Origin of the sequence: Acinetobacter sp. MYb191, assembly GCF_037572605.1 — a bacterium.
Classification (GTDB): Bacteria; Pseudomonadota; Gammaproteobacteria; order Pseudomonadales; family Moraxellaceae; genus Acinetobacter; species Acinetobacter johnsonii.
On record NZ_JBBGZP010000015.1, the window covers coordinates 1 to 57,671 of the forward strand.

Annotated in this window: 50 protein-coding genes and 3 tRNA genes (1 of these 53 running past the window's edge); 32 read left to right on the forward strand and 21 right to left on the reverse strand. The window is 43.4% G+C overall.

All coding sequences use genetic code 11. From position 1 onward, the window contains the following. Window positions 1–110: 110 nt before the first annotated feature. Window positions 111–470 (reverse strand): transposase, encoded by a 360-nt coding sequence (locus WH214_RS10160; RefSeq protein WP_005401389.1) that lies wholly within the window; start codon window positions 468–470, stop codon window positions 111–113. Window positions 471–556: 86 nt separating this feature from the next. On the opposite strand from WH214_RS10160, the gene WH214_RS10165 reads away from it, so the two are divergent. Beyond that, window positions 557–1,900, forward strand: coding sequence for an APC family permease (locus WH214_RS10165; RefSeq protein ID WP_159128587.1), 1,344 nt, complete (start codon window positions 557–559; stop codon window positions 1,898–1,900). Between the two features lie 40 nt (window positions 1,901–1,940). Further along, a complete protein-coding gene (locus WH214_RS10170; RefSeq protein WP_159128586.1) occupies window positions 1,941–3,353 on the forward strand; it encodes an NAD(P)/FAD-dependent oxidoreductase in 1,413 nt (470 codons plus the stop codon). 72 nt (window positions 3,354–3,425) lie between these two features. Here the strand turns inward: WH214_RS10170 and WH214_RS10175 are convergent, their stop codons facing one another. After that, window positions 3,426–4,325 (reverse strand): DMT family transporter, encoded by a 900-nt coding sequence (locus tag WH214_RS10175; protein WP_339422051.1) that lies wholly within the window; start codon window positions 4,323–4,325, stop codon window positions 3,426–3,428. Window positions 4,326–4,415: 90 nt separating this feature from the next. Here WH214_RS10175 and WH214_RS10180 point away from each other — a divergent pair, with 90 nt between their 5' ends. After that, complete coding sequence (locus tag WH214_RS10180) at window positions 4,416–4,964, forward strand: helix-turn-helix domain-containing protein (RefSeq protein ID WP_339422052.1); 549 nt, start codon at window positions 4,416–4,418, stop codon at window positions 4,962–4,964. A gap of 72 nt (window positions 4,965–5,036) precedes the next feature. Here WH214_RS10180 and hisA read toward each other — a convergent pair whose 3' ends face one another. The 5 genes from hisA to hisB form a co-directional block, all read right to left on the reverse strand. Continuing rightward, window positions 5,037–5,768, reverse strand: coding sequence for a 1-(5-phosphoribosyl)-5-[(5-phosphoribosylamino)methylideneamino]imidazole-4-carboxamide isomerase (gene hisA, locus WH214_RS10185; protein ID WP_339422053.1), 732 nt, complete (start codon window positions 5,766–5,768; stop codon window positions 5,037–5,039). A 21-nt stretch (window positions 5,769–5,789) separates the two neighbouring features. Beyond that, entirely contained in the window at window positions 5,790–6,515 is a 726-nt protein-coding gene (locus WH214_RS10190) for a 3'-5' exonuclease (protein ID WP_339993299.1), read from the reverse strand. 92 nt (window positions 6,516–6,607) lie between these two features. After that, complete coding sequence (locus tag WH214_RS10195; RefSeq protein ID WP_339422055.1) at window positions 6,608–7,072, reverse strand: DUF805 domain-containing protein; 465 nt, start codon at window positions 7,070–7,072, stop codon at window positions 6,608–6,610. A 289-nt stretch (window positions 7,073–7,361) separates the two neighbouring features. After that, complete coding sequence (hisH, locus tag WH214_RS10200; protein WP_004691555.1) at window positions 7,362–7,979, reverse strand: imidazole glycerol phosphate synthase subunit HisH; 618 nt, start codon at window positions 7,977–7,979, stop codon at window positions 7,362–7,364. Then, a complete protein-coding gene (gene hisB, locus WH214_RS10205; protein WP_004691554.1) occupies window positions 7,979–8,572 on the reverse strand; it encodes an imidazoleglycerol-phosphate dehydratase HisB in 594 nt (197 codons plus the stop codon). The genes hisH and hisB overlap by 1 nt, the downstream gene beginning before the upstream one ends. 92 nt (window positions 8,573–8,664) lie before the next feature. Here hisB and WH214_RS10210 point away from each other — a divergent pair, with 92 nt between their 5' ends. The 4 genes from WH214_RS10210 (at window position 8,665) to WH214_RS10225 (ending at window position 10,410) form a co-directional block, all read left to right on the forward strand. Next, complete coding sequence (locus tag WH214_RS10210; protein ID WP_004691552.1) at window positions 8,665–9,042, forward strand: GNAT family N-acetyltransferase; 378 nt, start codon at window positions 8,665–8,667, stop codon at window positions 9,040–9,042. 186 nt (window positions 9,043–9,228) lie between these two features. Then, window positions 9,229–9,304, forward strand: a tRNA-Phe gene (locus WH214_RS10215). A 136-nt stretch (window positions 9,305–9,440) separates the two neighbouring features. Further along, a tRNA-Phe gene (locus WH214_RS10220) sits at window positions 9,441–9,516 on the forward strand. A 141-nt stretch (window positions 9,517–9,657) separates the two neighbouring features. After that, the gene (locus WH214_RS10225; RefSeq protein ID WP_339422056.1) at window positions 9,658–10,410 is read left to right on the forward strand and encodes a class I SAM-dependent methyltransferase; all 753 of its coding nucleotides are present in this window, start codon (window positions 9,658–9,660) and stop codon (window positions 10,408–10,410) included. 10 nt (window positions 10,411–10,420) lie between these two features. On the opposite strand, the gene WH214_RS10230 is transcribed toward WH214_RS10225, so the two are convergent. The 4 genes from WH214_RS10230 to ompR all read right to left on the reverse strand — a co-directional run bounded on the left by WH214_RS10230 (window position 10,421) and on the right by ompR (window position 15,154). Continuing rightward, window positions 10,421–10,840, reverse strand: a complete 420-nt coding sequence (locus WH214_RS10230) for a GNAT family acetyltransferase (RefSeq protein WP_004691549.1) — start codon at window positions 10,838–10,840, stop codon at window positions 10,421–10,423. A 126-nt stretch (window positions 10,841–10,966) separates the two neighbouring features. Next, window positions 10,967–12,484 (reverse strand): acetyl-CoA hydrolase/transferase family protein, encoded by a 1,518-nt coding sequence (locus tag WH214_RS10235; protein WP_339422057.1) that lies wholly within the window; start codon window positions 12,482–12,484, stop codon window positions 10,967–10,969. A gap of 206 nt (window positions 12,485–12,690) precedes the next feature. After that, the gene (locus WH214_RS10240; protein WP_125273607.1) at window positions 12,691–14,151 is read right to left on the reverse strand and encodes an ATP-binding protein; all 1,461 of its coding nucleotides are present in this window, start codon (window positions 14,149–14,151) and stop codon (window positions 12,691–12,693) included. Between the two features lie 238 nt (window positions 14,152–14,389). Then, entirely contained in the window at window positions 14,390–15,154 is a 765-nt protein-coding gene (ompR, locus tag WH214_RS10245; RefSeq protein ID WP_004691545.1) for an osmolarity response regulator transcription factor OmpR, read from the reverse strand. Window positions 15,155–15,490: 336 nt separating this feature from the next. On the opposite strand from ompR, the gene WH214_RS10250 reads away from it, so the two are divergent. Then, complete coding sequence (locus WH214_RS10250; protein WP_339422058.1) at window positions 15,491–17,842, forward strand: Tex family protein; 2,352 nt, start codon at window positions 15,491–15,493, stop codon at window positions 17,840–17,842. A gap of 55 nt (window positions 17,843–17,897) precedes the next feature. On the opposite strand, the gene WH214_RS10255 is transcribed toward WH214_RS10250, so the two are convergent. From WH214_RS10255 to WH214_RS10270, 4 genes are all read right to left on the reverse strand, one after another. Further along, window positions 17,898–18,215, reverse strand: coding sequence for a hypothetical protein (locus WH214_RS10255; protein WP_004691542.1), 318 nt, complete (start codon window positions 18,213–18,215; stop codon window positions 17,898–17,900). Window positions 18,216–18,309: 94 nt separating this feature from the next. Beyond that, window positions 18,310–18,729: a hypothetical protein gene (locus tag WH214_RS10260; RefSeq protein WP_339422059.1), complete on the reverse strand. Its 420-nt coding sequence runs from the start codon at window positions 18,727–18,729 to the stop codon at window positions 18,310–18,312. Window positions 18,730–18,764: 35 nt separating this feature from the next. Then, window positions 18,765–19,652, reverse strand: a complete 888-nt coding sequence (locus tag WH214_RS10265; protein ID WP_126035024.1) for an SDR family NAD(P)-dependent oxidoreductase — start codon at window positions 19,650–19,652, stop codon at window positions 18,765–18,767. Window positions 19,653–19,960: 308 nt separating this feature from the next. Further along, window positions 19,961–21,238 carry an O-acetylhomoserine aminocarboxypropyltransferase/cysteine synthase family protein gene (locus WH214_RS10270; RefSeq protein ID WP_339422060.1) on the reverse strand — a complete coding sequence of 426 codons (1,278 nt, stop codon included), beginning with the start codon at window positions 21,236–21,238 and terminating at the stop codon, window positions 19,961–19,963. Window positions 21,239–21,533: 295 nt separating this feature from the next. Here WH214_RS10270 and ettA point away from each other — a divergent pair, with 295 nt between their 5' ends. Then, on the forward strand, window positions 21,534–23,195 hold the full coding sequence (ettA, locus tag WH214_RS10275; protein WP_339993304.1) for an energy-dependent translational throttle protein EttA: 1,662 nt from the start codon (window positions 21,534–21,536) through the stop codon (window positions 23,193–23,195). A gap of 59 nt (window positions 23,196–23,254) precedes the next feature. Here the strand turns inward: ettA and WH214_RS10280 are convergent, their stop codons facing one another. The 5 genes from WH214_RS10280 to WH214_RS10300 form a co-directional block, all read right to left on the reverse strand. Further along, window positions 23,255–24,058 carry a DUF4198 domain-containing protein gene (locus tag WH214_RS10280; protein WP_339422061.1) on the reverse strand — a complete coding sequence of 268 codons (804 nt, stop codon included), beginning with the start codon at window positions 24,056–24,058 and terminating at the stop codon, window positions 23,255–23,257. A 150-nt stretch (window positions 24,059–24,208) separates the two neighbouring features. Continuing rightward, window positions 24,209–24,550: a membrane protein gene (locus WH214_RS10285; RefSeq protein ID WP_010327661.1), complete on the reverse strand. Its 342-nt coding sequence runs from the start codon at window positions 24,548–24,550 to the stop codon at window positions 24,209–24,211. 152 nt (window positions 24,551–24,702) lie between these two features. After that, window positions 24,703–24,778 (reverse strand) — tRNA-Glu (locus WH214_RS10290). A 92-nt stretch (window positions 24,779–24,870) separates the two neighbouring features. Then, window positions 24,871–26,379, reverse strand: coding sequence for a glutamate--tRNA ligase (gltX, locus tag WH214_RS10295; protein WP_339422062.1), 1,509 nt, complete (start codon window positions 26,377–26,379; stop codon window positions 24,871–24,873). A gap of 148 nt (window positions 26,380–26,527) precedes the next feature. Next, window positions 26,528–26,812 (reverse strand): hypothetical protein, encoded by a 285-nt coding sequence (locus WH214_RS10300; RefSeq protein WP_004978106.1) that lies wholly within the window; start codon window positions 26,810–26,812, stop codon window positions 26,528–26,530. Window positions 26,813–27,201: 389 nt separating this feature from the next. Here WH214_RS10300 and WH214_RS10305 point away from each other — a divergent pair, with 389 nt between their 5' ends. The 9 genes from WH214_RS10305 (at window position 27,202) to WH214_RS10345 (ending at window position 37,669) form a co-directional block, all read left to right on the forward strand. Next, window positions 27,202–28,200 (forward strand): sulfate ABC transporter substrate-binding protein, encoded by a 999-nt coding sequence (locus WH214_RS10305; protein ID WP_339422063.1) that lies wholly within the window; start codon window positions 27,202–27,204, stop codon window positions 28,198–28,200. 252 nt (window positions 28,201–28,452) lie between these two features. Further along, on the forward strand, window positions 28,453–29,472 hold the full coding sequence (locus tag WH214_RS10310) for a sulfate ABC transporter substrate-binding protein (protein WP_339422064.1): 1,020 nt from the start codon (window positions 28,453–28,455) through the stop codon (window positions 29,470–29,472). 187 nt (window positions 29,473–29,659) lie between these two features. Next, window positions 29,660–30,583, forward strand: coding sequence for a 16S rRNA (cytosine(1402)-N(4))-methyltransferase RsmH (gene rsmH / locus WH214_RS10315; protein WP_339422065.1), 924 nt, complete (start codon window positions 29,660–29,662; stop codon window positions 30,581–30,583). Further along, a complete protein-coding gene (gene ftsL / locus WH214_RS10320) occupies window positions 30,583–30,915 on the forward strand; it encodes a cell division protein FtsL (RefSeq protein ID WP_004691506.1) in 333 nt (110 codons plus the stop codon). Before rsmH ends, ftsL begins: the two co-directional genes overlap by 1 nt. A gap of 12 nt (window positions 30,916–30,927) precedes the next feature. After that, a complete protein-coding gene (gene ftsI, locus WH214_RS10325) occupies window positions 30,928–32,751 on the forward strand; it encodes a penicillin-binding protein PBP3 (protein ID WP_010327652.1) in 1,824 nt (607 codons plus the stop codon). A gap of 7 nt (window positions 32,752–32,758) precedes the next feature. Then, window positions 32,759–34,255 (forward strand): UDP-N-acetylmuramoyl-L-alanyl-D-glutamate--2,6-diaminopimelate ligase, encoded by a 1,497-nt coding sequence (locus WH214_RS10330; RefSeq protein WP_094148980.1) that lies wholly within the window; start codon window positions 32,759–32,761, stop codon window positions 34,253–34,255. Between the two features lie 9 nt (window positions 34,256–34,264). Further along, on the forward strand, window positions 34,265–35,674 hold the full coding sequence (locus WH214_RS10335) for a UDP-N-acetylmuramoyl-tripeptide--D-alanyl-D-alanine ligase (protein WP_339422066.1): 1,410 nt from the start codon (window positions 34,265–34,267) through the stop codon (window positions 35,672–35,674). Next, on the forward strand, window positions 35,675–36,793 hold the full coding sequence (gene mraY / locus WH214_RS10340) for a phospho-N-acetylmuramoyl-pentapeptide-transferase (protein ID WP_058951625.1): 1,119 nt from the start codon (window positions 35,675–35,677) through the stop codon (window positions 36,791–36,793). A gap of 69 nt (window positions 36,794–36,862) precedes the next feature. Then, window positions 36,863–37,669, forward strand: a complete 807-nt coding sequence (locus tag WH214_RS10345) for a putative RNA methyltransferase (protein ID WP_339422067.1) — start codon at window positions 36,863–36,865, stop codon at window positions 37,667–37,669. Between the two features lie 31 nt (window positions 37,670–37,700). Here the strand turns inward: WH214_RS10345 and ponA are convergent, their stop codons facing one another. Continuing rightward, window positions 37,701–40,229, reverse strand: a complete 2,529-nt coding sequence (gene ponA, locus WH214_RS10350; protein WP_339993307.1) for a penicillin-binding protein PBP1a — start codon at window positions 40,227–40,229, stop codon at window positions 37,701–37,703. 165 nt (window positions 40,230–40,394) lie between these two features. Here ponA and WH214_RS10355 point away from each other — a divergent pair, with 165 nt between their 5' ends. The 14 genes from WH214_RS10355 to WH214_RS10420 all read left to right on the forward strand — a co-directional run. Next, complete coding sequence (locus WH214_RS10355) at window positions 40,395–41,453, forward strand: pilus assembly protein PilM (RefSeq protein ID WP_339422069.1); 1,059 nt, start codon at window positions 40,395–40,397, stop codon at window positions 41,451–41,453. After that, a complete protein-coding gene (locus WH214_RS10360) occupies window positions 41,453–42,112 on the forward strand; it encodes a PilN domain-containing protein (RefSeq protein WP_339422070.1) in 660 nt (219 codons plus the stop codon). Before WH214_RS10355 ends, WH214_RS10360 begins: the two co-directional genes overlap by 1 nt. Then, the gene (locus WH214_RS10365) at window positions 42,109–42,846 is read left to right on the forward strand and encodes a type 4a pilus biogenesis protein PilO (protein WP_339422071.1); all 738 of its coding nucleotides are present in this window, start codon (window positions 42,109–42,111) and stop codon (window positions 42,844–42,846) included. The genes WH214_RS10360 and WH214_RS10365 overlap by 4 nt, the downstream gene beginning before the upstream one ends. Then, window positions 42,846–43,373: a pilus assembly protein PilP gene (locus tag WH214_RS10370; RefSeq protein WP_339993310.1), complete on the forward strand. Its 528-nt coding sequence runs from the start codon at window positions 42,846–42,848 to the stop codon at window positions 43,371–43,373. The genes WH214_RS10365 and WH214_RS10370 overlap by 1 nt, the downstream gene beginning before the upstream one ends. Before the next feature lie 19 nt (window positions 43,374–43,392). After that, window positions 43,393–45,471 carry a type IV pilus secretin PilQ family protein gene (gene pilQ, locus WH214_RS10375; protein ID WP_339422073.1) on the forward strand — a complete coding sequence of 693 codons (2,079 nt, stop codon included), beginning with the start codon at window positions 43,393–43,395 and terminating at the stop codon, window positions 45,469–45,471. Between the two features lie 37 nt (window positions 45,472–45,508). Further along, window positions 45,509–46,042, forward strand: a complete 534-nt coding sequence (gene aroK / locus WH214_RS10380; protein ID WP_062032260.1) for a shikimate kinase AroK — start codon at window positions 45,509–45,511, stop codon at window positions 46,040–46,042. 30 nt (window positions 46,043–46,072) lie between these two features. Next, window positions 46,073–47,158: a 3-dehydroquinate synthase gene (gene aroB, locus WH214_RS10385; RefSeq protein WP_259232929.1), complete on the forward strand. Its 1,086-nt coding sequence runs from the start codon at window positions 46,073–46,075 to the stop codon at window positions 47,156–47,158. A 7-nt stretch (window positions 47,159–47,165) separates the two neighbouring features. Then, the gene (locus WH214_RS10390) at window positions 47,166–48,005 is read left to right on the forward strand and encodes a hypothetical protein (protein ID WP_339422074.1); all 840 of its coding nucleotides are present in this window, start codon (window positions 47,166–47,168) and stop codon (window positions 48,003–48,005) included. Window positions 48,006–48,452: 447 nt separating this feature from the next. Then, complete coding sequence (gene gltB / locus WH214_RS10395; RefSeq protein WP_339422075.1) at window positions 48,453–52,928, forward strand: glutamate synthase large subunit; 4,476 nt, start codon at window positions 48,453–48,455, stop codon at window positions 52,926–52,928. 72 nt (window positions 52,929–53,000) lie between these two features. After that, on the forward strand, window positions 53,001–54,422 hold the full coding sequence (locus WH214_RS10400; RefSeq protein ID WP_339422076.1) for an FAD-dependent oxidoreductase: 1,422 nt from the start codon (window positions 53,001–53,003) through the stop codon (window positions 54,420–54,422). Window positions 54,423–54,645: 223 nt separating this feature from the next. Beyond that, on the forward strand, window positions 54,646–55,524 hold the full coding sequence (locus WH214_RS10405; RefSeq protein ID WP_339422077.1) for a metal-dependent hydrolase: 879 nt from the start codon (window positions 54,646–54,648) through the stop codon (window positions 55,522–55,524). A 147-nt stretch (window positions 55,525–55,671) separates the two neighbouring features. Further along, a complete protein-coding gene (locus WH214_RS10410; protein ID WP_339422078.1) occupies window positions 55,672–56,262 on the forward strand; it encodes a LemA family protein in 591 nt (196 codons plus the stop codon). Window positions 56,263–56,299: 37 nt separating this feature from the next. Continuing rightward, entirely contained in the window at window positions 56,300–57,373 is a 1,074-nt protein-coding gene (locus tag WH214_RS10415) for a TPM domain-containing protein (protein ID WP_339422079.1), read from the forward strand. Continuing rightward, window positions 57,367–57,671: the 5' portion of a TPM domain-containing protein gene (locus WH214_RS10420; RefSeq protein ID WP_339422080.1), read on the forward strand. Its footprint extends 256 nt past the window's final position; 305 of the gene's 561 nt are visible here — the first part of the coding sequence; the start codon lies at window positions 57,367–57,369; the stop codon falls past the right edge of the window. The genes WH214_RS10415 and WH214_RS10420 overlap by 7 nt, the downstream gene beginning before the upstream one ends.

Here is a 57,671-nt window from a genome sequence, read left to right on the forward strand (position 1 = left end):
TTTTTTAATAATTATAATTTACATTTTTAATAAATTAACATTACATTAATGTACAGTTATTTATATGAATTAATACGTAGAGAATATTATAAAAAATAGTCCTTTTTTGACTAAGCGTAGAATCTTCCTCGACGACGTTTTAGCCCCAAAACATGGATGGCACGAACCAAAACTGCATAAGAAACCGAATAGCCAAAGTGTTGTTCAAAAAGTGGAACTAAATCGCTAATATTTTGAAATTTTGTATTTTTAACAAATACTTGAAATGCACTCCAGTCTTTAATATGGCTGGGTGCTCCACGGCTGTTGGCTACTTTTGGAGACAAGCCGCCTGTTTCTTCTTCGAGCTTAATCCATGCGTCTAAGGTCACACGAGAGATGTTAAATTCCTTGCAAACTGCAACCTTATAATCCGTGAGTTTATAGCGTTGAATCGCTGCTTTTCGGGTTTCTAAATCGTACTTTGGCATTTAATTCAATATTTTTAAAATAGCGAAGCTGTTATTATATGGCATAGTTGTTGCAAAAACCAAAATCACTAGATTAAAAATGAAAGATGGTGATTTCGGTGAAAAATGCAGATTTTTCTTTAAAGAAAATGTCACTATGGCAAGTGGTCATTATTGGTGTGGCCTATATGACCCCGATGGTCGTGTTTGATACCTTTGGGATTGTGTCTGGGATTACCGATGGGCGTGTGCCATTGGCTTATATTTTGGCGTTGGTTGCAATGTTACTGACCGCATTTAGTTATGCACGTTTTAGCCGAATCAGTGGTGACTCAGGTTCTGCCTATAACTACACGGCACAGTCGTGTGGAGCCAAAGCAGGCTTTTTTGTCGGCTGGTGTTCACTGCTAGATTATATTTTGTTGCCCTTGGTGAATGCCTTATTGGCAAGTATTTACTTAGAAGCTGTGATCCCGAGTGTGCCGTATTGGGTCTGGGTGGTTGTATTCACGGGTTTGGTTACGCTTATTAACTGTTTCCGAATCAATATTTTGGCGAATTTAAGTCTGTTGTTTGTACTTTTACCCTTACTGCTGATGGTTTTATTTATCTATCTAGTCATTCAAGGCGTGGGTTCTGAACAAGGCTATGATCATGTACTGACTTTAGCCCCGCTGTTTAATGGAGACAGTTCTGTTTTGCCTTTGATTGCGGGTGCATCGATTTTATGTTTTTCATTTTTGGGTTTTGATGCGGTCACGACCATGTCCCATGAAACCAAAGATCCGCAAAAGAATATTCCACGTGCCGTGCTGCTTACCACGTTGCTCGGGGGCGGAATTTTTATTAGTGCCTCATGGTTTATCCAGCTGTATTTTCCAAGCAATGTGCGTTTTAACAACCCTGACGAAGCCTTACCTGAAATTGTCCTCTATGTGGGGGGAGCACTTTTCCAAGCCGTATTTTTATGTGCCCAAATCATGAATACCTTCGCTTCAGGTTTAGCCACTCATGCCAGTGCTTCACGTCTGATTCATATTATGGCGAAGGATGGCATTTTCCCCAAAGCAACCTTTGGGCAGCTCCATGCAAAATTAGGTACGCCACTTTATGCCGTCTTAAGTATTGGCTTGATTTCGCTATCGGCCATTTTTCTAGATCTTGCGACGGTGGTCAGCATGATTAGCTTCGGTGCTTTGATTGCCTTTACGGCGGTGAATTTCTCGGTTTTTGTGAAGTTCTATCTGTTGGAAAAACAAACCCAAGGCATTAAAAACAAATGCCTCAATTTGATTCTTCCCTTGTTATCTGTATTGGTGATGCTTTGCCTTTGGGTCAATTTAGAACGAAATGCGCTAATTTTTGGTTGCGCTTGGCTGGCGATAGGCATTGGTCTATTTATTTATAAGAAATTGAAAAGACAAAACATTGTGATTGGAAATGCATATTAAACCCTGCATGAAAATGAGATAAATATTGAGTGTGAATGAAATGAAGATGAATAAACCGACATTTTTAGACGACGTTGAATACAAAACCAGTTCTGCAATGCAAAGTGGTAAAGAGTGGAATTGGTTGAACCCGCAGCGTGCTGCGTTTAGTCATCCAGCCAATTACTACGAAAGCTCGTTACAAGCATGGCATGAGTTTGAGCCTTTAAATGCGGATATCGAATGTGACGTGGTCGTTATAGGCGGTGGCTTACTGGGAGCATCGGCTGCACTGCATTTATCGGAGCAGGGTGTCGATACGGTCTTGGTTGAAAAAAACCGAGTGGGCAGTGCCGCCTCAGGGCGCAATGGTGGGCAACTCACACCGGGATTGGCACGTTGGGAAGCCGAAACCATGATTGAGCACTTCAGCTTTGAAGAGGCTAAAAAGTTATGGCACTTTACCTCAACGGAAGCGATGGCTTTGATTGATAGTATCACTGAAAAATATGACTTAGATGTGCAACGTAAACATGGACACTTGACGGCTGCGGTACACCCTGGACATTTAGATGCACTGCGTGAAGGGATGAAAGCACGTCAGTATTTAGACGAAAAAAATACCACAATGCTGACCCAAGATGAATTACGTGAGCATGTGCAATCCGACAACTATTTTGGCGGTCAATTGGATCAGCTCGGGGGACATATTCATCCTTTAGCACTGACGCGTGGTTTGGCTTATGGCTTTTGTCAAAACGGTGGCACGATTTATGAACAGACAGAAGTACAGTCAATCCAAGAACGTGCCGATGGTATTTATGTGACCACAGCGCAAGGCGTGATTAAAGCACGTAAAAGTGTGGTGATGGGCGTACATCATGCCTCATTTAAACTATTAGAAGAACGCAATCAAACCACCATTCCTTTTTATACTTATGTGTGTACCACTGCGCCTTTAGCATTGAATTTGAAAGAACTTTTGCCGACGGATCTGCCTGTATACGACACCCAGTTTCAAATTGATTACTACCGCGGGGTCTCAAAAAACCGATTGTTATTTGGCGGTGAAGGCACGGGTTCGTGTTGGGGTCCTGAACAAACCCATGACTATTTGCTAGGACGTATTCAACACGTATTTCCTCAGTTAGAGCAGGTCCAGCTTGATTTTGTGTGGAGTGGCACGACCGATTTAACCGTTAATGGTGCCGCAGATAGTCGCAAATTTGGCAGCCAATACCCAATCTATGCTGTTCAGGGGTGGAGTGGACATGGTGTTGCGCAAACGGTGCGTATTGGTAAAGCCATTGCGGATGATTTCTGCGGTCAGAGTGATGACTTTAATATGTTGACCCGTATTCAACATCAGAACATTCCTTTTGGCCGTGCACTGGCGCCGTTGGTCATTCCAATAGCCAAAAGCATGTATGGACTCGGAGCAATGATTAATCCGGGCAAGATGGTGTCATTCTAACCACCTGACTGAGCTACTGAATCGATGGCCATTGATCACTCGATTCAGCAGTTTTTGCGTTTCGGAGATGGGCTAAAGTTGTTCGACGTTCTTTTTCGACTTCAGCAGTTTTGGTTTCCATTCACTGATCATAATGCCAAACACCACCAAAAGCCCGCCCAACAAAGCCAGTGGTGCTAAGCGTTCTCCTGCAAGACGCCCAAACAGTGCCGCCCATACAGGCTCTCCTGCATAAATAATTGCCGCTTGAGATGGATTGACTGAGCGCTGTGCCCAATTCATTACATATTGAATCACGGCACTGGCAAGACCCAAGCCGAGTGCGATACTCAGTAAAGGCCATGAAAAGTCTGGAATGCGGTGTTCACCTGCCAATGGCATGGCTGCAAAGGCGAGCGCAGAGGCAACCGCCAGTTGAATCACCGTCACTCGACCAATATCGACTGTTGGGGCAAAATAACCAATCAGGATAATTTCCATCGCTATAGCGATTGCACCGAGTAGAGTTAAGGTCTGGCCAAAATTCAGTGAAATTGAATTCAGGCTATTGCCTGTAAGTAAGACTAAGCCCATAAATGCACAGAGCGCACCAATCCAAATCATAAAATGGGGCACTTTACGAAAGATCAGCCACAACAATACAGGTACCAAAGGCACATATAGTGCAGTTAAAAAGGCAGATTCACTGCTACTGACTGTTTGTAGTCCGACTGTTTGTGTGCCATAGCCAATAGTGATCATACAGCCAATCAATGCACCTGCCCATAAGTCCTGTCGGGTGATGTGCTTTAAATGCTGATAGGAAAATAAGCCAATAATTGTCGCGGCGCAGGCGAAACGACAACCCACAAAGAACATGGGGGAGCTGAAATTTAAGGCATATTTCACGGCCAAGAAGGTACCGCCCCAAATAAAGGTAATTAGAATCAGTGCAATGACAGGCGCTTTAGAACCGAGCTGAGTATTCAACATAAAAGAACTGGTGTGCAATATATTGCACATAGCTTGTCATGCTTTGTTTTTGTGTGCAATATATTGCTCAATGTTTTTTGATTTATCTCTATGAAGTCTCCTGCGGTACTACAACACGTCAGTCAAAATGTGCGTCATTATCGAAGCTTAAAAGGCTTGAGCCAGCAACAACTAGCGGATTTGGCTGGTTTAAGCCGTCGCATGGTGGCTGGGGTTGAATCAGGACAGGACAATATTAGTTTGGCGAAACTCAGCTTGATTGCCGATGTGCTTGAGGTCGATTTTGTACAGATGATTGCTGCACCTGAACAGCAAGGTCAAGCGGTCGTCAACGTTCTGGCTTGGCAGGGTACACAAGCACACAGTGAAGCAAAATTAATGGCCTCGGCGGCAGCAACACAAAAAGTTGAATTGTGGACATGGGTGCTTGCCCCAAATGAGCACTATAGTGCAGAACCTGACCCAGTCGGTTGGCGTGAGATGCTCTATGTGATGGAGGGGGAGTTAACTTTGGATTTGGCAGGTGACATAAAAGTCTTGGGGGTAGGAGAGTCGATTGTTTTTTCCAGTGCCATCGAATACCAATACATCAACCGTGGAACTGTACCGTTAAAATTTATTCGTAATGTGATTTATTAAGCAGCAGATTTTATACGCCAACATTTAATGAATAAAAAAGAGGTCCATAGACCTCTTTTTTAAATTCTACAATTAGAGCGATTGTTCATCTAACAGCAATTGTGCTTCACGTAGGTTTAAATTGCCTTCGTAAATCGCACGACCGGTAATTGCACCCAAAATACCAGGTTGACCTTTGAGGTTACGTACGTCATCAAGGTTGGTCACACCACCTGATGCAATCACAGGTAGGCCAGAGTATTGTGCCAGTTGAACAGTTTGCTCAACATTGACCCCTTGCATCATCCCGTCACGTGCAATGTCGGTATAGACAATGCTCGATACGCCCGCATCGGCAAAACGTTTGGCCAAATCGGTTGCTTTCACATCGGTCACATTGGCCCAACCATCGGTGGCCACCATGCCATTCATGGCATCAATGCCGACAATGATATGACCTGCAAATTTCTTACATGCTTCTTCAACAAACTCAGGGTTTTGAACAGCTTTGGTGCCAATAATGACAAAAGACACACCCGCTTCTAAGTAGTGTTCAATAGTTTCTAGTGAGCGAATACCGCCGCCAATTTGAATTGGCAGTTCAGGTTGTGCGCGAGCAATGGCTTCAACCACAGGTTTATGAATTGGCGTACCAGCGAAAGCACCATTTAAATCGACCAAATGTAAGCGACGCGCGCCTTCATTTACCCAGTGCTGTGCAGTTGCAACAGGATCATCAGAAAAAACCGTATCGTCTTCCATACGACCTTGTTTTAAACGAACACATTTGCCATCTTTCAGGTCAATTGCAGGGATGATCAGCATGCTTTCGCTCCTAGCCAAATCTTAAATAAAATCAATGTCCGTCATCTTAGCAAAGTATTGGCAATTTTCTAAGCATCTGTTACAGCTTTTCATGACGACAAGGTTTTGTTGTTTTTCTAATTCTTTGTAAATATCTTTTGGGAGTCGCTCTAAACGCCGCAATTCTTCAAAAACCAACAGCGCCGCATAGGCATCGGCAGCGGCATAGTCAACTTGTTCAGGCGTGAGTATTTTCCTCGCCCAATTTGAAGTGCTGACTTTTTTGCTTTTGGGGAAGTTGAGTTGAAACAGCAGGGCGATGGCATTTTTAATGCCGACAGGGTTGGTCAAACCAAAGCTGGCAAAGCATTTTGACAGCTCAACCACGCCCTTGAGCTCAAAACCTTTTTTACGGAACAGATGGGCATCATTTTTTAAACCAAAGCCCACTTTGAACTGGGTGGGATTTGCCAAAAATGGGGCTAAAAAAGCCCAAATAGGCGGGCTCATTTGAAACAAATAAGCCTGCTCGACGCTGGCCAGTTGAATGAGATGCGGACCCGTGGAGACTTCTCCGACTTGAAAGGTCGGTTTGGACTCGCTGTCGAAACCGAAGATGGAAACCTGTTCCAGTTCAGCGCGGATTGCTTCACACTGTTCTAAGTTTTGAATGACATGAATTGCTTGTTTTGGCAAATTTTGAAAACGAGGAAATTGTTGAATTTCGACTTTACTGGGAAGGATGTGTTGAAAAGAAGAATCCATCATGCTTTGACTATGCCATTGTTGCTTAAGCCTAAAGCTTTTGCATTGATTTAGCAAAACAGCCGACTTAGGCAGGCTGTTTTGCACAGGTGATTTTAGGACATAAAACCAGCCGCAATACCGCCGATAATTGCTAAAACGAAAATCATGATGTAAATCCATGCCAAAACGGCTTCCCAGCCTGCCGTTGGGCGTGGTGAGCCATAGCTGTTGCTACGATCATCACCTGGTGCGAAAATCAGGTAAAGCATTAGGATCACGTTGGCAAGAGGCACCAACATCAACAGTGATAACCAGCCCGTATGGTTGCGGTCATGTAGGCGACGAATAGTAAATACAAAAGTGAAGTACATCAGCGCAACATAGATCAGGACGATAAAAATCATGCCGCCACCGAAGTTGCCTGTTTCCAAGTTCACAAATGTATTAGGAAAGATGGCGATGAAAATACCAAGAATAATTGACGCTACAATGGCAAGTAGACAGTTCCATGCTAGGTATGAAAAACGTCCGAAACGACCTGCGGCATTCAGCGCAGATTCTTGTGCATATTGAGTCATAGTGACTTACCTTATCGTTGTAAATTAAGTTTTTTATAAATAAAAATGTCTAAAAAGCAGGCAAAGCATAATCAAATTTGGTGACAATGAAAAGGCATCTCAGCCATCTTGAGTACACTAGTCTGCTGTAAAGCAAAGATTTTATACATTGAAAGGCACAGGAGCGGGGTCACACGCCTCATTTACTTAAGCTGTTTCTGATTTATTTTGAGCCTAGATGCATCAATTTTGGATAAACAAAAGCCCAACCGAAGTTGAGCTTTTCCAATCAAACAGAAGCGGGAATGAATTAAATTTTCCATTCCACAAAGTTTTTCAGCAGTTGCAAACCTGCAGTATGACTTTTTTCAGGGTGAAACTGTGTCGCAAACAAATTTTCTTGATGAATTGCCGTGCAGAACTCTAAACCGTAGTCACAGGTCGCCGCCACAATACCAGAGTTCTTCGGTTCAACATAAAAGCTGTGCACGAAGTAAAAACGTGCATCTTGCTCAATGTCTTTCCACATTGGATGACTCGGATCAGCCTGATGAACTTGGTTCCAACCCATATGGGGTACTTTCAAGCCGTCTACATCAGGAAAGCGTTTCACACTGCCTTCAAAAATACCGAGAGCATCGACTCCGCCATTTTCTTCAGAGCGTTGCATCAGCGCTTGCATACCGACACAAATCGCTAATACAGGCTTATTAAATGCTGCATGACGAACGACTTCATCAATCCCTGCTTCATGCATGCCTTGCATACAGTCACGCATAGCACCTACGCCAGGGAACACAATTTTATCAGCTTGAGCCACTAACTTGGGATCATTGGTCACATCGACCGTTGCACCAACATGCTCAAGCGCTTTTGCTGCTGAGTGTAGGTTACCCATACCATAGTCAAGAAGGGCAATACGGGTCATTACAAACTACCTTTGGTTGAAGCAATGGTGTTGGTTGCACGTGGGTCAATTTCACAGGCCATACGAAGTGCACGCGCAAATGCTTTGAACACACTTTCAATTTGGTGGTGACTATTTTTCCCTTTGAGGTTATCAATGTGTACTGTCATGAGCGCATGGTTCACAAAGCCTTGGAAAAACTCAGAGAAGAGATCCACATCAAAACGACCAATCATGGCGCGGGTAAATGGAATATCCATAAACAAACCCGGACGGCCTGATAAGTCCACCACAGCACGGCTTAAAGATTCATCTAACGGTGCATAAAAATGACCGTAACGACGTAAACCTTTTTTGTCACCTAAAGCTTTGGCAAAAGCCTGTCCAAGCGTGATACCACAGTCTTCAACCGTGTGGTGATCATCAATTTCCAAGTCGCCATCACATTCAATATCAATATCAAATAAGCCATGTCGCTTGATTTGATCAATCATATGATCTAAAAAGGGAATACCTGTGTTGAGCGTGCCTTGACCCGTACCATCGAGGTTTACACGAACTCGAATTTTGGTTTCGTTGGTATTTCTTACCACTTCACTGATACGTTCTGTCATAGACACGTTCCTCAAAGACGTCAAATAATTGATGTAAAATGTTTCGCCGTAACGAAGTCACCGCATATTAGATTGCTCAGGAGGGTTTATCAATGCCTATTACCGTACACGCTTATACTTCACTGGAAAAAGAAGAGTTGCGCAGCCAGCTAGAGCGACTGTACGACACCAGTCCTGAATTTGGCGATGGGCATGATGCCGTAGAACAACTTGAGCAAAATCTAGCTCAGTATACCTTACTTTACACCGCAGAATTTAATACTAAAGTCATTGGTGCCATTTGGTGTAGTGGGCAGGGTGAAAATAAAACCTTAGAATACATCGTAGTACATCCTGCTAACCGTGGACGAGGGGTTGCGGAGCGGCTGGTTGAAGAAGTTTGTCGAATGGAAGAAGCCAAAGGTGTGAAAGTGTTCGAGCCGGGTTGTGGTGCGATTCACCGTTGCTTAGAGCACATTGGTAAAATTTAAGCTTTTTTAAAGCAGTCTTTGGGCTGCTTTTTTTCATGAATAGCGATGGTAATGCGCTTTAAGTGTAAAGAATGACTCAAAAAATGTACGAAGGGTGCTGAGTTTGCTGTAAAAGTAAACACTCAAATGGTTTTTTTGAAAACGGACTTGACGCTGCTTCGCTTAAACTGTTTAATACGCGACATCGGCGTGATAGCTCAGTAGGTAGAGCAACGGATTGAAAATCCGTGTGTCCCCAGTTCGATCCTGGGTCTCGCCACCATATTCAAAATCTTATTTAAAGATTTCAATCCCTGATCCCATCAGGGATTTTTTTTGCCTGAAATTTATCCGATCAAATAAAAAAGTGATGATTTTTATTGACTATTCATCCGAGATACGGCTTAATACACGGCATCGGCGTGATAGCTCAGTAGGTAGAGCAACGGATTGAAAATCCGTGTGTCCCCAGTTCGATCCTGGGTCTCGCCACCATATTCAAAAAAGCCTCAAACAATGTTTGGGGCTTTTTTTGTCCCATGAAAAGTAGGATTGTATAAGGTGTTGGACAACATCATGCTTTAGTTAATGGAAAATGTGCTAATTTTGAGTCAAAAAGAAGACTGAGAATGGCTTATGAAAGACCTTTTTTCATCGGGAAGTCAGCTTTATCAACTCGCACGTCCAAGTTATCCAGCAAGTTTGATTCAAGAAATACTCAAGCATGTGGCGACTCCTCAATTTGCATGGGACTGTGGCGCAGGGTCGGGGCAATTGACTCAATTGTTGGCGCCGCATTTTGATGCCGTGGTGGCGACAGATATCAGTGCTCATCAGTTACAACAAGCACCTTATTTTGAAAATGTCAGTTATCAAGTTCAGTCTGCAGAGCACACCAGTTTTGCTGAGCAGAGTTTTGATTTAATCACGGTGGCCCAAGCCATTCATTGGTTTGATTTTGATGGTTTTTATGCAGAGGTGCTGCGGACTTTACGACCTGAAGGCATTTTGGCGGTCATTGGCTATGGTTTGATACAGCTGCAGCAACCTGAGTTACAGGGCTGTATTGAACGACTTTATTTTAAGACTTTGAGAGGCTATTGGGATGCAGAACGACGTTATATCGACGAGGCCTATCAAACCATTCCTTTTCCCTTTGAGGAAATAGCGACGTCTGAATTGTCGATGTCATTTCAATGGTCTGCTGCTCAATTGTTGGATTATTTAAATACATGGTCTGCACTGAAACATTATCGAGCGAAAAATTCAGATGACCCCTTATATGAGTTCAAAGCATTCTTTACGTTGGATGATCACGCGAACCAACTCTTTGAGCTTAAATTTCCAATTTTTTTAAGATTGGGTCGTCTACCTGTATCGGCGCATTGAGTGTCTGAGCTTAATCGGCAATCAGACGTTTACCAAAGCACACGACTTCGATTTCCTCATAGCCTAGCTGCTCATAGAAGCTTTGCACGTCGATGTTTTCTTTACGTACAAGCAGTTGTAGTTTGGGGCAACCTAAGGCAATCAGGCGCTTCTCGAGCTGCTGTATGAGTGCAGTTGCGACTCCATTGCGTTGAAAGTGTGGATGTACTGCCAAATAATTAATCCAGCCGCGATGGCCATCATAACCACCCATCAATGTGGCGATGAGTTGTTCATCTTTAACAGCCAGTAAAAATAAACCATCTTTTTGCGCAGTTTTTCTAAAAATATCAATTTCAGGGTTATTCCAAGGGCGAGTGAGGTCGCATACCTCCCAAAGTGCAATGACGTCTTCTAAATCTGTTTCGAGATAGGGGCGAATAATGAACATGAGCTTGGCATTTTTATTTTTGGATGCCTTTAGATTAATTGAGTTTTTTTATTTTGATAAGTGTTTTCTTACACTTTTCATCAGCCATAAAAAAACGCCCAATCGGGCGTTTTTTAAAACTTTAAATTAAGCAGATTTCGCTTCTGCTTGAACAGGAAGCATGTGACCTGTTTCTTCGAAGTTAGAGTGCCAAGAAAGTGCTTCACGAAGTAAGTGTGGAGTATGACCACCTTTTGCACATGAACGATCAAAGTAATCATTTAATGCATCACGGTAAAGTGGGTGTGCACAGTTGTCGATAATCGCACGAGCACGCTCACGTGGCGCTAAACCACGAAGATCTGCCAGACCTTGTTCAGTGACAAGGATGTCCACGTCGTGCTCTGCATGGTCAACGTGTGATGCAAATGGAACGATTGAAGAAATGTCGCCACCTTTTGCAATTGATTTGGTCACGAAGATTGCCAAGTGCGCATTACGTGCGAAGTCACCTGAACCACCGATACCATTCATCATTTTTGTACCACAGACGTGAGTTGAGTTTACGTTACCGTAAATATCAAATTCAAGTGCAGTATTGATGCCGATAATACCTAAACGACGAACCAATTCAGGGTGGTTTGAGATCTCTTGCGGACGTAAAACCAATTTATCTTTGTAGGCTTCAAGGTTATTAAATACTTTCTCGCCGTATTTAGCTGAAAGGGTAATTGATGAACCTGAAGCAAACTTCATTTTACCTGCATCAATCAATTCAAAGGTACAGTCTTGTAGGACTTCTGAATACATCACGAGGTCTTCGAAGTTCGAATCTTTAAGGCCTGTAAGTACAGCATTGGCAATTGAGCCAATCCCTGCTTGTAATGGGCCTAAGTTTTTCGGTAGACGCTCTTCAGCCACTTCTTTTTCAAAGAATGCGATTAAGTGATCTGCAATGCCTTGAGTTTCATCATCTGGCGCAGTTACTGTTGATGGAGAGTCGTGCAAGTCGTTGTTGATGACGATACCCACGATTTTTGCAGGATCGATATTGATCGCGTGCGTACCAATACGCTCATCTACTTGAGTCAATGGAATCGGTTGACGGGTCGGACGGTAAGTTGGGATGTAAATATCGTGTAAGCCTTCAAATGCTGGGCTTAAGTTGGTGTTGATTTCAACAATCACTTTTTCTGCGAAAATTGCAAAACTTGCAGAGTTACCTACAGACGTTGTTGGAATGATGCCACCATCTTCAGTGATCGCAACCGCTTCAATGATCGCTACATCTGGCTTTTTCAACTGAAGGTTACGCATTTGCTCAACAGTTTCAGACAAGTGTTGGTCAATGAACATCACTTCGCCATTGTTAATGGCTTTACGTAAAGTGTTGTCCACTTGGAACGGTAAACGACGTGCCAATACACCCGCTTCAGTCAATTGCTTGTCTAGGTCATTACCTAAAGAAGCACCAGTAATTAATGTGATTTTTAAAGGATTTGTGTGTGCACGTTTAACCAATGCCAAAGGTACAGCTTTCGCTTCGCCAGCACGAGTGAAGCCACTCATACCTACAGTCATGCCATCTTCAATAAAAGCAGACGCTTCTTCTGCACTGATGACTTTATCGTGAAGTGAAGCTAAACGGATACGATCTAAAGACATGGTTTACTCTCGTTAATATTCTGGATCTGGCACCGATTGTACCGATCAAGAACGACATTGTGCATACCTGTTAGGCTAAGGTCTAATTTTTTGAAAAAATGTTGGTATAAGGGATTCTGATGATTTGTAAGTGGTTGAAATATATTTGGTAAAATTAAATTGTTGAATAGTTGAACAAAATCGTTTGATCAACTATTGTACAAAGTTTAAAAATGCTCAACCAAGGTTTGCTTTAATTTTTCGAGTGGGTTGTTGCTGGAAATTTCAACATCTTGATTGTGATGAAGAGGCAGCGAAATAATTGCTTCAAGTCCGCCTTGTTCCCGATTATGAATGCTGAGTTGACCTTGGTGAATGTCGACAATGCGCTTCACAATGGCGAGACCTAAACCACTACCTTGAACTGTTCTGGCTTCATTCCCACGTACAAAAGGTTGCATGAGTTCTTCAATTTGATCATCAGGAATACCTTCACCATGGTCTGCTACGCTAATTAAAATATGTTCATTTTCCACTGTTGCGGAAAGTTCAATCGGCTCAGCACCGTAGCGTTTTGAATTATTAATCAAATTACCAATCAGGCGTTTAAGAGACAGGCTACGTGCTTGAATAATCGGTAATTCAGCAGGTTCAAAACGAATATCCAATGGTTTGAATTGCACCACCAATTCTTGTAACAGCATATTTAAATCGGTGTCTTGGATTTCCTCATCCGAGCCGTCACGCATATAGGAAATGAACTGATTTAAGATTGCGTCCATATCTTCAACGTCATAAATCAGTCCTTCTTTTAAAAAATCATCATCGGGCATCATTTCCGCACTGAGTCGAATACGGGTCAGAGGAGTGCGTAAGTCATGTGAAATCCCTGCCAACATAATCCGACGGTCACGTTCAGTTTGATCTAGGGTATAGATCATGTGATTAAACGCTTGGTTGACCTCGCGAATTTCTTGAGGGCCGTGATTGGTTTCTAAATACGGCGCTGTGCCTGTTTTACTATAACTATTGGCAGCATTTTGCAGACGGCGCAGTGGGCGATTGAGCTGACGAACCAAGGTTAAAATAATGGCTGCTGCAATAAGTGGTACGCCAAGCAGCCAACCGAAAATTAACTCAGGGCTGTAGTTGGCATAGGTTTTCAGTGGTTCGCGGACCCAGTTGCCGTTCATTTCAGGAGTTTGAATCCAAATACGCGGGCTGGGTTTAAACTGGAAATATACTGTGGCATGTTCGACTTTTAATTCTTTGGCCAACTTAGCTTCAATTTGGTTGGTAAAGAATTCGGCGATGACCTTATCTTTGACATTGGGATATTCTTTGGGATCGGTGACGTATTCAATGCCAACTCGGCTTCTTAGCCAGTCATCGACATCGACTTCAGTATTTTGATGATAAATCCGTAAATCGGGGTTGTTGAGAATTTCTATTTCAACAGCAAGATAACGAGCATGTTGTTGGATTTCTGGAAGATATAAGGTGCGCCAAAAGAACCACAAAGACATAAATAAACTGAAAAATACAATGAAGAGTACTAGTACGGTGGTACGCATGGCAGCAGAACGCGGCTTGATTTTATCTAAAAAGCGTTCCCAGCGCGTGCGTTTCCGTTCTGAATACGCTTCGTAATCTGTAAACTTCTGAGGGTCGATGGGTTCGAGTTTCACGCCAGCTTCCTGTGGACTATTTTTTATCAATGTTACTGAAAGATACAGCAGAGTTTTGCCGTTTTTATCAGTAATAGAAGGAGCTCATTCTGTTACTTTTTAAAAAGTAACCAAAACTTTTGCCATTCGCTGAACTCGCAATAAAGTTGACGAGCCTTGAAAGTAAAATTGGCTCAAACAGCAGCGAATGGCTTTTAGGGACAATAAGTTCGGTGAACGTTTACATTATTAGAGCTTATTATTCCGCGCCGTCTGGAACGAACACATAACCTACACCCCAAACCGTTTGAATATAACGTGCACGAGCAGGGTTTTCTTCCACAAGGCGACGTAGGCGCGATACTTGAACATCAATCGAACGTTCCATTGCTCCCCATTCACGGCCACGCGCAAGGTTCATCAATTTGTCGCGAGTCAAAGGCTCACGTGGATGTTGTACCAAGGCTTTCAGGACCGCAAACTCACCTGTAGTTAGGGTTACGACTTGACCTTCACGCGTTAGGGTGCGTGTTGATAAATCAAGTGACCATGGCCCAAAGCTGACCACTTCCATTTGTTGGCTTGGTGCACCTGGAACTTCACGTACTTGGCGGCGCAGTACGGCGCGAATACGTGCTAACAACTCATTTGGATTAAATGGTTTCGGTAAGTAGTCATCTGCACCCGCTTCTAGACCTGCAATACGGTCTGAGTCACTGCCACGTGCGGTAAGCATAATAATAGGCGTATCAATATTGGATTGGCGTAGACGACGGCAGATACTTAAGCCATCTTCAACAGGGAGCATGAAGTCGAGCACAATCAGTGAAAACAGTTCGCGCTGTAATAGACGATCCATTTGGGTTGCGTCATGCGCTGTTTTCACCACAAAGCCTTTATCTTCTAAAAAGCGTTGGAGTAGCGTACGTAAACGCACATCGTCATCTACCACTAAAATGCGTTCAACGCGATCTGCGTCGCTATGTACAGCATCTGTTTTTTCAGCAGGTACAACTAAACTCATTGAAGTGCTCCTTTATTCTTTATTGTCATCGTAAACAAAAGTCGGGACAGTCTTGAGTATACGACTCATTTGTATGTCTTTACTATGCTCTAAAGCAACAAATATTGCAGGTAAAATCAAGACATAGATACCAAATGTATACATCTTAGCCCATAGAAAAAAATGGCAAAGAATACCTAAAAATAAGATTTAACACTGAAAATGAGATGGATTTCTGAAATTTGCCTGAAATATGTCACATTTAAGCCATTAAATTAATAAAAACAGTTGTGGATTTTATAGTCTTGGTCTTTATAATCATGGCTTTTAGTACATATCCTTGTGGGATCACATACGATGACTGACTTAGTTCAGCAGTTGGCAAAAGAAATTGCCGTACGTCCAAATCAAATCGAGGCTGCCATCAAGTTGATTGATGAAGGTGCTAGCGTTCCATTTATTGCGCGTTACCGTAAAGAAGTCACGCAAGGCTTAGATGATGCGCAGTTACGTCAGCTCGATACACGTTTGGCTTACTTACGTGACTTATTTGAACGTCGCGACAAGGTAATCGAATCATTAAAAGAACAAGACAAATTGTCTGATGATTTATTGGCACGTGTAAATGCTGCTGAAACTAAAAATGCTTTAGAAGAAATTTACGCACCGTACCGTCCAAAACGGACCAGTAAATCATTTAAAGCCAAAGAAGCAGGCTTAGGCCCGATTGCAAAAAAAATCTTTGCAGAAGCGGTTGATCCAGCTGAAGCATTGGCAGGCTTTAGCCATGAAGATTACCCAGATCTAGAAAGTCAGTTGGATGCGATTCAACATATTCTAATTGATGACTGGGCGCAGAATATTGCACTGACCACTGAACTCAAGGCAATGTTTGCAAAAACAGCCACTTTAAAAAGTTTAGTGGCAAGTGATGAGAAAAAAGAAGTTGGCAAAAAATTCCGCGATTACTTCGACTTTTCTGAAAATTTAAATAAAGTCCCGTCACACCGTTTATTGGCTATGTTACGTGGCCGTCAAGAAAACGTTTTAGGTTTAAAAGTTGATGGCGAAGATGATGCACCATTGGCGCGTATTGAAAATGAATATGGCCTTGAAACTGCACAGCCGCAAGCACGTCAAGATTACTTAAAACAAACAGCTAAATTGTTCTGGTTAGGTAAGGTTCGTCCAAGCATCGAACATTCGTTGCTCACCGAAAAGCGTCTTGCCGCTGAGTCTGAAGCAATGGATGTTTTTGCTGAAAACTTACGTCATTTGTTGTTATCTGCACCTGCGGGCGCACGTACAACCTTAGGTGTGGACCCTGGCATCCGCACAGGGGTGAAATTGGCTGTGGTGAATGCATCAGGTGATGTACTTGCACATAGCACGATTTATCCATTTGCACCCAAAGATGATAAAGCGGGTTCAATTGCAGAACTTGCCCGTTTATGCCGCGAGTTCAATGTTGACCTGATTGCCATTGGCAATGGTACAGCGAGCCGTGAAACAGAAAGCGTTGTGGCTGAAATGATGGCTGCAAACAGTGATTTAAAACTGACCCGTGTTTCTGTATCAGAAGCGGGTGCATCGGTTTATTCAGCATCTGAATTGGCTTCTGCGGAGTTACCAGAGTTAGATGTGTCGATTCGTGGTGCAGTGTCGATTGCACGTCGTTTACAAGACCCATTGGCTGAACTGGTGAAAATCGATCCAAAATCGATTGGTGTAGGTCAGTACCAACATGATGTAAACCAAACGGGTTTAGCGAAAACCCTTGAAGCTGTCGTTGAAGACTGTGTGAACTCAGTGGGTGTGGATGTTAATACTGCATCATCTGCTATCTTGGGTTATATCGCAGGTTTGAATAAGTCGATTGCGCAGCAAATTGTCGATTTTCGTAAAGAAAATGGCCGTTTTGACAACCGCCAAGATTTGAAGAAAGTGCCACGTTTAGGCGAGCGTACTTTTGAACAAGCGGCAGGTTTCTTACGTATTCAAGATGGTTCAGAGCCACTGGATGCTTCTGCTGTTCACCCAGAGTCTTATGCGCTGGTCGGTAAAATTGTTGAAGCGAAAGCGACGACAGTGAAAGATATCATTGGTAACTCTGAAATCATTCGCCAAGTGAATGCTGAAGAATTTGCAGATGAGAAATTTGGTTTACCAACCATTCAAGATGTACTGTCTGAACTGGAAAAACCAGGTCGTGATCCACGTCCAGAGTTCCGTACAGCAAAATTCCGTGAAGACATTACCGAAGTTGCGCAACTGACTGAAGGCATGCAGCTTGAAGGTGTCGTGACCAATGTGACGAACTTCGGTGCTTTTGTGGATGTGGGTGTACACCAAGACGGTTTAGTCCATATCTCAGAATTGGCCAATGAATTCGTTGCAGATCCGCATAAAGTGGTGAAGCCAGGGCAAATTGTACAAGTTCGTGTACTCACTGTAGATGCTGAGCGTAATCGTGTGAATTTGTCGATGCGCCCTGAAGGTGCTGAAGCGCCTAAAGCTCCGCGTCAACCACGTCGTGAAAATACAGAGCGTAGTGAACGTAAACCACAAGGTAAACGTCCACAACAATCACGTCCGCAAGGCGAGCGTGCCCAGACAAACAAGAAGCCGCAAACGGCTAAACCTCAAGAAAATAAGATTGGCGGTTTAGGTGCATTGTTACTTCAAGCAGGGATTAAAGGTTCGAAATAATCTTTAAGATTTGAATAAAAAACCTCCCAAGTGGGAGGTTTTTTTATGGTTGCTTTTATCCGTTGATGATGGGCACGATCCAACTGGTGATAATCAGCATAATGCCAAAGTGCCCAAGCTTTCGGCAAACTTTGACAAAGGTTGGAGCGGGTTGTTCCAGTCGAGTAGCATAATCTTTGAGGCTTATGGCTTGGGTACTGCGGCTATGCCACAGGAAAACAGCAAGATCGATACAGATTAGAATCGTCCCGACATTGGCCACGATATCCATCATCACATAATCTTGTAAATACAGGCTACTGCCTACTCGGTAGCAGAGATAAATCGCAAAAGCGATACACACATATTGCAGTACGAAAGTAAAAGCGCGCATAAATTCACAAAATAAAAAAAGACGGCTGTTTATAACACAAAAAGTAGAAGGGGCACGTCGTCTTTATCTTTTGTCCACAAAAAAGGTATGAGTCTTAACTGATTAGGCTTTGTCCAATCAGGCTGGAAAAAATTGAGATTAAACCTATTTTTGAAAAAATATTGCTATACATGCTTGGGGGGTGTGAAGTTGGCCCAGCTTCTGTTTCTAGTGAGCGTATTTCACTCGTTAGTGGGGTAGTCTGTTGTGGTGCGTGTTGGCTCTTAAAGCCAAATTCGAGCAAGATCATCAGCAAACCGCCATGAATCAGCACTTGCCAGATTGAAATATGAGAGAGGGTGAGTTCTGTATATAGATTAAAAGTGGTAATTGCAGCAAAGATGAAGCAAAAAAGCTTGAATAAATAAAGTGCCTGCATTTCTTTTCCCCTTTTATTGTTGCTCTTATGGTGGACTTTTTTTCTTAAGCGAATATTAAGGACTATAAAAGAGTGGTGAAAAATTGAGTTACCCAACCTTTAATCAAAGGTTGGGTAAATTGTAAGAAAACTTACCAGTGTTCACCTGGGAACAAGCGTGCATATGCTTTTTGTACCCAGTTGAGTTTTTGCTGTTCGCCCACAGACGCGGTAGAACTTGGGAATAAGTTATAACCAATCGACATGAGCTTATTGTTGATGTCTGGTGCAATTGAATAAGTGATTGATGCCAAACGCCCTAAGTTAGTTGCCACTTTCTTCGGGCGTTTCACAATCGCATAAGCAACTAGATCTGCTGCTTGTTCAGGCGAAAGAGTCGGAACGTATTTATAAATTTTCGTCGGCGCAATCATTGGAGTGCGTACCAAAGGCATATAAACCGAAGTAATCGCAATTTTATGTGAATGCACTTCGGCAGAAAGACAGCGACTGAATGCATCTAATGCGGCTTTAGATGCCACATAAGCTGAGAAACGAGTGGCATTTGCCAATACGCCAATCGAGCTAATGTTAATAATATGCCCATCACGACGAATCATCATTTGTGGCAGGATGTTCATGACTAAACGTACAGCACCAAAGTAGTTGAGTTGCATGGTGCGTTCAAAGTCGTGGAAGCGTTCTGCTGACTCATGTACAGCACGGCGGATCGAACGACCTGCGTTATTAATTAAAATATCAATATGATCGACTGAAGCTAAAATCTGCTTAGAGACTTCATCAATCGAGTCTAAATCATTTAGGTCACATGGAAAAACAGAAGCTGAACCACCTTTGGCTTCGATTTCTGCTTTAACTTCATCTAGTGTTTCTTTGGTGCGCGAAACTAAAAGGACGTGTGCTCCTGCGTCAGCCAGTTTGTGTGCAACGGTTAAACCAATACCACTTGAAGCGCCTGTAATTAAGACGGTTTTTCCATTTACGCGTTCTTTAAAAAGTCTATCTATTCTTGAATTCACGTTATCATTCCTGATCTAAGTCAAATATTTGAGGGTTATGGCTGTTTTTATATTCGATTATTAAGGCTGCATTTTCAAAGAAATGTAGCGGCTTTCCTTCACGGTATAATACCTAAACTGCTTAAAAATATCACGGCATAAGTTATTGAAATAATAAATAAATTTAGAGCAAAAGCTCTATTTTATTGGTTCTAATTACTTGTTTTTAACATGAATTCAAGCGAAGTGAAAGGGCTATAAATATAAAAGACAAGCGTATAAAAAACCTCAATCATGTGATTGAGGTTTTAAGTTTAGTGGTCTGTATTTTAGACTTGAGCCAAGGCCTGCTCTAAATCTGCAATCAAATCATCAATATGTTCAATGCCTACAGATAAACGCACCATATCAAGACTTACTCCAGCAGACTTTAATTCCGCTTCATTCAGTTGGCGATGTGTGGTGGTGGCAGGGTGGCAGGCCAGACTTTTGGCATCGCCAATATTGACCAAGCGAGTGAAGAGTTGCAGAGCATCAATAAAGCGGGTGCCACCTTCACGGCCATCTTGTACCCCAAAGGATAAAATTGCCGAAGGTTTACCTTTGACATATTTTTGCGCTAAGCCATGCTGAGGGTGATCTTTCAAGCCGGCATAGTTGACCCATTTCACTTTGGGATGGGCTTGTAAATATTCTGCGACTTTCTGCGCATTTTCAGTATGACGTTCCATACGCAGGTTTAGCGTTTCTAAGCCTTGTAGAATCAAGAACACGCTTAAAGGGCTAATCGCAGCGCCGGTATTACGTAGTGGTACCACGCGGGCACGCGCGATATAAGCTGCTTCGCCTAAAGCTTCGACATAGTTCACGCCGTGATAGCTTGGGTCTGGCGTATTCAGCACTTTAAAGCGCTCAGGATACTTGCCCCAAGGAAATTTTCCGCTATCGACAATCGCACCGCCAATCGAGTTACCATGCCCGCCAATATATTTGGTTAATGAATGCACCACAATATCTGCGCCATATTCAAAGGGTTTCAGCAGCGCAGGGGTTGCGACGGTATTATCGACCACCACAGGCACGCCATACTCATGTGCGATTTTGGCAATCGCTTCTAGATCAATGATATTGCCCAGTGGGTTGCCAATCGATTCAACAAAGACCAACTTGGTTTTTTCATCAATTAAACAGCGTAGTGCTTCAGGGTCTTGATAATCAAAGAAACGGACTTCAATGCCTTGTTTCGGTAGAGTGTGGGCAAACAGGTTATAGGTGCCACCGTACAAGGTCGAAACAGAAGCAATGTTGTCCCCTGCTTCGGTAATCGTCTGAATCGCATAAGTAATGGCTGCCATGCCAGAGGCCAAGGCCAACGCACCAATGCCCCCTTCGAGCGCGGCTAATCGTTGTTCTAGCACCGCAGTGGTCGGGTTCATAATTCGGGTATAAATATTACCTTGGACTTTTAGGTCAAATAGATCCGCACCATGTTGCGTATTATCAAAGGCATAAGACGTGGTTTGATAAATCGGTACTGCCACTGCTTTGGTGGTGGCTTCGGGGCTATAACCAGCATGGATAGCCAAAGTTTCATCTTTATAGGTCATGGGACTTCATCTGCGTGAGTTAAATATTGCACAGTCTACCATCAATGAATATGAGTTAAAGTGTGAAAATAATGAATATTTATCTAAAAAATTCATAAAGATGAGTTACGAACAGCTTCTTGTCTGCGAAAAAGTGAGATAAAAGGGGTGTTTAAAAAATAACCGCACTGAAAGTTGTAACATTGCATTGAAGATCGGTTTCATGCCTTATTTTTTCAACGTATTCATCGTATAATGCCCGCAAATATTTTTTCGCTTCTTGCGATTTTTTGGTTTTTCTATTGAGGAGTCCTACGTGGCCCAATATATTTATACGATGAACCGAGTGTCTAAGATGGTTCCGCCTAAGCGCGAAATCTTAAAAGACATCTCTTTGTCATTTTTCCCGGGTGCAAAAATTGGTGTACTTGGTTTAAACGGTGCAGGTAAATCGACCTTGCTTCGTATTATGGCGGGCGTAGACAAAGATTTCTCTGGTGAAGCTCGTGCGCAACCGGGTATCAAAATCGGTTACTTAGAACAAGAGCCGCCACTTGATCCAAATAAAGATGTCCGTGGAAACGTAGAAGATGGTTTACGTGAACCATTGGATGCTTTGGCGCGTTTGGACGAAGTATTTGCTGAATATGCAGCAGAAGATGCAGACTTTGATGCATTGGCAAAAGAGCAAGAAAAACTTGAAGCGATTATCCATTCATGGGATGCGCATAACCTTAGCAACCAAATGGATCAAGCTGCAGCTGCCTTGAACCTACCAGCTTGGGATGCGGATGTCACACTACTTTCAGGTGGTGAGCGTCGTCGTGTTGCATTGTGTCGTTTGCTTTTATATAAGCCAGATATGTTGCTTCTAGACGAACCGACGAACCACTTGGATGCAGAATCTGTGTCTTGGTTAGAGCGTTTCTTGAAAGACTTTGCCGGCACGATTGTGGCGATTACGCACGATCGTTATTTCTTGGATAACGTGGCGGAATGGATTCTTGAGCTTGACCGCGGTATGGGTATTCCATATCAAGGCAACTATTCTTCTTGGTTAGAGCAGAAGAATGCGCGTCTAGAGCAAGAGAACAAGCAAGAAGAATCTTTTGCTAAAGCATTGAAGAAAGAACTTGAATGGGTTCGTTCAAATGCCAAAGGTCAGCAAAAGAAAAACAAAGCGCGTATGGAGCGTTTTGAAGAGCTTAACTCACGCGAATTCCAACAGCGTAACGAAACTTCTGAAATCTATATTCCACCTGGCCCACGTCTAGGCAATAAAGTCGTAGAAGTGGAAGGCATCAGCAAATCATTTGATGGTCGCGTACTGTACGAAAACCTCAGCTTTACCGTACCGCCTACAGCAATTGTGGGTATCGTGGGTCCAAACGGTGCGGGTAAAACCACACTGTTCCGTATGATGACTGGTGAACAACAGCCAGATACAGGTACGGTGACTTTGGGTGAGTCGGTTAAAGTAGCGTATGTGGGTCAGATTCGTGACACCTTGGATAACAACAAAACGGTTTGGGAAGAAGTTTCTGGCGGTTTGGATATCTTAAGAATTGGCGATTATGAAATTGCATCACGTGCTTATATCGGTCGCTTTAACTTTAAAGGTCAAGACCAGCAGAAGCGTGTAGGTGAGTTGTCAGGTGGTGAGCGTAACCGTTTACAACTGGCGAAAATCCTGCAAATGGGCGCAAATGTGATCTTACTGGATGAGCCATCGAACGACTTGGATATCGAAACCTTACGTGCGCTTGAGGATGCAATTCTTGTATTCCCAGGTACGGTAATGGTGGTGTCGCACGACCGTTGGTTCCTTGACCGTATTGCAACGCACATCTTGTCGTTTGAGAATGAACAGCCTGAATTCTACGAAGGTAACTATGCTGAGTACGAAGCCTATCGTTTAGCGCGTTTAGGTGATGCTGCGGTTCAGAAACGTACCAAATACAAGAAAATTGGCGGATAATATCCCCGCATAAAAAAACCAGCCTAAGGGCTGGTTTTTTTATGCTTAGCAATTGTCGCTTAAGGCGTTTTAAGGGCATTCACTTGTACGCTGATAATGGTGTAATACTGATTTTTAGGTTTTGCTTTGGCATCGGCTTTTTCGCTCACTTCAATCAGGTATTGCCCAGCTTGTGCAAAAGTGAGTGTGGTATTGCCTTGTGCATCGACAGGTGTGCTTTTCGCTTGCTGCTCAAGCTCACCTTGAGCGCGAACCATGAGTTCTGCATGTGCGAGGGCTTTGCCTGCTTGAGTAATTTGAAGTTGTACAGGCTTTTGCACCGTAATTTCATTTGGATGGGTTTTGAAGTTGACTTGAATTGGGGCTGGCGTTACAGCAACAGGTGAGGTGCTGTCTTTGCTCACATAGCTTTGAATGCTCCATTCGCGAACCGTAGAGACCTTACTTGGCACTTTGCCTTTAAAGTCACTTGGTATGACATAGTCACGCTCGCTTAGGGCAGGGACTTTGTCTGCTGCTACATCGGCAAAGATTTTCCATTGATGATTATGTTTTACATATTCAATTGGATATGAGGTCTTGGCAAAAATGGTATAGGTGCCTTTTTCCGGTAGCTTGAGATCAAATGCAGTTGCAGATTCTAAGTGCTTTTGTGCTTGAATCGTAGTCTGTGTTTGGTTTGGTTGGAAAACGCTGAACGAAACATCTTTTAGGGCATATTCAGGATGAAAGGCTTGTTCCGCATAGGCACTCAATACAGGGACTTGGGTATTTTCAGTGTGATACGCCAGTGGAGCGACATAGGGTTCATGCGCTTGAGCCACTGAACAGAATAAGAGTGTGCAGAGTAGAGCGTTTTTCATAGAGATTAGGCCTAAAAATATTTCGTAAGATGAGGTTTTTGATTATATCGAGAAAAACTAACAGGTGATAATAATTATTATTTATTCTTTGGGTAGATAAAAAAGGGAGTGCATAGACTCCCTTTTTGGATGCGGGTTCTAAGTTAAGGCTTAGATTTCCCACTCATGGTCACATTCACGGCATTTCCATTTTTTCTGAGACTGCATGAAGCCTTGCATTGAAATCTTAAAATCAGGAAGGTCGCGGTAAAATAGGAAGCCTGCAATTACACACACGATGAAAACCACAACCGTTGCAATTTGTAATGTTGAGCCAGCGCCATCCCCAAATAGCCACATTGCGATGCTAATGAGCACCAAAAGTAATAATACAAAAATGGCTGGAACTAAAAAAACCAGACTTTTAGGCACGACAGGGCGTGTTGCTGGAGCCCCTGCTTGAGCAACAGGCATAATTTTTGGGCTTTGACATTGAGGACAACGATATTGCATTACAACTCCAAAATTCGAATCTATGCTGTATTCTAATCGGATTAGAGCAGAAAGCCAAAAAAGCGTGGTAATGAAGTGCTGATAAATTTGAGGCAATAAAAAACCCAAGTCATAATGCTTGGGTTTTTTACCAGATGTTGCCATCTTAAATATGGCGTCCCTACGGGGATTCGAACCCCGGTTACCGCCGTGAAAGGGCGATGTCCTAGGCCTCTAGACGATAGGGACTTATTGAGGCATCACGTTGAGTGGTTAACACCGTCTCTCTGTGTGAGCGCTATATTAGGGATATAACGCCCATGCGTCAACTAAAAAATCAATTAAGCTTCATCAACTGCGTCATTTTTCGGCAATTTTAGGCTTTCATTGAGTTTTTCCCAAACTTTTGCTTCTTTTTTGCTAGGACCACCCACAATTTCAAGGGCATGACGTAAGCGCGCGAAGGTTAAGTCAGGGCCAATGGTGACCATGGTTTGCATCACTGGGGTCGAAGCAGTTGAACCTGCAATGGCAATAAAGAACGCTGGCATAAAGTCACGAAGCTTAATTTCCATTTGGCTGGCTAAGTCCATCAAGGTTTGACTTACGGTGTCATTGTTCCATGTGAACATGCTTTCCAAACGCCAAATCGCAAATTGCAGACTTTGACGAACTTGTTCTTCGCTCAGTTTCTTGCTTTCAAACTGTTCTTTAGTCAAGCTTGGGAACTGGTTAAAGTAATGCGCAGACCAGTTCACCGCTTCTGAAAGCAAGTTGATACGAGGTTGAATCGCTGCGGCGATGTCTTCGAGCATCTTACGATCTGCTTTCCATGCCAATAAAGTATTTAACAGTTCAGCAGGGCTTAAGCCTTTGATCCATTGACCATTGAGCCAATTCAGTTTTTCCACATCAAAAATTGGGCCACCGAGGGATACACGTTGAATATCAAAGTGTTCAATCATCTCGGCTAATGTGAATTTTTCGCGTTCATCTGGCATAGACCAGCCCATACGGCCTAAGTAGTTCAGCAAGGCTTCAGGCAAGACACCAATATTTTTGTAGTAGTTAATAGAGGTTGGGTTCTTACGTTTCGACAGTTTTGATTTGTCTGGGTTACGTAGTAATGGCATATGACCCAGTACAGGCATTTCCCAACCAAAGTATTGATACAGCAACTGATGTTTAGGTGCGGAAGGCAGCCATTCTTCGCCACGGAAAACGTGGGTGATTTGCATCAAATGGTCATCGACCACATTGGCAAGGTGATAGGTTGGTAAACCATCTGTTTTAAGCAAGACTTGCATGTCCACTTGCACCCAAGGAATTTCCACTTCCCCGCGCAGTAAGTCATTGACTGTACAAATGCCTTCTTCGGGCACTTTCATACGAATCACGTGTGGCTCACCTGCAGCAAGGCGACTTTGGACTTCTTCAGCAGATAATTTTAAACCACGACCATCGTACTTTGGTGTTTCACCACGGGCTTGTTGTTCTGCACGCATTTGATCCAACTCTTCGCTCGTTGCAAAGCAGTAGAACGCATGACCTTTTTCAACCAAATCCAGTGCATATTGTTTATAAATATGCATACGTTCAGACTGGCGATATGGTGCATGTGGCCCACCAATATCTGGACCTTCAGACCAATTCAATCCTAACCAACGCAATGAATCTAAAATCATTTGTTCAGATTCAGGAGTCGAACGAAGTTGGTCGGTATCTTCAATCCGCAGAATAAATTCACCACCATGTTGCTTGGCATAGCATAAGTTAAATAACGCAATATACGCTGTGCCCACATGCGGGAAGCCAGTTGGAGAGGGTGCAATACGAGTACGAACAGTCATAGCCAATTATGATTCAGAATGTAAATTGAGGTCTATTATAACGAAAAAGCCCGACCACTTAATGCTTAATTCAACATTCAGTGATCAGGCTTTTGCGCGCAAATGTCATAACTTGAGAGAGGTTACGACACTGTGGCTTATTTTTAGTTTAGAGGAACAATGATTGCACAAAACGGCTAAAGCGCTGGTTTTGTGTAGCAAAGAAATTTTGTGTCGGTGCAACTTTGATTGAGGTCATGATTTTTAAATCATTATCCGTCATCGTAGTTCGGTCACTGCCTTTTTGTTGGCTGAGCGCTTTTTCAATCAACGATGTTTTTTCAGTGGGCATCGTGGCTTTGTCATTGCTTTGAATGGCTGCACTATGTCCCAGTTGGCTAAAACAAGCCAAGCCGATACTCAACGTAACGGTATGTAAAAATGTTGCTTTCATGTCCTTTTCCCCCCTCTCAACATGGTATTGGAACAGATTTTTATTAAAGTCATTGGTAATCTAGTTTCAATTTAACCGATTTTACAAATAAAAAAGTAGAACTGTGTCACACAATTTACAAAATTATAAACAAATTTGGGCTAAATTGACATTTAAACATCAAATATAAATCATTTGGCTTTTTGTACCAAATAACTGTGGAGATAGCATGGAGATTTTGAGCTTGATCTGTGGAGGATGGATATGGGGTTATCCTTAAAAGTGCACAAAATAGTCCTTTTAGAGATATCTTTTTATCAGATATAAAAGCCATAATTAATTATAAATAGATGATTGTATTGATTTTTTGTTGTTTATATAGTGAGCAAATTCAGTTCGAGTATAAAGCAATGAAAAAAATATTAGCGACATCTATTTTAGTATTACTTGGGGGCTTTGCAGCCAGTGCTTATGCGGCAAAAGATTTTTTAAATGTGTCTTATGACCCGACCCGTGAGTTTTATCAAGAATATAACCAAGCCTTTGGACAGTATTGGAAAAGCAAAACTGGGCAGGAGGTCAACTTTAAGCAGTCTCATGGTGGATCGGGTAAGCAAGCACGTGCCGTTGCAACGGGTTTACAAGCAGATGTGGTGACCTTGGCCTTGGCCAATGATATTGATGAAATTGTGAATACTGGACAAATTGATAAAAACTGGCAAAAAGAATTTCCAAATAATTCTGCACCTTATACTTCAACGATTGTTTTTTTAGTGCGTAAGGGTAATCCCAAACAAATTAAAGACTGGAATGATTTAACCAAGCCGGGGGTTGAGATCATTACCCCAAATCCAAAAACAGGGGGGGCGCCGCGTTGGATTTATTTATCGGCTTGGGGTTATGCGTTAAAACAACCGGGAGGTAATGATGCTAAAGCCAAAGAATTGGTGAAAAAACTTTATCAAAACGTCAAAGTCCTTGATTCAGGCGCACGAGGTTCATTGACCACGTTTGCTGAACGAGGCATAGGTGATGTGTTGTTGTCTTGGGAAAATGAAGCCTTACTGGCAACCCAAGGCCTCGGTAAAGACAAATACGATATTATTTATCCGTCTATTTCGATTTTAGCGGAGCCGTCGGTTGCGATTGTAGACAAAACCGTGGACAAAAATGGCAATCGAAATTTGGCCAAGGGCTATTTAAACTATCTGTATTCGCCAAAAGGGCAGGAGTTGGCGGCGAAGCATTTCTTCCGTCCACGAAATAAACAGGTGGCGAACAAATACCTTGCGCAATTTCCAAAGCAAAAAACCTTTAATATTAATGATGTCTTTGGAGGGTGGGCCAAAGCGCAGAAAACTCACTTTGTAAATGGTGCGATCTTTGATCAGATTTATACTGAAAAATAAACGTGCTGTGGTTTGACGCAATCACGTTCGGACATCAAAGTGGATATACGTATATCCACTTTTATTATATTTTAAGCATAAAAATGTATATAATAAGAATAAGTAAAGTGTTTGCTATTATTTTAAATAAAAACAATTCATTAAGTCTTAGTGATTCTAAAATAACGAGTATTTAAAAAACAAAAGTGAATTGCGATTTATGATTTTGTTTCATATATTTAGCATAATTCTTGATATTTAATTTAATACGCCATGAAAACGCATTTGAAATCTCTCTGGGCTGCTGTCGTAGTGGCAACAGGTCTGACATTCAGTATGACATCAGCTCAAGCGGCTGACCGTACTATGCTCAATGTCTCCTATGATGCAACACGTGAATTTTACGATGAGTTCAATAAATCCTTTGGTGCCTATTGGCAAAGTCGTACAGGACAAACGGTCGACTTTAAACAGTCACACGGTGGTTCAGGTAAACAAGCCCGTTCGGTCGTGGATGGTCTAAAAGGGGATGTGGTGACCCTGGCCTTAGCCAATGACATTGAAGAAATTGTCAAATCAGGTCAAATTCAGCCGGGTTGGCAAAAAGAGTTCCCAAATAACTCTGCACCTTATACATCGACCATTGTGTTCATGGTACGCAAAGGCAACCCGAAAAAAATTAAGGACTGGTCTGATTTAATCAAACCGGGTGTACAAATTATTACGCCTAATCCTAAAACAGGCGGTCTACCGCGTTGGGTGTATCTGTCTGCTTGGGGTTATGCACTGAAACAACCTGGTGGTAATGAGGCCAAAGCCAAAGAGTTTGTGGGTAAAATGTACCATAACGTGAAAGTCATGGACTCTGCGGCACGGGCGTCTATGACCACCTTTGCAGAACGTCGCATTGGTGATGTGTTGTTGACTTGGGAAAATGAAGCCTTAGTGACACAAAAAACTTTAGGTAAAAATCAGTTCGATATTGTTTATCCATCGATCTCGATTTTAACCGAGCCTTCGGTGGCAATCGTGGATAAGACTGTGGCGAAAAATGGCAACAAGTGGTTAGCACAGGGTTATATCAACTATTTATATTCACCACTGGGTCAGGAAATGGCGGCGAAACACTTCTATCGTCCGCGTAATGCTGCGGTTTTAGAAAAATATAAAGCGCAATTTCCACCGTTAAAAACCTTCACCATTGATGAGGTGTTTGGTGGTTGGGCCAATGCTCAAAAGACTCACTTTGTGAATGGGGCGACTTTCGACCAAATCTATAATAGCCGTAAATAATCCAGTTAATTATTTCAGCTGCTGCTTAAAAAGCCTCCCTTGGGAGGCTTTTTTGATAATGAATGCCGTTTAAAAACGGTTTTGTCTATGAAAAGTAATATTTCCCTACAAAAAGTCGTTTGGAGCTTTGTTAAAACAAGGTAATAATGTGCAGTTACATTTTTCCTTCCGATCATATTGAGTCTTTATGTCGCATATTTCTGTATTACTTCACGAAACTGTTGATGCTTTGGTAGCAGATCGCAATACAGGGATTTTCATTGACGGGACGTTTGGTCGTGGCGGACATACGCGCTTGCTGTTGTCTAAGCTGGATGAAAATGCACGTGTCTATGGTTTTGATAAAGACCCGCAAGCACTGGAAACAGCCGCGATTTTAGAACAAGAAGATACACGTTTTAAAATTATCCATGCCAGCTTTGCTGACCTTAAGCATGAGTTAGAAGTACGCGGCATTGGCTTGGTCGATGGGGTTATGGCCGATTTGGGCGTGTCTTCACCGCAGCTTGATCAGGCGGAGCGTGGCTTTAGTTTTATGAAAGATGGACCACTGGATATGCGTATGGACAATTCAAAAGGTCCAACTGCAGCGCAGTGGCTGGTCAATATTGAGGAAGAAGCGTTAGCCAATATTATTTTCCAATACGGTGAAGAGCGTTATAGCCGTCGTATTGCCAAAGCCATTAAAGCGGCTGGGTTGATTGAAACGACCGCGCAGTTGGCTGAAATTGTGAAAGTAGCGCACCCGAAATGGGAAAAAAATAAACATGCTGCAACACGAACTTTCCAAGCAATTCGTATTGCCATTAATAAAGAATTAGAAGATATTGAAGTTTTCCTACCGCAAGCGGTAGACGTATTAAAACCAAATGGTCGCTTGGCTGTGATTAGCTTCCATTCGCTAGAAGATCGATTAATTAAACAATTTATTCAAAAAGAGTCGACACTTGAGGAAGACATGGGTTGGGGTATGCCACAACAACGACCAGATACACGTCGTTTAAAGAAAGTATCACGTGTGAAAGCAAGTGATGCCGAGGTTAAAGCCAATCCACGTTCACGTAGTGCATGGCTTAGAGTTGCAGAGCGCTTAGCACTTAAAGGCGAATAATGAAAACTGAAGTCGTTGAAAAAATTCCAACAAAGTTAAAGTTTAAGAAGCTGATTGCCTATGTCATTTTATTGGTGCTGGTGTTTATCAGTGCCATGATGGTGGTGTTCCAAGTGTTTGAATACCGTCATGACTATCGCGAAATGAGCTCTTTTATGCGCGAGCGTGATGACTTAAATGCAGAGTGGGGCCGTTTGCTGATTGAACAGCAAACTTTTGGCGCAACTGCACAAATTGGAACGCGCGCAGTGACGCAACTGCGGATGTATTCACCACCTGCGGCGCAAACCGTAGTGATTTCTTTACCCACGACTTCAGAAGACAAAAAATAAGGCCGCTGTAACATGGTAGAAAAGCGTAAACCCACTCGTAAAAAACAGCAAGCGGTGACTGAAAAATCGGCTCTACAGGTTGAAATGTGGCGCTTCTATCTCATGTGGGCGGTGGTTTTAGCCTGCTTTATTGCTTTGGTTGGACGTGCTTTTTACGTACAGGTCATCAATACCGAATTTTTGCAAAATAAAGCCAATGCCAATATTTTAAGAACAGAAAAAATTAAGGCCATGCGCGGTGTGATTTATGACCGTCATGGTGTGCCTTTGGCGATCAGTACGCCGATTATGAAAGTGGTGATTGATCCACGTGATTATTTTGATAATAAAAAACTGTTTGATGAAATTACCGCTGAATTAGCCAAAGATCCACACAATCGTAAATTGAAGCGTCAATTACCAGACAAAAACCTAAATCTGGATGAACTGGCTGATGCCGTGGGCATGGATCGTGCAGAACTCAAACGGAAACTGAATGAACGTCCGCGTTCGCGTTACTTGGTCTTGAAAAAAGAAGTGCCACCTCAGCAAGCTGAACTGATTGCGAAGCGTGAGTTCCAAGGGGTGTATACCGAAAAGAACTACAAGCGTTACTATCCGCAGCCACAACCGAATGCGCAAATTATTGGTTTGACCAACAGTGAAGGTTCGGGCATTGAAGGTTTAGAAATGCAGCTGAATCAACGCCTGTCGGGTATTGATGGTGAGCAGCAAATTGTTCGAGATAAAAAGGGCAATCGTTTTAAAGATGCCGAGGTGGTTAAAGAAGTTGAGCCGGGCGAGAATATTACGCTCAGTATTGATTCGCGCCTTCAGTACATTATGTACCGTGAACTGACCGCTGCGGGTGTAGCCAATAATGCTCGTTCTGCAACAGCGATTGCGGTCGATGTGAAAACGGGTGAAATTTTAGCGATGGCGTCGTGGCCGTCGTATAACCCGAACGATAAAAACAGTTTGTCCAATAAAGACGCCATGCGTAACCGTGGTGCGGTTGACTCTTTCGAACCGGGTTCAACCATGAAGCCTTTGACCATTTCAATGGCTTTGGAAAGCGGCAAATATATGCCGAATACGGTGGTCAATACCACTCCAGGTTCGATGCGAGTCGGTAACCACACTATTCGAGATACGCATAACTACGGTCCACTGACTTTAGGTGGGATTATTCAAAAATCCTCTAACGTGGGTGTGGCTAAAATTGCCTTGTCTCTCCCTTATGCAACTTTACCGACATTTTATAAACGTCTCGGTTTTGGTCAGCGTTCAGCAGTTAAATTCCCGGGTGAAAGTGGTGGTTTAATTCTTCCACCAAGTAAATGGAATGTATCGGAAGTGGCGACCATGGCATATGGCTATGGCTTAAATGCGACTGTGCTGCAAATGGTGGATGCTTATGCCATGTTGGCTAACAAAGGTGTGAAAATGCCTTTGAGTTTGTATAAGTTAGATGCGCCTCCCCGTGGTGAACAAATGATTGATCCAAAAATTGCGGATCAAGTTTTGTTAATGATGGAAACGGCAACCTTACCGGGTGGTACCGCGACTCGTGCAACCATTCCGGGCTACCGTGTGGGTGGTAAAACAGGAACCGCACATAAGTTACGTGCTGACCGTAAAGGTTACTCAACCAATGAATATCGTGCACTTTTTGCTGGTGTTGCACCCGTTAGCGACCCGCGTTTAGCGATGGTGGTTGTGGTCGAAAACCCGCAAGGGACCTACTATGGTGGTACGGTGTCTGCGCCTGTATTTGCCCGTGTTATGCAAGAATCCTTACGTTTAATGAACGTGCCTTTAGATAAACCTTTAGATGCTCCTGTAATCAAGAGATAGGTGATGAATGTCCATTACATTTCAACAACTCTACACCGTTAACCAAAGCGCTGAATGGATGGCACAGCCATTTCAAGGTTTTGTTCTTGATAGTCGTAAAGTACAGGCAGGGCAAATTTTTATTGCGCTGACATCACTTTCACAACCTGAAAAAACCGTGCAGTTTGCACAAATAGCCTTGGATAAAGGGGCTTTAGCGGTGGTGAGTGAAACTGAGCTTGCACTTGAAAACAGTATTGTGGTGCCGAATGTGCGTCACTTGATGGGAGGCTGGCAAAAGCAATTTTTGTTGGCCACTAGCCAAGTCCAGCCTGCTCGTATTTTAGCGGTGACAGGAACCAATGGTAAAACCACGATTTCTCGTTTGGTTGCTGAGCTGTTGATGTTGCAAGGTCAGTCTTGTGCTGTGATGGGCACGACAGGTAATGGCATTTTACCGAATTTAGAAGCATCGTCGCATACCACCTTGGATGCGCTGCACTTACAAAATGCACTGCATAGCTATACCAAGCAAGGGGCTGAATTTGCATCGATTGAAGCCTCTTCACATGGTTTGGAACAAGGCCGTTTAGCGGGCAGTGAAATTGAAATTGCTGCGTATAGCAACTTAAGTCGCGACCATTTGGACTACCATGGCACGCTTGAGGCCTATGCCGAAGCTAAATCTCGCTTGTTTCAATTTCCATCATTGAAAGTTGCGGTCATCAATCTGGATGATGAACATGCTGGGGTCATGATTCAAGCAGCAGAAAATAATCCAGCCCAACCGAAAATTTTAACCTATTCAACCACACAGCCTGCGGACTATCAGGTAAAGAATATTCAATATAGCCTGACGGGTGCGAACTTTAGTTTGTGTACGGCACAGGCCGAATATCAGGTACAGAATCCATTACTCGGTCATTTTAATATTGAAAATTTGGTCGCAAGTTTAATTATGGTTGAACAAGCAGGCTTTGATTTAGCCGATGTGATTGCAACGACTGCGCAGCTTCAAGGAGCGCCAGGTCGTATGCAAGTGATTCGTGATGATGCGCGTTTGTTTGTGGTCGACTATGCCCATACGCCTGATGCTTTGGTGCAAGTCTTAAGCACGTTGAAGCGCCATGTAGAACAGCAACTCTGGGCAGTATTTGGCTGTGGTGGAGACCGCGACCGTGGCAAACGCCCACTCATGACCCAAGCTGCTTTAAACGGAGCAGATGTGGTGTTGTTGACTTCAGATAACCCACGGACCGAAAATCCTGAGCAAATTTTTGCCGATATGAAAGCGGGTGTTGATTTCTCAACTCGTGTGGTTCATGAAATCCATGATCGTCGTGAAGCGATTAAATTTGCCGTTCAACACGCTCAAGCGGGTGATATTGTCGTGATTGCAGGCAAAGGCCATGAAAACTATCAAGAAATAGAGGGTGTTCGGCATTGGTTTGACGATGTCGTCGAAGTGCAATCCGCGATTGATGCACAGCACCACACTACTGATTTTGCTTATCCTGCACACTAAGGAAGTCGTATGCATACCTCAACAACCAGCACAGTGCCTTTAGTGTCATGGACCGCCGCACAGTTACTTGAAGCCACCCAAGGTTATTGGCTAAATGATCAAGCGCCAAATACTGAAATTAAACGTATTTTGACGGATTCGCGTGATGCAGAAGCAGGAGATGCTTTCTTGGCACTCAAAGGCGAACGTTTTGATGCGCATGCTTTTATTACGCAAGTCGCTGAACAAGGCTGCCAAGTGGCTATTGTGAGCCAGCCTATAGATGCGGAGATTTGTCAGTTGGTGGTGCCTGATACACGTTTGGCATTGGGACAACTGGGGGCTTATCGTCGTGCACAAAACCCACAGCTAAAAGTGATTGCGCTGACGGGTAGTAGTGGTAAAACTACCACCAAAGAAATGTTAGGCAGTATTTTGTCGCGTATAGCACCAACGTTGGTGACCCGTGGCAATCTGAATAACGACTTGGGTGTGCCAGTCATGTTATTGGAATTACGTCCTGAGCATCAATATGCAGTGATGGAATTGGGTGCAAGCCATCAAGGTGAAATTGACTATACTTCGAATTTGGTCCAGCCCTTGGTTGCAGGCATTATCAATATTGGTACAGCACACTTGGGTGAGTTTGGTGGACGCGATGGTATCTGCCGTGCTAAGGCTGAGATTTATGCGCATATTGCTCCAAATGGCACATCTATTGTTCCTGCAGCCGATGATTTTGCCGATAGCATTCGCCAAGCAGTACAAACTGAACAGGTGCTCAGCTTTGGTGCGGGGGGTGAAATTTTTGCCACTGAGATTGAGTTACAGGCACAATCGGCAACGTTTAAGCTAAATACTCCGCAAGGTGTGCGTCAGGTGAATTTGCCGTTTGCTGGGGAGCATAATGTTCAAAATGCAACTGCTGCGGCAGCTTTTGCTTTAGCGATTGGTATTAGCTTGGATGATATTGTGCTTGGTCTTGAGCAAGCGGTCGGTGCAAAAGGGCGTTTGAACTTTATTCAGCAAGGCCATCATTTGTTGATTGATGATACCTATAATGCCAACCCAACTTCTATGCGTGCAGCTGCTGAAGTGCTTGCACAGCAAGAGGGGGTTCGAGTGATGGTGATAGGCGATATCGGTGAGCTAGGTAGCTCTGCTGCGCAGCAGCACTATATGCTGGGGCGTGATTTGGTCTCAGTGAAAGGGCTGAACTTTGTGGTGGCTGTCGGTGAATTTGCACCTGCGGCACAAGAAGGCGCACGCAGCACGCAATATGGCAAAAAAATGCAGGCTTTTTTAACTCAAGAGCAGGCTTTGCCGTTCTTACTCAGTTTAATTGAAACACATCAACCCCAGTCTATGAGTTTCCTGTTTAAAGGTTCTCGTTATACCCATATGGAAACGTTGATGGCTGATTTGATGGAGAAACTCTAAATGTTGTTATGGTTATTTGAACAACTGGCGGGCTACCATAGTTCGTTTCAGGTGGTTCGTTATTTAACATTGCGTTCTTTGCTCAGTGTTTTAACCGCACTGACCATTGGTCTAGTGCTCGGTCCTGTGATGATTCGCAAGTTGCAAGCACTCAAATATGGTCAAGCCGTGAGTTCATATGCTCCTGAAAATCATGCCAAAAAAATGGGTACACCAACCATGGGTGGGGTGCTGATTTTACTCTCAATTGGTATCTCCACACTGTTGTGGGCTGATTTATCAAACCCATATGTATGGATTGTCTTGGCCGTGATGGTGATTTTTGGTGCAGTGGGTTGGGCCGATGACTGGATCAAGATTCGCTATAAAGACAATGCAGGTTTACCTGCCCGTAAAAAATTCTTCTGGACCTCGCTTGCGTCATTGGGCGCTGGTATTGCACTATATGTAATTGCGCAGCAACAGACCAATCCTGTACATACCGCGAATATGCTGGATCTGCTGATTCCATTTTTTAAAGATTTAAGTATTCCGTTGTCGGTGATTCCGCTGGGTATTGGTTTTATCATTTTCACCTATTTGGTGATTAATGGTGCATCAAATGCCGTGAACCTGACCGATGGTTTGGACGGTTTAGCGATTATGCCTGTGGTGCTGGTTGCTGCTGGTTTAGGTGTATTTGCATATTTGGCTGGTGATGTTCGTTTTGCCAATTATTTACATATTCCTTATGTGCGCTTTGCCTCTGAGTTGGTGGTGATTTGTGCAGCCATGATTGGCGCAGGTTTAGCCTTCCTTTGGTTTAATGCACACCCTGCACAGGTCTTCATGGGCGATGTGGGTGCATTATCATTGGGTGCAATGCTTGGTACAATTGCGGTCATGGTTCGTCAGGAAATTGTCTTTGCCATTATGGCTGGTGTGTTCTTGGTCGAGGCGATATCAGTCTTCTTGCAAATTGGTTCCCTCAGAATGCGTAATAAACGCGTGTTCCTGATGGCGCCATTACACCACCATTATGAGAAAAAAGGCTGGCGTGAAACCCAAGTGGTGATTCGTTTCTGGATTATCACAATTATGCTGGTAGTTTTAGGGCTAATGACCTTAAAATTGCGCTAAGCAAAAGTATGAAAAGAGTCGGCATTTGCCGGCTTTTTTTATGCCTGAGGTAATGTCTTGGAGAAAATAATGAATCTGCTCATGTGTCCTGTGTGTCGCGAGGCTTTAACTTTAAATGAAAGAACATGGCGCTGTGCGAATTCACATAGTTATGATGTGGCGAAACAAGGCTACGTCAATCTGCATGTTGTCCAACATAAGCACAGCAAAAATCCAGGGGATACGCCTGAGTCGGTACAAGCCCGCCGTGCATTCTTAAGTGCAGGTCATTACATGCCCTTACAGCAAGCAGTGGTAAATAAGGTACGTGAGTTACGTATTGAAAATTTACTCGATATCGGCTGTGGTGAAGGTTATTACACCGATGCGATGCAGGCTGAAGTGTTGCAATGCATCGGTGTGGATATTGCAAAAAATGCAGTTCAAGTGGCTGCGAAAATTAATAAAAATATCACGTGGGTGGTAGGTACAGGGGCAACTTTACCCGTGTTAGACCAGTCGATTGATCTGTGTAGTAGTTTGTTTAGCCCGATTCCAAAACAGGAGATTTTACGGGTACTCAAACCGCAAGGATATTTATTGGTGGTGACGCCTGCGCCTCAGCATTTATATGCAATGCGTGAGGCCTTGTTTGAAGAAGTTAAGCCGCATGAACCGAGCAAATTTGTAGAACAGTTGAGTGATGCGTTTGATTTGGTGAGTGATGATGTTGTCGATGCTGAGCTTAAGCTCAATCAGCAGGACTTACAAAACCTGATTGCCATGACCCCTTATGCTTATAAGGCGAAACAAGAGCGCCGTGAAGCCTTAGAGGCTCAAGCAGCTTTTGACTTACGTGCACAGTATCAAATTTTACTGTTTCAAAAAAAAGCATAAGTATAAAAAAGCCCGCAGATGCAGGCTCTTCTTATTGGACTTGATCAATCAAATGATCGAGCGCATCCGATTTAGGTTTTGGTTGTTCTTTCGGTGCTTGCATGGTGGGTGGGGTGCTGTTCTTTGGAACCAGCGTTTCCTCTTCACCTGGCAAATCATCAAAGTCACGCTCAGGAGCACGCGGAACCACCACTGGTGCAGGGCGATACAACGGCTGCGCCAAAGGTGGGGTTGGGCCTAAGTTGTTCTGAGGTGCTTCTTTCTGATGGCGCTGAATCGGTGCTTTGGCTTTGGCATCGAGTTGAACCCAAGCCGAAGGCGTGCCTTGTAAGGCTTTGGCCATGAAGTCTGTCCATATCGGGAGCGCAGCCACACCGCCGTATTCGCGGCGTCCTAAAGTCGTTGGTTGGTCGAAACCGACCCACGCTACGGTCACCAATTTGCCATTAAAGCCAGCAAACCAAGCATCTTTTGCATCATTGGTGGTTCCTGTTTTTCCGCCCAAGTCATCTCGTCCAATACGTAGCGCAGCACGGCCTGTACCATGTTGAATCACGTCTTTTAAAATATTCGCCATATCATAAGCAGAACTGGATTTTAAAATACGTTGCGCTTGGCGATAGTCACTGTTGATCTCAACAGGGTTTACCGATTTTTCAGCAGGGTTCAGCTCTTGGTTGGTGACTTCAATTACTTCATCATCAGGCGTGATGGTGTCAGCAGACTGAGGGTTTGATTCTTGTTGAGATATACAACTGATACATGCATATTCAGGATTGTTCTGATAAATGACCTTGCCATAGGCATCTTCAATACGATTGATGAAGTGTGGTTGAATACGATAACCGCCATTGGCAAAGGCTGAGTAACCTGTGGCCATTTGAATCGGTAAAACCTGAGGTGTTCCGAGTGCAATGGTGTAGTTGCGCGGAATCTGTTCATCGGTTAAGCCGAAGTCCATAAATAATTGGCGTGTACGTTCAATGCCCACGGTTTGCAGGAGTCGAACTGACACGGTGTTACGCGATAAATAGAGTGCACGACGCAGGGGAATCATACCTAAATAGCGGCCATCGGCATTACGTGGTGACCATTTCCCAATGGTGATCGGGCTGTCATTGACCATGCTATACGGTGTCATACCGCGCTCTAAAGCGAGTGCATAGACAAAGGGTTTAATAATCGAACCTGGTTGGCGCCAGCCTTGTGTGGTTCGGTTAAATTTAGATTGATAAAAATTATAACCACCAACCAATGCTTCTACAGCGCCATTGTTTGGGTTAAGTGCAATCAGCTGGCCCTGAACTTTAGGCAGTTGCACCAAAGCCCATGAGGTTTTGTTGTCATTGGGGCGCAGACGTACAATGTCTTTTACTTTAACAATCTGAGATGCTCTTGACGGTGCACCGCCTACCGCATTTGCATTGCGATAAGGATGTGTCCAAGACATGCCAGACCATGGCACGGTTACTGTCGAGCCATCTTGCATTAAGGCATCAAAGCTATTTTGATTCACACGGGTAACTTCGGCAGGGAAGGTATTGGCAAAAGCACTAAAGCTACTTAAGGGTTTGTCATGGGCTTCCGCACCACGCCAACCATGACGACGGTCATAGGCTTCTAAACCATCTTGTACCGCTTGTTCGGCATAGGCTTGGCGTTCGCTGTTGATAGTGGTGTAGACCTTATAACCAGAGTCAATCGCATGCTCGCCGAACTTTTCAATCAGTTCGCTGCGGACCATTTCACCGATATAGGGAAATCGGTTGCTTACCCCGCGGTCAGGCATATCGAGGTTAATTGGTTCAGCAATCCCTTTTTCATATTGGCTTTGGTTAATATAGCCTAGCTGCAGCATGCGACCCAAAATCCAGTTACGACGTTCTAAAGCACGTTCGGGGTTGACCACTGGATTGTATTTAGACGGCGCTTTAGGCAGACCTGCAATCATCGCCATTTGTGCAATGCTGAGTTCGTTTAAGCTTTTGTTGTAGTAAATTTTAGCTGCCGCTGCGATACCGTAGGCATTTTTACCCAAGAAAATCTTGTTGACATAGAGGGTTAAGATTTCCTCTTTCGTCAAATTTTGTTCAATTTTTCGTGCCAGAAAAACCTCAGTCAACTTACGTTTTAACGTACGCTCGGGACTGAGATAATAGTTTTTTGCCACTTGCATGGTGATGGTCGAGCCACCCGTTTGGACGTTTGACCCAGTAATACTTTCACTGACTGCACGTCCTAAACCTTTAAAACTGATACCACTATGCTCAAAAAAAGAAGAATCTTCCGCCGCTAAAAAGGCATGAATAAAACTTCGAGGGATCTGATCGTAATCTACGGGTACAGATAGCTTGCCACCGTATTCCGAAATAAGTTGGTTATCCGCACTATAAACTTGTAAAGGTTTTAGTAATGGCGCCTTTTTTAGAGTTGTCATTTGCGGCAAAGATGGGGCAATATAGAGATACATGCCATAAAAACCCATTGTAATTGACACAAACATTATAATAATTATAAAAAAAAATGGATGAACACGGCCCGAACAAGATAGCTTTTTCATAACAAGTAAGTTTTAATAAGAGCTAATGGCAAACTAATTAGCGGTCAGTATATCCTGTACACATACGGAATGTTAGATGAGTTATTGTATCCGTATAAAATTATAGACGCGGACTAATTAGTGGGTTACTTTTTTTGGGGATAAAAAAATAATAGGAATGATACTGTGCTCAGGTTATATCGTAAGCCAAGTAAGGGGTTAATAGGAGTAGATATTAGTTCGACTTCTGTTAAGGTATTGGAACTTTCTGTTAAAAACAATCGGTATTGGGTGGAAAGCTATGCATTAGTCCCATTACCAGAAGGAAGTGTGGTCGAAAAAAATATATTGAATCCAGAAGCAGTTGGTGATGCCCTTGAGCGTGCGGTAAATTTGGCCAATGTTCAATCGACAGAAGTAGCACTGGCAGTTCCGACGTCCATGGTGATTACTAAAATCATTGAAATGGATGCCGATATGAACGATGACGAACGTGAAATTCAGATTCGTGATGATGCTGAGCAATATATTCCATTCCCATTAGATGAAGCGAGTTTGGACTTTGAAGCCCTTCCAGACCGTTTAGCCAATCCTAATCGTGTCAATGTACTCCTCGTTGCAACCCGCATTGAAAATGTAGAGGCGCGTGCCGAAGCATTGGAGTTGGGTGGTTTAACGCCTAAGATTGCCGATGTTGAAAGTTTCGCCATTGAAAATGCATTCAAAGTCTTTTCAGATACGCTTCCAATGGGCGTAAATACTGTTGGGATTCTGGACATTGGTCACACCATGACCACCTTGTCCGTCATGCAGAATAATAAAGTCATTTATACGCGTGAGCAGGTGTTCGGTGGTAAACAGCTGACTCAAGAAATTCAAAACCGTTATGGTTTGTCTTTTGAAGAAGCTGGACGTGCCAAAAAAAGCCGTACCTTGCCTGACGACTATGATATTGAAGTACTTGAACCTTTTCTTGAAGCTGTGGTGCAACAAGCAGCACGTTCTTTGCAGTTCTTTTTTTCGTCCTCTCAATTTAATGAGATCGACCATATTTTATTGGCAGGGGGGAATGCCAATATTCCAGGACTGGCGAAGTTATTACAACAAAAATTAGGTTATCGGGTCACTATTGCCAACCCATTTTTACAGATGGGCTTTTCTCCACAAATCGACATTAAAAAAATTGAAAATGATGCTTCATCACTCATGGTGGCATGTGGATTGGCATTGAGGAGTTTTGATTAATGGCAAAAATAAACCTACTCCCTTGGCGTGATGCGTTAAGAGAGAAACGAAAAAAAGAATTTATTGCCTATTGTGTTGGGGCTGCATTAGTTGGAGTTTTAGCTGTTGCTTTGGCTTGGTTCTTTTACAGTCAAAAACTTGAAGATCAAGAACAGGCCAATCAGTTGGTGATGAGTACCAATCAAAACTTAGATGTTCAATTAAAGTCATTGGAAGGTCTGCAAGAACAGCGCAATGCGATTGTAGAACGGATGAAGTTGATCCAAGGTTTGCAAGGTCAACGTCCTGTGGCTGTTCGTTTGGTCGATGAAATGGTACGTGTTACACCAAGTAATATGTACATTACTAAGTTTGTGCGCACAGGTGATAAATTTACTATTGAAGGGAAAGCGGAAAGCCCGAATACAGTTGCGGAATTCTTACGTAACCTGGAAGCATCAGCATGGTATCGCAATGCCTTTATGAATTCATTCTTGGTTGCTGAAGAGAAAAAAGATAAAGCACCAAGTTCCATCGTGCCACGTATTGAAGAGACCTATGGCACCTTTGTGGTTACCGCGGATTTAGATGAGATTGCTCAGCCAGTAGCGCCTGATGCGACGACGACACCTGAAGCAACAAGCACAGTTAATAATTCAACAGCGGGGGCAGCACAATGAGTCGCGATGAATTTGAAGAATTAACATCAGAAAACCATGCTGTAACCAAGAAAAAAATGACGGTTGATAAGTTTTTTCAACAGTTTAATACCTTAGATCCAAACAATTACGGTAGTTGGCCCTTTTCAGTCAAACTGACTTGTTGGATCTTTATCATTTTAGTGATTGGGGCATTGGGTTATTTTGTCGTGATTAAACCGAAGCTTGATGCGATTTCAAATGCACATGCACAAGAACAAAATTTACTGAATGAGTTTCGTGAAAAAGATTCAAAATTACGTAACTTGCAGCAATATCAAGCGCAATTGCAAGAAATGGAAGCCAATTTCAATCAGCAGTTAGAACAGTTGCCGAAAGAAACTGAAATTCCGGGTTTGGTTGAAGATATCAATGTGAGCGGCGTAAATGCTGGATTAAAGTTTAAAAATATTCGTTTAGAGCCAGAAATTCGCCAAGAGTTCTTTATCGAACAACCGATTTCCATTGAAGCGACGGGTGATTATCATTCTTTTGGTTCATTTGTCAGTGGAATTGCAGCTTTGCCGCGTATTGTGACCTTGCATGACTTCGATATCTCAGCATCAAGTAACAATGATAAAAAGACGGATATTCCGCAAATTTCATACAGTGTAAAGGCTAAAACTTACCGTTATGTCGGGGCGACGGCTACAACGGATGTTGATGTAAAAGATACAAAAAATGATAAGAAAGCCGATGCGGGAGGTGCCGAGTAATGAAATATCAAAACCTCTTACTTAGTCTCTGCGTAGGACTATTCCTTGTCGGTTGTGATTCACGTATTGATGCGGTCAATATGCAAATGGCTGAAATTCGCAATCAGCCACCATTGCCGATTGAGCCAGCACCAGATTTCCCACCTGTACCGACCTTTAACTATGCTGCGCACCAATTAAAGAGCCCGTTTATGCCAAGCTCGTTAGCGGCTGAACTGAAGATTATGGCTGGAAAGCGTGTCTATCCAAACCTATCGCGCCAATTACAACCCTTGGAAAGTTATGCGATTGAATCGCTTAACATGAAAGGCAGCATGCGCGGACAAAATGGACAAATTTTGGCGTTGATTCAAACACCAGATGGTGAAATTGAACGCGTGCAGCGTGGTAGTTATTTGGGGATGAATCATGGTCGTGTGATTAATATCACTGCCACACAAATTGATTTGATTGAAATTATTACGGATGGGCGTGAGGGCTATGTCGAGCGCCCGAGAAGCCTAGTATTAATTGGGCCGGCGCCTTAAAAAAGGAAAAGGAATAAAAATGAAAAATAGTGCTAAAGATTTTATATTTGGGGATGGCAATACGATGAACCATATGTTCCGTCAGTTTTCAATGGGTGCAATTGCAATGGCGGTGATGCAGGCTGCAAGTGCGCAAGTCAGTATTACGAATATTGTGCCGATGCAAATTCCGGGGCAGGGAACGGAAATTCGTGTCATGTTCAACGGTTTGCCACCACAGCCGCAAGCCTATCAGTTGGAACAGCCATCACGTTTGGTTTTGGATTTTGATAAAGCACAGCAGAGCTTAAAACAAGGCAGTATTGCGGTGGCAACGGCTGAAGCAAGTACAGTAGATGTAACTTCAGATGCGCAGCGTTCACGTTTAACTGTAAATTTGGCTGATGCCGGTGCATTTACTACACGTGTTGAAGGTAATACCTTTATTCTGAAAATTAACTCAGCGAACCCAGCGCTAGCAACACCTGTTGCTGCGGCGCGTTCAGAGCAAGGTATTTCAAATATTGGATTCCAACGCGGTTCAGACGGCGAAGGCCAAGTTGTGATTGATTTAAAAGGTAGCAATACCCCTGTCGATGTGAAACAGCAAGGCAGTAAAATTGTGGTGCGCGTTTTGGGGAATAAAATTCCTGCCCACTTATCACGCCGTCTCAATGTGAATGATTTCGCCACGCCTGTATCGACCATTGATGCACAAAACGATGGCAGTAACGGCCTGATCACGATCCAATCGAATGGCAGTTTTGAATATATGGCTTATCAGGCAGAAGATAAGCTCACGATTAGTTTAAAGCGTCCTGAAGATAAAAACCCAATGAAGCCTAAAGCACCAAGTGCTTATACGGGCAAAAAGATTTCTTTGGATTTCCAAGATATTGAAGTGCGACGTGTATTACAGCTCTTAGCTGATTTTACAGGCATTAACATGGTGGCTTCTGACACAGTACAAGGCAATATTACCTTACGCCTTAAAGATGTTCCGTGGGATCAGGCGCTTGATATCATTATGAAAACTAAGAACTTGGATAAGCGCCGCAATGGCAATGTGATTTGGATTGCACCTGTAGCTGAACTGATCAAATCTGAGGAAGATGAAGCCAAAGCCATCGCACAAAGTATTAAGCTTTCACCCATTCAAACCGATTACATTCAATTGAGTTATGCAAAATCGGCAGATGTACTGAAGTTGTTGGAAGACTCTCGTGATAGCAAAGGAAGTGAGTCGAACCGTACAGCGGGTTCAGAGTCATTGGCTTTGGAAAGTTTATTGAGTGCTCGTGGTAGTGCGGTTTCTGATTCGCGTACCAATACGCTAATCATTAATGATACGCAGCAAAATATTGACAAGATCCGTCGCATGATTGACTTGTTGGATGTCGCAGTGAAACAGGTGATGGTCGAAGCCCGTATTGTCACAGCATCAACAGACTTTTCTCGTGAATTGGGGATTAAGTGGAGTGCGAAGAAGCTGGGCAATAGCCCAGTGTGGGGCGGAGATTTCCAGCCAAGTTTTGATTTGGGTGTGGATTTAGCAACAAACACTGCTGGTACGTTTAACTTTGGTTTATTGAAAATTTCAGACTATATGTTGAACCTTGAGTTAAGCGCACTTCAAGCGGATGGTCATGGTGAAGTGCTATCAGCGCCTAAAGTACTTACTGGCGATAAACAGAAAGCCTATATCTTGCGTGGTACAGAGATTCCTTATCAAACATGGAGTGCGACAGAAGGCTTAAAAACCGAATTCCGTGCAGCAAATTTAAAGTTAGAAGTGACTCCAAGCATTACCCCAGATGGTAAAGTTCAAATGGCGCTCATGGTTGAAAAAGACTCGATTGGTGACATTACTAATGATGGTCTTGCGATTGACACCAGTGAATTACAAACCAATGTGTTGGTAGATGATGGTGAGACCGTCGTACTGGGTGGTATTTTTGATGATACGAAACGTAATGACTATCAAAAAGTGCCATTCTTGGGTGATTTACCTGTGGTGGGTAACTTATTTAAGAATAATGTCAAAACGACGATACAAACTGAGTTATTGATTTTTGTGACACCACGAATTGTTAATGACAGTGTTTCAAGAAATCATTAATATATTTTCAATTTGAACAAATCTAAAAGGTGACTCCTTGCCAAGCAAAGAGTTTGAAACCCTACCAAATATTTATTTGGTAGGGCCTATGGGGGCTGGAAAAACAACGGTAGGACGACATTTAGCTGAACTGTTAGGACGTGAATTTCTTGATAGCGATCATGAGATTGAGCGTAAAACAGGGGCAACGATTCCATGGATCTTTGAAAAAGAGGGTGAGCTTGGATTTCGTAGTCGTGAAACGGTTGTAATTGATGAGTTAACCTCTCGACCCAACTTGGTCTTGGCCACAGGTGGTGGGGCGGTGACTCAGGCTCCAAATCGCGCATTTCTCAAACAACGTGGTATCGTTGTTTATCTTTATACTCCTGTAGAGATTCAACTACAGCGAACCTATCGTGATAAAAATCGCCCACTGCTTCAAGTGGAGAATCCTGAACAAAAGTTAACTGACTTACTCAGCGTTCGAGATCCTTTATATCGTGAAGTTGCCCATTATATTATCGAGACTAATCAAGGGGCTGCACGTGATCTTGCGCAGCGTATCTTAAACTTGATTCTTGTAAAGTAGTTTTGATTCAGTTTTGAAGTGATTTGATCCATGCAAACCTTATATGTTGAACTTGGCGAACGCCGTTACCCGATCTTTATTGGCAGTGATTTAGATCCGAAAGCTTTACTTGAGCCGTATATTCACGGGCGCCAAGTGATGATTGTGAGTAATGAAACGGTCGCGCCTTTGTATTTAGCGCGTTACGTGGCAGCAATTGAAGCATTGGGAAAAACAGTTGCAACCTGTATTTTGCCCGATGGTGAAAAATATAAGAATATTGAGCACCTCAACCTGATTTTTGATGCACTGTTAGCGTCAGGCTTCAACCGTGATTGTACAGTTTTAGCTTTAGGCGGTGGTGTGATTGGGGACATGGCTGGCTTTGCTTCAGCATGCTTCCAGCGTGGGGTTTATTTTATTCAGGTGCCAACGACACTTCTTTCACAGGTTGATTCGAGTGTCGGTGGTAAAACAGGGATTAATCATCCGCTGGGTAAAAACATGATCGGGGCATTTCAACAACCGCAAGTGGTCTTGGCGGATATGTCTCAACTTAAAACGCTGCCATCACGTGAGTTATCCGCAGGTTTGGCAGAAGTGATTAAGTACGCACTTTTGGGTGATGCTGATTTTCTCACTTGGTTGGAACAACATATAGATGCTTTGGTGCAGGGTGATGAAGCTGCACTGGCTGAAGCTGTGTATCGTTCTTGTGCCCATAAAGCGCGTATTGTTGCCAATGATGAAAAAGAACAAGGTGAGCGTGCATTATTGAATCTTGGGCATACCTTTGGACATGCGATCGAATCTTATCTAGGCTATGGTGAATGGCTCCATGGTGAAGCTGTGGCAACAGGTATGGTGATGGCAGCAGATTTATCGCAGCGTATGGGATGGATCAGTGCAGAAGATTTGGCGCGTACAAAAAATATCATTCAACGCGCGAATTTACCGATAGTATGTCCGCAGATTCCCCTCGATGACTTTTTGGCGTATATGGCTCATGATAAAAAAGTCTTGAACGGGCAACTGCGTTTGGTTTTGATGCAAGCGGTAGGACAGGCCATCATTACCAAAACATTTGATGTAGAATTGATGAAACAGGCGATTTTAGCCAACCAAGAGCAGGCATAACTTTATTATGGCAACAACCCTTCGAACCCAGTGGCAGACAAAGCAAAATTATATTTGGCTTGCATTCGGAGGGGTATGCTTGTTTGGCGCCTTAGTCTTTTGGGCCATTACAGATCAAGAGACTGTGGTTGAAGTTGAAAAAAAAGCTGAATCTGAAGTTGAGTTACAAATTCAGCCAGAAAAAGTCGCAACAACCGCACATTTAGGTTCATTCCTCGATGAAGTAAAACCTTTGGATATGACGACACGTGTTGTAGCAATCGCGCAGCATGAAGCTGAATTCCGTGGGACCAAATTTATTCAGGAAAATAAAAAGAACAGTACAGTTGAACTGTTTAGAGTCTCAGAAGAGGCGATTATTAAGCGCTTTTTGCAAAGACAATCTGATCGTCAAGCGTTTAGTTACTTAAGACTGACGGGTGAAAACCAAATTGAGCAATATGTGCTGATCTATGGTGTGTATAAAAATGCCAATGAGGCGCAAAAGGCATTGGCGGATTTAAAACTGACGTTGCCGAAGTCGGTGCAACCCAAAGTTGAAAAAATTGAAAGCTATGCTGAATATGTCAATGATCTCGGTTCTGATGAACTTGGACTTAGCAATAAGCTCTATGCCGTGCAGTTGAAACCAGCCGCTGTGCCCGTGATTGATGAAGCCACTCTTGCTGCGCGTCAACAAGCGGTACGTGCAGCAGTTGCACAAAATAAACAATCGACAACATCGACGACGGTTACTCGTCGTGATGCGGATGGAAATGTGGTTGATGTGCAAAAGTCACAAACAACCGTAGAGAATGCGCCACAAAATAAAACAAATGAACCTGAAGTGACCGACCCATTTAATTAAAATTGGTTCATTATGGCGCATCAAAAAATGTAAATTCTATATGTGCACAGATATGGTGCAATAAATGGATTGTCCTCGAACTAAATTTTTACGTAAAAAACACAAACCTAATAAAACTAAAGCGCTTAACACACAAAATAAATAATTGGCATAAAACTTGCTTTAATGGTGCATGAATTGAGTTGATGTCACTGTTTTGGCGCAAAAAAGATTCGATTTATGAGCGAAATAGTAGCGGCCAAGTGCCTTAAAAAAGTGCGTGACTGCTGCATACATTTTTTCAATTAAGACATGCATAAAGACGAAAATCAGTCTATCTTGGGTGTGAAGAAAAAATGCTGTACTTCAATCAGAATCTGAATATGAGTCAATTGAACGAATCGGCAAGAAGTAATTAGATTGTTAGACGCCCGACAGGGCCTGTAGAAAGAAGGGTACGCTATGCACATGCCATCGCCTAATACTGTAGCTCCCGCTCAAGGTTTATACCAACCGGATGAGTTTAAAGATAACTGTGGTTTTGGTTTAATCGCCCATATGCAGGGTGATGCAAGCCATGATCTTGTCAAGACTGCTATGCACAGTCTGAGCTGTATGACCCACCGCGGTGGTATTGCTGCAGATGGTAAGACAGGGGATGGTTGCGGTTTACTCTTAGCAATGCCAAAACAGTTTTTCCGTGAAGAAGCGAAAAAACTCAGTGATATTACACTCAGTGAAGTTTTTGCTGTCGGTACGGTGTTCTTAAGCCTCGATCCAGCAATTGCAGTACATGCAAAACAAATTCTAACTAAAGAAATTGAATCTGAAGGTTGCCGAGTATTGGCGTGGCGTGTGGTCCCGACCAATAACGATGCTTTAGGTTCGATTGCGATGCAGTCACTTCCTGCATTTGAGCAAATTATTGTGAACTGCCCAATGGGTGTGTCTGAAGTTGAGTTTAACCGTAAACTCTTCTTGGCACGTCGTCGTGCAGAACAGCAGCTTAGCAATGACTCATCATTTTATGTAACCACATTATGTTCAACAGTGATTAGCTATAAAGGCTTGATGATGCCTGAAGCGATTGCTGATTTTTACACAGACTTGGCAGATCCACGTCTTGAGTCACATATTGTGGTGTTCCACCAACGTTTCTCGACCAATACTTTGCCGCGTTGGCCTTTGGCTCAGCCATTCCGCTATCTTGCACACAATGGTGAAATTAATACCATTACTGCGAACCGTAACTGGGCGATGGCGCGTACGCCAAAGTTTGAAAACCCATTATTGCCTGGTTTAACTGAGCTCAATCCAATCGTGAACCGTACTGGCTCGGATTCTTCAAGTTTAGATAACATGCTTGAAATTCTTGTGGGCGGCGGTATGGACTTGTTCCGTGCATTGCGTATGTTGGTTCCGCCAGCATGGCAGAACGTGGAGACGTTAGATGCCGATTTACGTGCATTCTATGAGTTTAACTCGAAGCATATGGAAGCGTGGGATGGTCCTGCTGGTCTCGTGATTCAAGATGGTCGTCATGCAATTTGTATGTTGGACCGTAATGGTTTACGTCCAGCTCGTTGGGTGATTACCAAAAATGGTTACATCACACTGGCATCTGAAATTGGTGTATGGGGCTACGAGCCTGAAGACGTGATTTCTAAAGGTCGTGTCGGTCCAGGTCAAATTCTAGTGATTGATACCTTCACAGGTAAAATGCTCGACACTAAAGATGTCAGCACGCACTTGAAAAAAATGCGCCCTTACCGTGAATGGTTACGTGAAAACTCGGTTCGTGTACAAGGTAGTCCAGAGCTTGAAGAATATTTATGTGATCAAGGCTTAAAAGGCGACGACCTTAAAGCATCACAAAAAATGTTTATGGTGACCTTTGAAGAGCGTGACCAATTGCTTCGCCCAATCGCTGAAAGCGGTCAGGAAGCAGTGGGTTCAATGGGTGATGATACGCCAATGGCGGTTTTGTCTCGCCAAGTGCGTCATGTATCGGATTACTTCCGTCAACAGTTTGCTCAGGTCACCAACCCACCAATCGACCCATTACGTGAATCGATTGTGATGTCATTGGAAACGTGTTTAGGGCGTGAGCAAAACGTTTTTGAACAAAGCCCTGAGCATGCGGATCGCTTGATCATTTCAAGCCCTGTACTGTCAAATTCGAAAATGCATCAAATCCGTACGCTGGGTCGTAAAGGTTATGAAATTGCAGATATCGATTTAAATTATGCGGAAGATGAAGGTCTAGAAGCAGCGATTGCGCGTATCTGTGAAGAAGCAGCACAAGCGATTCGTGACGGCAAAACCTTATTGGTGTTGTCTGACAAGAAAATCCGCCAAGGTTTCTTACCTGCCAATGCATTGATGGCAACTGGTGCAGTGCATCACTACCTGATTAATGTCGGTTTACGTACGGATGCCAATATTATTGTTGAAACGGCGCTGGCACGTGATCCGCACCAATTTGCGGTTATTCTCGGTTTTGGTGCAACTGCGATTTATCCTTACCTTGCTTATGACGTGATCAATGACTTGGTTGCAAAAGGTGAGCTATTGGGTGACCCAATCCAAGCGCAAGTGAATTTTCGTAAAGGCATTGAAAAAGGCTTGTTAAAAGTCCTTTCAAAAATGGGGATTTCTACGGTGGCCTCTTACCGTGGTGGTCAGTTGTTTGAAGCGGTGGGTCTGTCTGAAGAAGTGGTTTCAAAATGCTTCACGGGTGTACCGAGCCGTATCAAAGGTGCAACCTTTGTTGACCTTGAAAATGATCAGAAGAAATTGGCTGAAACTGCATGGAAAACACGTAAACCAATCGATCAAGGTGGTTTGCTGAAATTTGTCTTCGACAAGGAGTACCATGCATTCAACCCAGACGTGATCAATGCTTTGCATAAATCAGTGCGTTCTGGTCAATATACAGACTTTAAAGAATATGCTGAGCTGGTGAATAACCGTCCAGTGGCAACAATTCGCGACCTATTAAAGTTAAAAACAGATAACTCGATTGCTCTAGATCAAGTGGAGTCTGTAGAAGCGATTTTACCGCGCTTCGACTCTGCAGGCATGTCTTTAGGTGCATTGTCTCCTGAAGCGCATGAGGCGATTGCGATTGCGATGAATACCATTGGTGGCCGTTCAAACTCTGGTGAGGGCGGTGAAGATCCAGCGCGTTATGGCACGATTCGTAACTCGAAAATCAAACAGATTGCATCAGGTCGTTTTGGTGTAACACCTGCATATTTAACCTCTGCTGAAGTCTTGCAGATTAAAGTAGCGCAAGGGGCTAAACCGGGTGAAGGTGGTCAATTACCAGGTGGTAAAGTGAATGGCTTAATTGCACGTTTACGTTATTCTGTGCCGGGAGTGACCTTAATTTCTCCACCACCGCACCATGATATTTACTCGATTGAAGATTTATCACAATTGATCTTTGACTTAAAACAAGTCAATCCTCAAGCGATGGTCTCAGTGAAACTGGTGTCTGAGCCGGGTGTAGGTACCATTGCAGCAGGTGTGGCAAAAGCCTATGCCGACTTCATTACCATTTCAGGTTATGACGGTGGTACAGCAGCCTCTCCATTGTCTTCAATTCACCATGCAGGTTCGCCTTGGGAGTTGGGTCTTTCTGAAGCGCATCAAGCACTTCGTGTCAATGACCTGCGCGGTAAAGTTCGTGTTCAAACCGACGGTGGTTTGAAAACAGGTCTAGATGTGGTGAAAGCAGCCATTTTAGGTGCAGAAAGCTTTGGCTTTGGTTCTACGCCAATGATTGCTTTAGGTTGTAAATACCTGCGTATTTGTCACCTGAATAACTGTGCAACGGGTGTTGCAACTCAACAAGATCATTTACGCCAAGAACATTATATTGGCGAGCCACAAATGCTCATCAACTTCTTCACCTTCATTGCTGAAGAAACACGTGAGTGGTTGGCAGCGTTGGGTGTTTCAAGCCTCAAAGACTTGATTGGTCGTACAGATTTGCTTGAAATGCTTCCAGGTGAAACGGAGAAACATGCACACCTTGATTTGAGCGCATTACTGGAGTCACATCCTTCTGCGCAAGGTAAGGCACAGTACTGTGAAGTTGAAGGTAACGCACCGTTTGATAAAGGCTTGCTTGCTGAGAAAATGGTGGCAGAAATGTTGCCAGCAATTGAAGCTGGGACCACTGGTGAATATCACTTCAGCATTGGCAACTGTGACCGTTCAATTGGTGCTCGTATTTCTGGTGAGATTGCGCGTCGTTATGGCAACCTCAGCATGGAAGCGCACCCAGTGAAGATGAACTTGGTCGGTACTGCGGGTCAATCTCTCGGCGTTTGGAACGCAGGTGGTTTGCACATTCGTTTAGAGGGTGATGCGAACGACTACGTGGGTAAAGGTATGGCAGGTGGTCGTGTGTCGATCTTCCCGCCAAAAGGTTCACCTTTCCAAACCCAAGAAACTGCAATCATTGGTAACACCTGTTTATATGGTGCAACGGGTGGTAAATTGTTCGCAGCAGGTACAGCAGGTGAGCGTTTTGCAGTCCGTAACTCGGGTGCTTTCGCCGTGATTGAAGGTGCGGGCGATCACTGCTGTGAATATATGACGGGCGGTATCGTGACCGTACTTGGTAAAGTGGGTCATAACTTCGGTGCAGGTATGACAGGCGGTTTTGCTTACGTTCTTGACCTTGATAATGACTTCGTTGATCATTACAACCACGAGCTGATTGAGCTGAATCGTATTTCGACTGAATCGATGGAAGAACATAAAGAGTTCTTAAGCCGTATCTTAGATGAACACATTGCTGAGACTGGTAGTGCTTGGGCGTACAAGATCCGTAACGAGTTTGATTTCTACAGTCGTAAATTCTGGTTGGTGAAACCGAAAGCTGCCAACTTACAGACTTTGTTGAAAACCACTCAAGCTGATCCACAATAATTCCACTACTGCTGATACATAGGCAGGTGCAGACGATAGATAAACGGGCCGCACCTACCCACGGAGAGAGACATGGCAGAGCGCCTAAACAATGACTTTCAATTTCTGGATGTAGCACGCCAAGATCCAGAGAAAAAAGAGATTCAGGTCCGCAAAGCAGAGTTTGTGGAAATTTATAAACCTTTTACAGCGGAAGTGGCAGCAAATCAGACCCACCGTTGTTTAGGGTGTGGTAACCCATATTGTGAATGGAAATGTCCAGTACATAACTACATTCCAAACTGGTTAAAGTTGATTGCTGAAGGCCGTATTTTCCAAGCAGCAGAGCTGTGTCACCAAACCAACACGTTGCCAGAAGTATGTGGTCGTGTTTGTCCGCAAGACCGTTTATGTGAAGGGGCTTGTACCTTAAACGATGGTTTTGGTGCAGTGACGATTGGTAACGCTGAAAAATATATCAATGACACTGCGTTTGCACTGGGCTGGCGTCCAGATATGTCTTCAGTAAAGTGGACAGATAAAAAAGTCGCGATCATTGGTGCAGGCCCTGCGGGTCTAGGCTGTGCTGATATTTTGGTGCGTAGCGGGGTTAAACCTGTAGTATTCGACAAACGCCCTGAAATTGGTGGTCTACTGACTTTTGGTATTCCAGAATTTAAAATGGAAAAAGATGTGATGAAGCGTCGCCGTGAAATCTTCACGGGCATGGGCGTGGAATTCCGTTTAAATACTGAAATTGGTACAGATATCACCATCGATCAATTGCTTACTGAATACGATGCGGTGTTCATGGGTATGGGTACTTATACCTACATGAAAGGTGGCTTCGCAGGTGAAGATCTAAATGGTGTCTATGATGCATTGGATTTCTTGATTGCCAATGTCAACCGTACTCAAGGTTGGGAAAAAGACCCAAGTGAGTACATCAGTGTTGAAGGTAAAAAAGTGATTGTTCTTGGCGGTGGTGACACAGCAATGGACTGTAACCGTACCTCTATCCGTCAGGGTGCAGAAGTGGTGAGCTGTGCATACCGTCGTGACGAAGAAAACATGCCAGGTTCACGTCGTGAAGTGCAAAATGCCAAAGAAGAAGGTGTGAACTTCTTGTTTAACCGTCAACCGATTGAAATCATCGGTGAAAATGGCAAAGTCACGGGCGTGAAAGTGGTTACGACTCAACTTGGCGAGCCAGATAGCCGTGGTCGTCGCAGTCCAGAACCAATTCCGGGTTCAGAAGAGATTTTACCTGCAGATGCAGTTTTATTGGCATTTGGTTTCCGTACCAGCCCTGCGGATTGGTTTACAAATGTGAATATTAACCTTGATGGTTCAGGTCGTGTGGTTGCAGCTGAACAGCAAACCTATAAATTCCAAACCTCAAACCCGAAAATCTTTGCGGGTGGTGATATGGTTCGTGGTTCAGACCTTGTTGTCACAGCGATTTGGGAAGGCCGTCAAGCGGCTGAAGGTATTTTGGATTATTTAGACATTTAATCTAAATCGTTCAACACAAAAACCCGCTTCGGCGGGTTTTTTATTGATCACTGTTTGCCTGAGATGATATGAAAGAGGTGGATCGGGATAAGTCGAAAAAGATCTGGTGGAGAGTCTGGTAAAAATGGACGAATTTGCAAATGCACTAAGCATTTTTGCCATATGTGAATCGCCTCTAAATTCAGATACTGAAGATCGCTCGGTTAAATGTTAGGAAATGGACATGACTCAAGTGACGACAGAAAAATTATATCAACATCGTCCAAAAGCTCAGGGTATTACGATTCGACGTTTGCAATTCAACCCCAAAGCCATTCGCCGGCATTATTTTGCCAATTCACCGGTCATGTCGCATTTACTGACGGCATTGTCTTCGACTTTTCCCATCGGTGAGCAGTTCTTTGTGCATAGTGTGCGCAATGTACGTGACCAAGTGAAGGATGACAATCTTCAAGCGCAGATTGCGGCATTTATTGGTCAAGAGGCGATGCATTCTCAAGCACACACGGCATTTAATGCTGCATGGCGCCGTGATGATTATAATCTCGACCGTTTTCAGGCGTGGTTAGCACGTAAAGATGATTATGTGAAAAATCTGCATCCTAAAATTCAGCTCGCAATCACCTGTGCTTTTGAACATTTTACTGCACTTCTAGGCGGCTATATCTTAAGACATCCTGAGGTATTGAGTACCTTGGATGATGATGCAGTTAAACTCTGGGTGTGGCATGCCATTGAAGAAATTGAGCATCGCGCGGTTGCGTTCGATGTTTATCAAGATGTTTATGGCGATGACAAGATTCGTCGTTTAATCATGCGCAGTGTAACAACAGGCTTTGCCAGTTTGACTTTTTATTCGGCCAGTCGATTATTTTTACAAGATTTTAAAAAGAGTGTACCGAAATTGGGTGGGAATCTTTTTGGATTGTATTTATTGGTGAAGATGTTTGTGCAATTGCTACCTGAATATCTGTCTTACTACCAAACTAACTTTCATCCTTCAGATATTGATTACAGCCAACTGCTGAAATACTGGAAAACCCGCTTGGCAGACGACTATCAACTAGAAAGTTTTCAGCAAGAGTTGCACGCGGTTGTTTAGTTTAAGTATAAAAATGAATAATCAAAACCGAGTGAAGATTCCTCAGTTTTTCATTTTTAGGTGCTTTAACTAAAAGCAACAAAAGGATAATCAAATGTGTTTACAATCAGGTTATTGCAATAAATACAAAAGAAAGAGGATAGCTGAATGAATTTTATGAAAAAAACTGCTGTCGCTGTTACCCTTGCGAGCACGTTAACGCTATCGGGCTGTGGTTATAATACCTTGCAGGTCAAAGATGAGGCAGTTACAGCTGCGTGGTCGGAAGTACAAAACCAATATCAACGCCGTGCAGATTTGGTGCCGAACTTGGTTAATGTGGTGAAGGGGTATGCTAAGCATGAAGAGCAAGTCCTAACCGAAGTCACACAAGCTCGTGCCAATGTGGCGGGTTTAAAAGTCGATAAAGAAGTATTAGAAGACCCTGCATTATTCCAAAAATATCAAGAAGCGCAGGCGCAAATGACAGGTGCATTGTCGCGTTTAATTGCGGTCTCAGAAAACTATCCAGACTTAAAAGCCAATGAACAATTCCGTGATTTACAGGTTCAACTCGAAGGCACGGAAAACCGAATTGCTGTGGCGCGTAATCGCTACATTAGTACAGTACAAGACTTTAACTCCTATGCGCGTCAGTTCCCACAAGTCATGACTGCCAAGGTGATTGGAATGGACACCAAACCGAATTTTAGTGCAGAGCAAAGTGTGCAAAAAGCACCAACGGTGTCATTTAACTAGCTGTGACTTAAAGTAATCGTAACCATAGGGTGAATGAATGATAGGACAGCAGCAGTTCGTACGCATTTCATATAAATGGGTGCTTGCATTCATTTTAGCAGGACTGTTGTGTCTAAGTTCATTAACATGGGCAGAGGTTGCTACAGCAACAGACAATGGGGCTGAAACAGCCATTGCTGGAAAAATTATTCAAGGTCTGCAAGAGGCGGGTTCTAATAACGTAAGCTCTACCAGTACTGATGCCGTACCACAGCCGCCTGTTACCAATGATATGGTAGAAGGTGAATCGATACGAGCGTTACCGACCTTAAATGAACCAGTGGTCGATCAAGCACATATTTTAAGTACTGAAGATCAACAAGCCATTGGTCAAAAAATTCGCGCCTTACATGACACAGGAAAAGCCCAAATAGGCGTAGTGATAGTACCCACCACAGGTCAAGAGGATATTTTTGGTTTTACCATGCGTATTGCAGACCAATGGAAACTTGGTTCAGCAAAACAAGACAACGGTTTACTGATAGCAATTGCCGTTAATGACCGGCGTATGCAAATTCTTACGGGTTATGGTTTGGAAGGAGTTATTCCTGACATTATTGCGAATCGCATTATTAACCAACAAATCACACCGTATTTTAAGCAAGGTCAGTATGCTCAAGGGATCAATGCGGGACTTCTTGAAATTGAACGTATTTTAAATCTTGATCCTGAAGTTGCAGCCCAAGCGGCGCAACAACTACAAGAACGCCAAGACCAAGCCATTCGCGAGCAGGAGGCCAAAAGTAAAACCTTTAGTACGGCTATATTTATTCTCATTGCTGGTGCAATTGGCTCATTTGTGGTGGGTAAACGTTTAAGTGCTTCGACGGCTGCAGTTGCAGGAACCGTGGCAGGCTTGGTGAATGGAGCAGGTTTAGTCACCAGTTTACTGATTGGTGGCGGTATTTTCTTTTTACTCATCACGACTTTAGCCCAAACGATTTTTCAGCTCTTTCTCTCTTCTGGCGGGGGAGGTGGGCGCGGAGGTCGTGGCGGCGGCGGTTTTGGTGGAGGTGGATATAGTGGCGGGGGCGGCGGCTTCGGCGGTGGAGGAGCATCAGGGTCATGGTAACAACAACTGAAACGACGGAAATCGTCACTAAACCAAAGCTAGATGAAATTGTACAACCCAGTTTTAAACGTTGGCTAAAGCATTTATTACATATGCCAGCGAGTAAACGCTTTTTTAATCAGCAAGATCAGCATGCGATTGCGCAAGCGGTGGCTGCTGCTGAACATGGGCACATTGGGGAAATTCAGGTAGTAATCGAAGGGCATATGCCTGGACGAGAAGCCTATTATTTAGATACGCGTGGACGTGCAAAACAGCTTTTCGCTGAGCTGGGTGTCTGGGATACAGAGTTGAATAG

What these genes read in the sequence shown, in the direction of transcription:
- WH214_RS10160 (WP_005401389.1), bottom strand. Translation starts at nt 470, where the DNA reads ATGCCAAAGTACGATTTAGAAACCCGAAAAGCAGCGATTCAACGCTAT.
- WH214_RS10165 (WP_159128587.1), top strand. Translation starts at nt 557, where the DNA reads ATGGTGATTTCGGTGAAAAATGCAGATTTTTCTTTAAAGAAAATGTCA.
- WH214_RS10170 (WP_159128586.1), top strand. Translation starts at nt 1,941, where the DNA reads ATGAAGATGAATAAACCGACATTTTTAGACGACGTTGAATACAAAACC.
- WH214_RS10175 (WP_339422051.1), bottom strand. Translation starts at nt 4,325, where the DNA reads ATGTTGAATACTCAGCTCGGTTCTAAAGCGCCTGTCATTGCACTGATT.
- WH214_RS10180 (WP_339422052.1), top strand. Translation starts at nt 4,416, where the DNA reads ATGAAGTCTCCTGCGGTACTACAACACGTCAGTCAAAATGTGCGTCAT.
- hisA (WP_339422053.1), bottom strand. Translation starts at nt 5,768, where the DNA reads ATGCTGATCATCCCTGCAATTGACCTGAAAGATGGCAAATGTGTTCGT.
- WH214_RS10190 (WP_339993299.1), bottom strand. Translation starts at nt 6,515, where the DNA reads ATGATGGATTCTTCTTTTCAACACATCCTTCCCAGTAAAGTCGAAATT.
- WH214_RS10195 (WP_339422055.1), bottom strand. Translation starts at nt 7,072, where the DNA reads ATGACTCAATATGCACAAGAATCTGCGCTGAATGCCGCAGGTCGTTTC.
- hisH (WP_004691555.1), bottom strand. Translation starts at nt 7,979, where the DNA reads ATGACCCGTATTGCCCTTCTTGACTATGGTATGGGTAACCTACACTCA.
- hisB (WP_004691554.1), bottom strand. Translation starts at nt 8,572, where the DNA reads ATGACAGAACGTATCAGTGAAGTGGTAAGAAATACCAACGAAACCAAA.
- WH214_RS10210 (WP_004691552.1), top strand. Translation starts at nt 8,665, where the DNA reads ATGCCTATTACCGTACACGCTTATACTTCACTGGAAAAAGAAGAGTTG.
- WH214_RS10225 (WP_339422056.1), top strand. Translation starts at nt 9,658, where the DNA reads ATGAAAGACCTTTTTTCATCGGGAAGTCAGCTTTATCAACTCGCACGT.
- WH214_RS10230 (WP_004691549.1), bottom strand. Translation starts at nt 10,840, where the DNA reads ATGTTCATTATTCGCCCCTATCTCGAAACAGATTTAGAAGACGTCATT.
- WH214_RS10235 (WP_339422057.1), bottom strand. Translation starts at nt 12,484, where the DNA reads ATGTCTTTAGATCGTATCCGTTTAGCTTCACTTCACGATAAAGTCATC.
- ompR (WP_004691545.1), bottom strand. Translation starts at nt 15,154, where the DNA reads ATGAGTTTAGTTGTACCTGCTGAAAAAACAGATGCTGTACATAGCGAC.
- WH214_RS10250 (WP_339422058.1), top strand. Translation starts at nt 15,491, where the DNA reads ATGACTGACTTAGTTCAGCAGTTGGCAAAAGAAATTGCCGTACGTCCA.
- WH214_RS10255 (WP_004691542.1), bottom strand. Translation starts at nt 18,215, where the DNA reads ATGCGCGCTTTTACTTTCGTACTGCAATATGTGTGTATCGCTTTTGCG.
- WH214_RS10270 (WP_339422060.1), bottom strand. Translation starts at nt 21,238, where the DNA reads ATGACCTATAAAGATGAAACTTTGGCTATCCATGCTGGTTATAGCCCC.
- WH214_RS10280 (WP_339422061.1), bottom strand. Translation starts at nt 24,058, where the DNA reads ATGAAAAACGCTCTACTCTGCACACTCTTATTCTGTTCAGTGGCTCAA.
- WH214_RS10285 (WP_010327661.1), bottom strand. Translation starts at nt 24,550, where the DNA reads ATGCAATATCGTTGTCCTCAATGTCAAAGCCCAAAAATTATGCCTGTT.
- gltX (WP_339422062.1), bottom strand. Translation starts at nt 26,379, where the DNA reads ATGACTGTTCGTACTCGTATTGCACCCTCTCCAACTGGCTTCCCGCAT.
- WH214_RS10300 (WP_004978106.1), bottom strand. Translation starts at nt 26,812, where the DNA reads ATGAAAGCAACATTTTTACATACCGTTACGTTGAGTATCGGCTTGGCT.
- WH214_RS10305 (WP_339422063.1), top strand. Translation starts at nt 27,202, where the DNA reads ATGAAAAAAATATTAGCGACATCTATTTTAGTATTACTTGGGGGCTTT.
- WH214_RS10310 (WP_339422064.1), top strand. Translation starts at nt 28,453, where the DNA reads ATGAAAACGCATTTGAAATCTCTCTGGGCTGCTGTCGTAGTGGCAACA.
- rsmH (WP_339422065.1), top strand. Translation starts at nt 29,660, where the DNA reads ATGTCGCATATTTCTGTATTACTTCACGAAACTGTTGATGCTTTGGTA.
- ftsL (WP_004691506.1), top strand. Translation starts at nt 30,583, where the DNA reads ATGAAAACTGAAGTCGTTGAAAAAATTCCAACAAAGTTAAAGTTTAAG.
- ftsI (WP_010327652.1), top strand. Translation starts at nt 30,928, where the DNA reads ATGGTAGAAAAGCGTAAACCCACTCGTAAAAAACAGCAAGCGGTGACT.
- WH214_RS10330 (WP_094148980.1), top strand. Translation starts at nt 32,759, where the DNA reads ATGTCCATTACATTTCAACAACTCTACACCGTTAACCAAAGCGCTGAA.
- WH214_RS10335 (WP_339422066.1), top strand. Translation starts at nt 34,265, where the DNA reads ATGCATACCTCAACAACCAGCACAGTGCCTTTAGTGTCATGGACCGCC.
- mraY (WP_058951625.1), top strand. Translation starts at nt 35,675, where the DNA reads ATGTTGTTATGGTTATTTGAACAACTGGCGGGCTACCATAGTTCGTTT.
- WH214_RS10345 (WP_339422067.1), top strand. Translation starts at nt 36,863, where the DNA reads ATGAATCTGCTCATGTGTCCTGTGTGTCGCGAGGCTTTAACTTTAAAT.
- ponA (WP_339993307.1), bottom strand. Translation starts at nt 40,229, where the DNA reads ATGAAAAAGCTATCTTGTTCGGGCCGTGTTCATCCATTTTTTTTTATA.
- WH214_RS10360 (WP_339422070.1), top strand. Translation starts at nt 41,453, where the DNA reads ATGGCAAAAATAAACCTACTCCCTTGGCGTGATGCGTTAAGAGAGAAA.
- WH214_RS10365 (WP_339422071.1), top strand. Translation starts at nt 42,109, where the DNA reads ATGAGTCGCGATGAATTTGAAGAATTAACATCAGAAAACCATGCTGTA.
- WH214_RS10370 (WP_339993310.1), top strand. Translation starts at nt 42,846, where the DNA reads ATGAAATATCAAAACCTCTTACTTAGTCTCTGCGTAGGACTATTCCTT.
- pilQ (WP_339422073.1), top strand. Translation starts at nt 43,393, where the DNA reads ATGAAAAATAGTGCTAAAGATTTTATATTTGGGGATGGCAATACGATG.
- aroB (WP_259232929.1), top strand. Translation starts at nt 46,073, where the DNA reads ATGCAAACCTTATATGTTGAACTTGGCGAACGCCGTTACCCGATCTTT.
- WH214_RS10390 (WP_339422074.1), top strand. Translation starts at nt 47,166, where the DNA reads ATGGCAACAACCCTTCGAACCCAGTGGCAGACAAAGCAAAATTATATT.
- gltB (WP_339422075.1), top strand. Translation starts at nt 48,453, where the DNA reads ATGCCATCGCCTAATACTGTAGCTCCCGCTCAAGGTTTATACCAACCG.
- WH214_RS10400 (WP_339422076.1), top strand. Translation starts at nt 53,001, where the DNA reads ATGGCAGAGCGCCTAAACAATGACTTTCAATTTCTGGATGTAGCACGC.
- WH214_RS10405 (WP_339422077.1), top strand. Translation starts at nt 54,646, where the DNA reads ATGACTCAAGTGACGACAGAAAAATTATATCAACATCGTCCAAAAGCT.
- WH214_RS10410 (WP_339422078.1), top strand. Translation starts at nt 55,672, where the DNA reads ATGAATTTTATGAAAAAAACTGCTGTCGCTGTTACCCTTGCGAGCACG.
- WH214_RS10415 (WP_339422079.1), top strand. Translation starts at nt 56,300, where the DNA reads ATGATAGGACAGCAGCAGTTCGTACGCATTTCATATAAATGGGTGCTT.